The sequence below is a fragment of the Streptomyces sp. NPDC001157 genome (assembly GCF_053598255.1).
This window is the reverse complement of the sequence record NZ_JBSFJW010000002.1, coordinates 390,850-445,059: the sequence shown is the minus strand read 5'-3', so window position 1 is coordinate 445,059 and position 54,210 is coordinate 390,850. Positions and strand designations below refer to the sequence as shown.

The window sequence follows — 54,210 nt, the reverse complement described above, 5'->3', positions numbered from 1 at the left end:
GACCTCGGCGCGCAGGGCGTTGCGGTGGTGCCGCTCGGAGGAGCGACGAACATCGGGCGTTTCCTGGACGTGTGCGGTCCCCCGGGGCTCGCCCTCCCGCTGGCCGGTCTCTGCGACATCGGCGAGGAGCGGTACTTCCGGCGTCATCTGGAGCGGGTCGGGCTCGGGTCGGCTCTCACACGCGCCGGACTGGAGACGCTCGGGTTCCACCTGTGCGTCGCCGACCTGGAGGACGAGCTGATCCGCGCGCTCGGGGCCGAAGGCGTGCAGCAGGTGATCGAGGACCAGGGCGAGACGCGCCCCTTCCGTACCTTCCAGGGCCAGCCGGCCCAGCGGAACCGGCCCGTGGAACACCAGCTGCGGCGCTTCATGGGCACCCACAGCGGCCGCAAGGCGCTCTACGCGCAGGCACTGGTCGGACATCTGGACCTCGCGCGTGTCCCGCGGCCGCTGGAGCGGCTCCTTGCGCAGGTGTGACAACACTCGGATGCGTGGAAGACGCGTGACTGGGGACTTGGGGGTGAGGCCGGGTTGTGCGGCGTTCCCCTGGGGGCCGACTCGGTCAGGCTCCTCTGGTTCAGACCACGAGCCGGGGGAGCCGCTGCGTGGTCAGGACACGGTGCCCTGCTCGCAGACCCGGCGGGCGACCTCGCGGAGTTTGATGTTGTTCTCCTGCGAGAAGCGCCGAAGGGTGTCGAAGGCCTGCTCCTCGGTGAGGTTGTGGGCGCCCATGAGGATGCCCATGGCCTCGCCGATGATGTGGCGGGTGGCGACGGCCCGTTCCATCTGAGCCTGCGTGCGGGCGCTGGAGAAGGCGACCGCGGCGTGGGAGGCCAATAGCCAGCCGGCCAGCTCGCTGGCCTCGGTGAAGGCGCCGGGCTTGCGGGAGTAGAGGTTCAGCGCACCGAGCTCCTCGTCCTCGGTGAACAGCAGGAATCCCATCATGCTGCCCACACCGAGGGCCCGTGCCTGGGGGGCGTAGTCGGGCCAGTGCGGCTGCTCCCGGGTGAAGTCGGCGATGCGGAAGACCCGCTCTCCCTCCGCGGTGCGGGCGGCATCGAAGCACGGTCCTTCGGCCAGCCGCTCCTGCAACTGGTCGCTGTCGACGACCAGCTTCTCGGTGGGGGCCAGCGTCTCCACCGTCGTGCCGTGCAGCATCAGAATGCCCGCCGCGTCGCAGCCCTCCACCAGCTCGGTCGCCGAGTGGGTGATCCGTTCCAGGGTGGATTGGACCGATTCCTGGGCCAGGAGGTCCCGGGCCATCGACGCCATCTGCTGCGCGAACCGACCCCAGTCCATACCGTCCTCCGCTTTTCGGCTCGTGCTGGTCAAGAAGCCGTCTACCCAGCTTGCCTTCTGTATCCCTTGACAGGCCCCGCTCGTCACCCGCAGGATCACTCCCGTGAACCTGTCAGACAGCAAGACAGCCAGTCAGGGTCCGCGGCGCATCAGCGCCATGGAAGCGGTCCTGGCCCACCTGCGCTCCGCCATCGAGGACGGCGAGTACGCCGTGGGGGACAAGCTCCCCTCCGAGGCGGAGCTGTGCCGCACCCTCGAGGTCAGCCGGCCCGTGCTGCGCGAGGCCCTGCGGGCCCTGCAGACGATGGGCCTGACCGTCTCCAAGACGGGCAAGGGCACCTTCGTCGTCGCCAACGCCGTCGAGGACCCCACCTTCGGCGACTACGCGGCCAGCGACCTGCTGGAGGTGCGCCGCCACGTGGAGATCCCGGTGGCGGGCTACGCGGCCCTGCGCCGTACGCCCGAGGACCTCGACCACCTGGCGCACCTGCTGGAGCGCATGGAGCAGGAGACCGACACCACCTCCTGGGTCGCCCTCGACACGCTGTTCCACCTCGCTGTCGCCCAGGCCGCCCAGAACCCGGTCTTCCGCCGGGTCATCGAGGAGATCCGCGACGCACTGGCGCGTCAGTCGGCCTTCCTCAACGAGCTGGGCGGACGCCGCGAGCAGTCCAACCGCGAGCACCGGGCGATCGTCGAGGCGCTGATGGACGGTTCCGAACTCGACGCGGTGGACGCGATGGCGCACCACCTCGACCGCGTCGAGACGACCCTCACCGACATCGTGCGCCCCGCGCGCACGGACATCCCCACGGAAGGCGGACCCGAGGCGTGAGCGAGCACCTCAAAGAAGAGACGCGCACACCGGCCGCACATGTCGACGCAGGCGACGCCGGGTACAGCAAGTCGCTGAAGTCCCGGCACGTCAACATGATCGCCATCGGCGGCGCGATCGGCACCGGTCTCTTCCTCGGCGCGGGCGGCCGCCTCGCCGACGCCGGCCCCTCCCTGTTCATCGCCTACGCGGTCTGCGGCATCTTCGCCTTCCTGGTGGTGCGCGCCCTCGGCGAACTCGTGCTGTACCGGCCCTCGTCCGGCGCCTTCGTCTCCTACGCCCGGGAGTTCCTGGGCGAGAAGGGCGCCTACACCGCGGGCTGGATGTACTTCCTGAACTGGGCGACCACCGGTATCGCCGACATCACCGCGGTGGCCACCTACACCCACTACTGGGGCATGTTCTCCGACATCCCTCAATGGTTGATCGCATTGATCGCCCTGGCCGTCGTCCTGACGGTCAACCTGATCTCGGTCAAGATCTTCGGTGAGCTGGAGTTCTGGTTCGCCATCGTCAAGGTCAGTGCACTCGTGATCTTCATGTGCATCGGCATCTTCCTCCTGGTCACCCAGCACCCCGTGGACGGCGCCCACCCCGGCCCGGCCCTGATCACCGACAACGGCGGCGTCTTCCCCAACGGCCTGCTGCCCATGCTGCTGATCATCCAGGGCGTCGTGTTCGCCTACGCCTCCGTCGAGCTGGTGGGCGTCGCCGCGGGTGAGACCCAGAACCCCGAGAAGATCATGCCGAAGGCGATCAACTCCATCATGTGGCGCGTCGGCCTCTTCTACGTCGGCTCGGTCGTCCTGCTCTCGATGCTGCTGCCCTGGAACAAGTACAGCGCAGCCGAGAGCCCCTTCGTGACCGTGCTGTCCCACATCGGCATCCCGGCGGCCGGCGGCGTGATGAACCTCGTCGTCCTCACCGCGGCCATGTCCTCGCTCAACTCCGGCCTGTACTCCACCGGCCGCATCCTGCGCTCCATGGCGATGTCCGGCTCCGCCCCCAAGTTCACCTCGGTGATGAGCCGCAGCCAGGTCCCGTACGGCGGCATCCTGCTCACCAGCGGCATCTGTGTGCTGGGCGTCGGTCTCAACTTCGTGGTTCCGGCGGACGCCTTCGAGATCGTCCTGAACTTCGCGGCGATCGGCATCCTCTCCACCTGGGGCATGATCATGATCTGTCACCTGCTCTTCTGGCAGAAGACCCAGAGGGGCGAGCTGACCCGCCCGAGCTACCGGCTGCCGGGCTCTCCCTGGACCGAACTCGTGACGCTGGCCTTCCTCGCCTCCGTCCTGGTCCTCATGTACGCCGACGGAGGCGCCGGCCGCACCACCGTGCTGTGCCTGCCGCTGATCGTCGGCGCCCTGGTCGGAGGATGGTTCGGCATTCGAGGCCGGGTCGCCCGCACATCCACCCAGACACCACCCACCACCGGGGCCGACGCGTGACCCACGCTCCGCTCCACGACAAGAGGCAGTGATGTACAGCAGTTCCGTCGCGGACCCACCCCTGATCCGCGAACCCCTCCACGCCCCCGTCGCTCACCTGATACGCGACGGGGTCGTGGAGGGCATCCACTACGGCTCCGTCGTCGTCCTCGGCGCCGACGGGCAGGTCCAGCTCCAGCTCGGCGACATCGAGGCCGCCTTCTACCCCCGGTCGGCGCTCAAGCCCGTCCAGGCCGCCGCCATGGTGCGCGCGGGCCTGCCGCTCGACGGGGCACTGCTCTCGCTCGCCGCCGCCAGCCACTCCGGCGAGGAACGCCACCTCGCCGGGACCCGCCGGATCCTCGAGCTGGCGGGCGCCACGGAGGACGACCTGCGCAACGTCAGGGACATGCCGTACGACCCGGCGGTCCGCGACACGTGGATACGCGAGGGCCGCGAGCCCTCCCGGCTGGCCCAGAACTGCTCCGGCAAGCACGCGGCCATGCTGTACACCTGCAAGCTCAACGGCTGGTCCCTCGACGGCTATCTCGACCCGGAGCACCCGCTCCAGCAGGCGATCGCCGAGATCGTCGAGGACCTCACCGGGCAGCGGATCGCACGGACCACCGTCGACGGCTGCGGCGCCCCCCTCTTCTCCATCTCCCTGCACGGCCTCGCCCGCGCCACCGCCCGCATCACCACGGCGGTCCAGGACACTCCGGAGGCCCGGGTCGCGAACGCCATGCGCGAGCACGCCGAGATGGCCTCCGGCGCCGGCCGTGATGTCGCCGCCCTGATGCGAGCCGTCCCCGGTCTTCTCGCCAAGGACGGTTTCGAGGGCGTGGAGGTCGCCGCCCTCCCCGACGGCCGGGCGGTCGCCGTCAAGATCTCCGACGGTGCGAACCGGGCCCGGGTCCCCGTCACGGCCGCAGCCCTCGCCCGGGCCGGCGTCGACCCCGCCCTCCTCACGGAGTTCGCGGGCGAACCCCTCCTCGGCGGAGGCGAACCGGTCGGCGCGGTACGTCCGGTCCGCGCCCTGGAGCCCCTCACGGTCCGGGCCTGCGCCTGACGGCTCCGGTGGCCACCGAGTGTGCGCGGTGGCCACCGGCGAACCACTGGATCCGGTCGCGAGCCGGCCGGATCCACGCGGCCGGCCCACCGACAGCCGGCCCCCGAACCGCCGGTCCTGTCACCACCGGGCCGGTGCCTCGCCCGGCTCGGGCGGGCGTCACCCCGTACCGCCCGAGCCGGACCCACCCCACCACCGACGTCGCCAGACCCCCAACCCTCACCACCCTCAGAAAGAGGACCCGCACCTCATGACCGCCGCCACCCGCAGCGAACACGACCTGCTCGGAGACCGCGACGTCCCCGCCGACGCGTACTGGGGCGTCCACACCCTGCGCGCCACGGAGAACTTCCCCATCACCGGCACCCCGATCTCCGCCTACCCTCACCTGATCGACGCCCTGGCCGCCGTCAAGGAGGCCGCCGCCCTCGCCAACGAGGAACTCGGCCTGCTGGACCCGAAGAAGGCCGCCGCCATCGTCGAGGCCTGCCGCGAGATCCGCGACGGCAAGCTGCACGACCAGTTCGTCGTCGATGTCATCCAGGGCGGCGCCGGCACCTCCACCAACATGAACACCAACGAGGTCGTCGCCAACCGGGCGCTGGAGCTGCTGGGCTTCGAGAAGGGGCAGTACCAGCACCTGCACCCCAACGAGGACGTCAACCTCGGCCAGTCGACCAATGACGTCTACCCGACCGCCGTCAAGACAGCGACGGTCTTCGCCGTACGTGGACTGCTCAAGGCGATGTCCGTACTGCAGGACGCCTTCGCCCGCAAGGCCGTCGAGTTCCGCAACGTGCTCAAGATGGGCCGTACACAGTTGCAGGACGCGGTGCCCATGACGCTCGGTCAAGAGTTCTCCGCCTATGCGGTCATGATTGACGAGGACCGCAACCGTCTTGACGAGGCCGTCCAGTTGATCCATGAGATCAACCTGGGTGCCACGGCCATCGGCACCGGGCTCAACGCCCCCGCCGGATACGCCGAGTCGGTCCGCCGCTACCTCGCCGACATCACCGGCCTGCCCCTGGTCACCGCGGCCAACCTGGTCGAGGCCACCCAGGACTGCGGCGCGTTCGTGCAGATGTCCGGCGTGCTCAAGCGGATCGCAGTCAAGCTCTCCAAGAGCTGCAACGATCTGCGGCTGCTGTCCTCGGGGCCGCGCGCGGGCCTCGGCGAGATCAATCTGCCGCCCGTGCAGGCCGGTTCGAGCATCATGCCCGGCAAGGTCAATCCGGTGATCCCCGAGGTCGTCAACCAGGTCGCCTTCGAGGTGATCGGCAACGACGTCACCATCACCATGGCCGCCGAGGCCGGACAGCTCCAGCTCAACGCCTTCGAGCCGATCATCCTGCACTCCCTGTCGGAGTCCATCACGCACCTGCGGGCCGCCTGTCTGACGCTCGCCGAGCGGTGCGTCGACGGCATCACCGCCAACACCGAGGCACTGCGCAAGTCCGTGGAGAACTCCATCGGCCTGGTCACCGCCCTCAACCCGCACATCGGGTACACGGCCGCCACCGACATCGCCAAGGAGGCCCTCGTCACCGGCCGGGGAGTGGCCGAACTCGTCCTGGAGAAGGGCCTGTTGCCCGCCGAGACCCTCGCCGACCTGCTGCGGCCCGAGGTCGTCGCCGGCAGCGGCTCCGTCATCGCCTGACCCACGGCTGCGCGCCAGGACCGACCCGGAGGCACAATAGTGATCATGACAACGACGTCGTCCTTCGCCTTCCAGCCGGTCCTGGAGCGCATCGCCGAGGAGATGGAGCGCACCCCCGGCCGCGGCCGCCCAGCCGACTACATCCCGGCACTCGCGGCCTGCGACCCGCGCCGCTTCGGCATGGCCGTCGCGGAGCTGGACGGCACGGTGTACGGCGTGGGGGACTGGCGCGAGCCGTTCTCCACGCAGTCCCTCACCAAGGTCTTCACCCTCGCCCTCGACCTCGCCCGCGAGGGCGACGAACTGTGGGAGCACGTCGGCCGTGAGCCCTCCGGCAACCCCTTCAACTCCCTGATCCAGCTGGAGTACGAGAACGGCATCCCCCGCAACCCGTTCATCAACGCGGGTGCCCTCGTCGTCACCGACCGCCTGCAGACCCGTACCGGAGACGCGGCGGGCGAACTGCTGACCTTCCTGCGCACCGAGAGCGGCAACCCGGCCCTGGACTTCGACAAGGAGGTCGCCGCCTCCGAGTCGGCGCACGGCGACCGGAACGCCGCCCTCGGTCACTTCATGGCGTCGTACGGCAACATCGACAACCCGATCCCGGTGCTGCTCGACCAGTACTTCCGCCAGTGCTCCATCACGGCGTCCTGCGCCGACCTCGCCCTGGCCACCGGCTTCCTGGCCCGTCACGGCATCCGCGCCGACGGCAGCAGGCTGCTCACCCAGAGCCAGGCCAAGCAGGTCAACGCGGTCATGCTGACCTGTGGGACGTACGACGCGGCGGGCGAATTCGCCTACCGCGTGGGCCTGCCCGGCAAGAGCGGCGTCGGCGGAGGCATCATCGCGGTCGTCCCCGGCCGCTGCACACTGAGCGTATGGAGCCCGGGCCTCGACGAACGCGGCAACTCGGTGGCCGGCGTCGCGGCACTGGACCGCTTCACGACATTGACCGGCCTGTCGGTGTTCTGAACAGGCGGTGCCCGGGGTGGCGTAGCACGATCTCGGGCGCGGTCCCCGCCGTCGGACATCTCGGATGCAAGAGGGACCGTCGGGCGCGAGTAAATCGCCGCTCCGGCCGCGCGATCACGTGCCGGTCACATGCAGGCCCCCGTCCGGAAGGCGGCGCGTCAATTTCCGGCCACCCGGCGTTGACACGCTTCCCGAGTGTTGGCCATGGCTTTCCCCGTCGATCTCCGCCGCTGTCAGGTACTGGGCCTGGCCGGCACCGCCTTCCTCGCGCTGGGAGGTGAGACGGCCGGCGCCCTGCCCGTGCGGGATCTTTTGGCCCCGGCCACCGTCCGCGCGGCCCTGGGCCTGGTCGGCGTGTACTTCGGCGTGGTGCTGCTGATAGCCGCCTGGGTACTGCTCGGGCGGCTCGTGCGCAGCGCCGACCCGCCCACCCCGCGCGAACTGCTGCTCGTGCTCGCCGTCTGGGCGGCCCCGCTGCTGCTCGCCCCGCCGCTGTTCAGCCGCGACGTCTACAGCTACCTCGCGCAAGGCGCCATGGTCGACGCCCACATGGACGTCTACGCATACGGGCCCGCCCGACTCGGCGGCCCCCTCGCAGACGAGGTCGCCCCCCTGTGGCAGCACACCGGCGCCCCCTACGGGCCGGTGTTCCTCGCCGTCGCCTCCGCGCTGTCCGGCCTGACCCGCGGCGAACTCCCCGCCGGGCTGGTCGGGATGCGGCTGATCGCGCTGCTCGGCGTGGCACTGATGGCGGCCGCCCTGCCCCGGCTCGCCCGGCACAGCGGCGCCGATCCGGCCGCCGCGCTCTGGCTCGGCGCCCTCAACCCGCTGGTGCTGCTCCACCTGGTCGCCGGTGCCCACAACGACGCCATCATGCTCGGCCTGCTCGGCGTCGGCCTGGTCGCCGCGCTCGGCCGGTGGCCGGTCCTGGGCGCGGTACTCGTCACCCTCGCGGCCCTGGTCAAGGCGCCCGCCGTGCTCGGGCTCGCCGCGGTGGTCGTCCTCCAGGTGCGGGCCGGGCACCGTCCGGCGAAGGCCGTCATGTCGACCGCCCTCGCCGCCGCGGCCACCACGGTCGCCGCAACAGCCGTCGCCGGCACGGGATACGGCTGGATAGGCGCTCTCGACACCCCTGTCTCCCCGCACAACTGGGCCCTCACGAGCCTCCTCGGCCGCGCCACCGGAGCCATGCTGGAACACCTCGGCAGCGACCTAGCCCCGCTCGCCCTGCCGGTCTGGCACCTGCTCGGCCTCGCGATCACCGCGCTCGTCATAGCGGCCATATGGTGGCGGCTGCGCCCCCGCCCGGTCTACGCACTGGGCCTGAGCCTCGCCACCGTCGCCGCCTTCGGCCCGGCGATCCGCCCCTGGTACGCCCTGTGGGGGCTGTTCCTCATTGCCGCCGCGGCACCCACCACCTCGGTACGGCACCGGGTGGCGGCCGTGACGGGCGTGCTCGCGCTCGCCACCCTGCCCAGCGGCGGGCCGGTCGACAGCGGGCAGTTGATGCTGGCCGTCTCCGGCGGGGCGCTGGCCGTGGTGGTTCTCTGGCAGGTCCACCAGGCGGCCCAGGCACCCGCACTGGGAGAAACCGCATGACCCTGCCCCGCACCGACCGCGGCCGACTGCTCCTGGTCCTCGCCCTCGCCGCCGCCGTCACCACCTTCACCGCGACCGTGCCGCTGCTGCGCGACTGGTTCGACCTGCGCGTCTACCACGGCGCCGTCAACAGCTGGATCCACCACGGCGGACGGCTCTACGACTACCAGGTGCCGGGCACGACCTACGGCTTCACCTACCCGCCGTTCGCCGCCGTCAGCATGCTGCCGATGGCCCTCGTCGGCCTGCGGACGGCGATCGCCGGATCCTTGCTGCTGAACCTGGCGGCCCTGGCCTGGGTTCTGCACATCCTGACCGAGGGGGCCTGGCGACGCTACGGCTGGTTCGGATGCGCCCTGGGTGCGTGCATGCTCGCCCTGTTCGAACCGCTCCGCGACACCTTCAGCTTCGGCCAGGTCAACCTCGTCCTGCTGGCCCTGGTCCTCACCGACGCCTGGCTGCTCAGAACCGGGCGGGAGCGCTGGGCGGGTGTCGGCATCGGCCTGGCCGCCGCGATCAAACTGACCCCGGCGGTCTTCATCGGCCTGTTCCTGCTCGCTCGCCGCTGGCGCGCCGCCGCGGTCGCGACGGCGGTCACCGCCGGGGCGACCGCGTTCGCCGCCTGGGTGGCCCCGGGCGCCTCCCGTTTCTACTGGACCGAGGCCCTGTGGGACACGAGCCGGGTGGGCCGCCTCGACTACGTCTCCAACCAGTCGCTGCAGGGCATCCTGGCCCGCCTCGGCGAATCCGACCGCAGAGTATGGGGCTTGGCGGTTCTGGTGGTCCTCGGCATCTGGACATGGCGGACGCTCCAGGCGGTCGCGGCGGCCGACTGGCCGGCAGCCTTCGCCCTCACCGGCCTGACCGCCTGCCTCGTCAGCCCCATCACCTGGGTGCACCACCTGGTGTGGCTGCTGCCGTCCTTCGCCGTACTGGTCCGCGCCGGGCAGCTGCGTGTGGCGGGCGCCCTGTACGCGGTGCTGTGCACCAGCGTGGTGTGGCTCTGGTTCCACGACGCGTCCGGCATCGACGGTTTCCTCGGCAGCAACACCTACACCTGGATCACCCTGGGACTGCTCCTGTGGCTGCCGGTGGGTCAACTCCGCGCCGACAGCCTGCCCCTGCCCCGCAGGACCAGCGCCACCGCCCCCGCGCCGAGTGCGACGGCACCCGAGATGACGCCCGCCGTCGGCCACCCCGAGCCGCCGTCCGGGGCGACGGCCACGGGCGTGGCGCGCGGCCCCGGCCGCGGTCTGTCCAGCAGCGCGTCCAGCGAACCCACCGGCTCGACCCGCCCCGCGGCCTCGAACCCCCAGTCGAGCAGCTCCCGCGCCTCCTCATAGACGGCGAAGCCGCCGCCTGCCTGAGGGTTCATCACGGTGACCACGAGGGTGCGCCCGCCGCGGCGGGCGGCGGCGACGAGCGTGTTGCCCGCGTCGCTGGTGTAGCCGTTCTTCACCCCGATCAGCCCCGGATACGGCTGCACACCGTCCGCCCCGGTCAGCAGCCGATTGGTGTTCTCGATCTCGTACGACCAGCCGCCCCCGCCCGGGAACCTCGCCACGGCCGTACCGCAGTACTCCGCGAAGTCCGGATTGCGCAGCCCCGCCCGGCCGAACACCGCCAGGTCGTACGCCGACGAGACCTGGCCGGGTGTGTCGTATCCGTCGGGCGACCGCACCTGCGTGTCGAGGGCTCCCAGCGAACGGGCCCTGGCCTGCATCTGCTCGGCCGTCGTCTGCCAGCCGCCGTTCAGCGAGGCCAGCACGTCCACGGCGTCGTTCCCGGAGTTGAGGAAGACCCCTCGCCACAGATCGGCGATCCGGTACGTCCGCCCCTCGGCGACCCCGACCCTGCTGCTGCCTTCGCCGATGTCCTCCAACTCCTCCTCCCGCACCTTGTGCCGGGCGTCCGCCGGCAGCCCCGGCAGTACGGTCAGTGCGAACAGGGTCTTCAGCGTGCTGGCAGGCGGCAGCTTGCGGTGTGCATCGTGCGCGGCCAGCACGTCCCCGCTGCGGGCGTCCGCCACCAGCCAGGACAACGCGGACACGTCCGGAATCCCAGGCGCCCCGTGATGGGGCCGCACCTGAGTGCCCTCGCGATACAGGAACGAGGGATCCGGCAGCGCGGCCCGCGACACGCCGGGCGGGGTGGGCTCGGCACCGGCGGCGACCGCGACCGGCGTGAACGCCAGGACGCCCGCCGTACAGAGCGCGCAGGTGGTGACGGCCGCCCGGGACGAGAAGTGGAGGATCACATGATCAACGTAGAAATCGGCAGGGCGTGCGGGGCGGTGACCGGGCCGGATACGGGGTGGTAGCACCCGGATGCCGCAAGGCCGGGATCAGCATCACGCCCACGGTTCCTCAGGGCGCCGGATAGAACTGGCGGGCCCAGTGGCGGAACAAGCCGATGGCCTCGTCGCTCGCGGCGAGGCGGGGTCGGGGCTCGTAGCGTTTGGTGTTCCAGATCCTCAGGTCCTGATGGACCTTGCTGACCGCGGTGCGCAGCATCGCCTGGGCGAAGGCCCGGTGCAGGCCGCGCCGTGGGAGCGACGCCTTCGTGGAGTGGTGCATACCGATGTCCGCGCAGGCCGTCGCGACCAGCATGTGGGTGCGCCGGGGCCCGGTGGGTGTGTGCATCGCCCACAGGTAGCTGACGAGTCCGAGGGAGGGCAGCGGGAGATCCACGCGGAGACATCCCAGACCGGCCAGGAGGAAGGCGTGGTCGGCCTGGATCCTCTGCTTGAGGGCGGCCGGCCGATCGGGTCCGAGACGCAGACGCATCCGCAGGAGTGGGCCTTCGGTGGTCGGCGGGTCGACTTCCTGCACGGCCACGTGGTGCAGGACGGGGAGATGCCGGTAGTCAAGTGTGTTCTCGATGATCTCCTGGGCGTCAGTGTGGACGTCCGTGCTCCAGGCGGCTGTCGGAACGACCCCGTCCTGGGTGGTGCCGGGGACGTCCCAGGTGGGTGGAGTGCCATTCGGTTCGTGCCAGGCGAAGAGGAAGCCGTTGCGCTCGCTGATGGTGTGGTGCTGCAGGCGGGCGCGCGGGGGCGGGCCGTCGGGGGTGCCGACGCAGGTGCCGTCCGGGGCGAAGGCGAAGCGATGGAAGGGGCACACCAGGTTCTGTCCCTCCACGCTGCCGCCCGCCCCCAGATGAGCCCCCAGGTGTGGGCAGTAGGGATGCACCGCGCGGGGCCGGCCGTCGAGAGTGCGGTAGAGGACGACGTCCTCGTCCATGAAACGGCGGGTCAGGACCTTGCCGGGGGCCAGTTCTCGCGAACGCGCGAGGCAGAACCAGCCACTGGGGTAGGGCAGATGCCGCATCGGCCCGTCGGCGGCAGCGTGGGGACTACGAGACTTCGGCAGTTCGTCCCTCATCGTCATGGACGGCAGCCAAGCACGGGAAAACGCAATGCATTCACCCCTCGCAGCAAGATCACTCTTATGAGGGATCTACCGGTCATATCACCACGGATGACCGCAGGTGACACTACCGTCGGTCGCTCTGAGTAAGCGTTCGGGAGCGGTCTCGGTATCAGCGCCGGGATGCTCACGACGCAGACAGGGGGCGGGCGTTGGTGGCCGACGACAGCAGCGACAACCATCGTCATGAAGCGGAAGTCGTCGTCATCGGGGCCGGCCTCTCCGGTGTGGCCGCCGTGATCGCGCTGCACCGGGCCGGTTTCGACGACGTCGTCGTGCTGGAGAAGTCCGGCCGCCTCGGAGGGACTTGGCGCGACAACACCTATCCCGGATGCGGCTGCGACGTACCGGCCGTCCTGTACGAGTACTCCTTCGCACCCCACTCGTGGAGCCGGGGCTTCGCCGACCGGTCCGAGATTCTCGACTACCTCGACACCACCGCGGTGACCCACGGCGCGGACAAGGCGATCCGCTACGACACCGAGGTGCTGAGCATCCGCTGGCAGCCGCAAGCGCACCGCTGGAACCTCCAGACCACATCGGGCACGTACACCGCCCGTGCCGTGATCGTCGCCACCGGCGCCTGGCATCGCCCCCGCCGGCCCGACATCCCCGGCCTCGACGCCTTCCCGGGTACCGCCTTCCACTCCGCCCGCTGGAACCACGAAGTCGACCTGACCGGACGGCGCGTGGCCGTGGTGGGCACCGGAGCGTCCACCGTCCAGTTCCTGCCCGAGATCCAGCCGAAGGCGGCGCATGTCGACGTCTTCCAGAGCACGCCGCAGTGGGTGCTTCCGAAACCCGACTACCCCCTCCCTCCGGGGCTGCACCGCTTCTTCGAACACCACCCGGCAGCGCGCCGCGCGCTCCGCGGCCTGCACCACTGGACCCAGGAAGCCATCGGCGTACCCCTGCGCCACCCCCGCCTGCTGCGGCCCTTGGAGGCCCTGGCCCGCTTCCATCTGCGTACCTCGGTACGGGACCACGCCCTGCGCCGGGCCCTCACTCCTGACTACCGCTTCGGCGGGCGCCGACTGATCACCTCCGCCACCTACTACGCCGCCCTCACCCGGCCCAACGTGCGGCTGCATCCCACTCGTGTGACCGCCGTGGAGGGCTCCGACGTCATCGGCGCCGACGGCACCCGCACCCGCGCCGACATCATCGTGCTCGCGACCGGATACCACATCGGCGACATCCCACTGGCCCCCCAACTGCACGGCACCGACGGTACGTTGGCTCAGACCTGGGCCGACAACCGCCGTGCCTACCTCGGCACCAGCGTCAGCGGATACCCCAACCTCTTCCTGCTCGTCGGCCCGAATCTGCTCACCGGCACCACCGCCGTCCCCACCGTCCTCGAAGCCCAACTCCGCTACATCACCACCGCCCTCGACCACCTGCGCACCAGCGGGGCGACCTCACTGGACGTCAAGCCGGAGGCCGAAGCGGCCCACCAGCAGGCCCTGCACGCGGCACTGCGCAACACCGTCTACAACGCCGCCGGAGCCACCGGCTACTACTTCGGCCTCCCGGGCATCAACACTTTCTGCTGGCCCTGGTCGACCGCCAGGCTCATCAAGCGCCTGAACACCTTCGACCCGGAGGCCTACCGCTGGTCGCTGCCGGTGCCGGCCCAAGCCGACCGTGAGCGCGAAGGTCTGCCCGCCCGCCGCTCGGACCGGCTCCGGTAGGCCAAAGGGCCATATGGTGCTCACTCCCGCGACGCGCTCTCCGTCACCCGCTCTCCGCACTCCAGCCGTACGGTCGCCGCCGTCTCAGGATCCCGCAGCTGCTGCCCCGACGGCGTCCGCCCGCGTGTGATCTTGAGGGCGAGGACGCCGCGCACCCATGGATCATCCATCGGCGATCATGTGGTCCTGGTGTCCTCCACCCTCTCCCCCTCCGCCTGGGACGGCTCGGTCCTGGGGACATCCGGGTGCTGTTCCGCGGACGTGCGCTCGGCCGGTTCGTCGCGCTCACCCTCGGCCTGTGAGGGCGTGTGCGAGTACAGCCAGCGGTCGTAATCCGAGGCTCCGGTCTTCATGGCGGGCCTCCTTTGTCTGCTCGGCTTCCATGGTCCTCCATGCCCTCGGCCAGGGCGAGCAGTGGGCTTCGTGGAACCGCAGCCTTGGCGAAGGCAGCGAGGAACTGGGGATGCGCAGGTGATCACGTACGCCACCTCGCCCGCAGGTGGTCGCGTAGTACCGCGGTACTACGCGCTCCACACGGGTCAGCCTGCCGGTACCACGGGATCGGGCGGATCGGCTCCTAGCGTTGCCGGTGAGGCGTCGGAATCGACGGGCGCCGTAGGCCGACAGAGAGAACGCGAATGATCGACGCACGGCAGCTGACCAAGAGGTACGGCGAGAAGACAGCCGTCGACGGGCTCGACTTCGTCGTGAAGCCGGGCACGGTGACCGGCTTCCTGGGGCCCAACGGCGCGGGAAAGTCCACCACCATGCGCATGATCGTCGGACTCGACGCCCCGACGAGCGGCTCCGTCACCGTGAACGGCCACCGCTACGCCCGCCACCAGGCCCCGCTCCAGGAGGTCGGGGCCCTGCTGGAGGCGAAGTCGATCCACCCGGGCCGTTCGGCGTACAACCACCTCCGGGCCCTCGCGCTGACCCACGGCATTCCGCGCCGCCGGGTCGACGAGGTCATCGACCTCGCCGGCCTTGCCAGTGTGGCGAAGAAGCGGGCCGGTGCCTTCTCCCTCGGGATGGGCCAGCGGCTGGGCATCGCGGCGGCGCTGCTGGGGGATCCGCAGACGGTGATGCTGGACGAGCCGGTCAACGGGCTGGACCCGGAGGGCGTGCTCTGGATCCGCAACCTGCTCAAGGCGCTCGCCGACGAGGGCCGCACGGTGTTCGTCTCCTCGCATCTGATGAGCGAGATGGCGCTGGTGGCGGACCATCTCATCATCGTGGGCCGGGGACGCCTGCTGGCCGACACCACCGTGGGGGACCTGATCCGCGAGGCGGGCGGCGACACGGTGAAGGTCGCCACCCAGGACCCGGCGCGGCTGCGGGACGTCCTCGCGGGACCGGGCGTCGACATCACAGGGCGCGTGGGCTCCGAGGAACTGCAGGTGACCGGGCTGACCGCCCGCACCATCGGCCTGAAGGCGGCCGAGCACGGTATACCCCTGTTCGAGCTGAGCGCGAGGGCGGTGTCGCTGGAGGAGGCATTCATGGACCTGACCAGGGAGGCCGTGGAGTACCACGGCTCCACGACCGGGATCGAGACCCTCGGGAGGCCGGCATGAGCACCCTCACCGCAACCGCTGAGGAACCCCGTACCGCACCGGCCCGCCCCGCCTACCGGGTAACCGGACGGCGTGTGCTGTCCTCGGAGTGGGCCAAGCTGTGGTCCCTGCGCTCGACCTGGATCACCCTGGGCCTCGGCCTGCTGTTCCTGGTGGCCTTCGGACTGATAGCGGCGAGCCGGTACAAGTCCGGGATCAACTCCGGCCACATGGACCGCGACTTCGCCACCTCGACGGCCGTGAGCCTGTCCCTGTTCGGTACGAACTTCGCCCAGCTGGCCCTCGGAGTCCTCGGCGTGCTGGTCACGGCGGGGGAGTACTCGACCGGCATGATCCGGTCCACGCTCGCGGCGGTGCCCCGCAGGCTGCCCGTGCTGTGGTCCAAGGCGGCCGTGTTCGGGCTGGTCGCGCTCGCGGTGGGGACGCTGGGCGCGTTCGTCGCCTTCCTGTTCGGCAGCGGCATCGTCTCGGGCACGCCCGCGGCCATGAGTTTCTCGCACGCGGGTGTGCTGCGCAGCCTGCTGGGCGCCGGGCTGTATCTCGGCCTGGTCGGGGTGATCGGCACCGCGCTGGGCGCGCTGCTGCGGTCGGTGGCCGGCGGGATCTCGGTGCTGGTGGCCACCTTCATGCTGATCCCGGGACTGATCTCGCTGCTGCCGAGCTCCTGGCAGGACAACATCAGCCCCTACCTGCCGTCCAACGCAGGAGAGTCGCTGTTCGCCCTGACCCACGACTCGACGACCCTGTCGCCCGGCGCCGGGCTCCTGGTCTTCCTCTGCTGGACGGCGCTGGCGCTCGGCGGCGCGGCCTACCGGCTCGCGCGCAGCGACGTCTGACGCACCATGGACAGGTGACGTCCGTGACCACCGATGACATCAGCGGGATGGGACCGCTGGTCGCCCGTCTGTCCCGGGGCGGCCAGCGGCTCAGGCAAGCCGACCGGAACCGTCCGTGGGTGCTGGACACCGCGGTCGTGGTCGTGGTCTTCCTGATGTTCTGCCTGCCCGACCTGCTGCACGGCGGTACCGGCGACGGCGACGGCCCGCGCCGCTTCCGGCTGGCCTTCACCCATCTGCCTGTCGCCGGGATGCTGGCGTTGCAGGCCGGACTGGTGCTGCCCCTGCTGTGGAGGCGGCGCCGGCCCCTGGCGGCCTTCGGTGTCATCGCCGCGGTGTTCGTCCTGCAGTGGTCCCTGAACGCGGTGCTGCGCGCGGACATCGCCCTCTTCGTCGCCCTGTACAGCCTGGCACTGCACGGGTGGCTGAGGCAGCTGCCGTGGGCCTGCGCCGCCATGGCGGGGGCCATGGTGCTGGTCGCCGTACGGGTGTCCGCGGCCATGTCCGTCTGGGACGCGCTGTTCTTCCTGCTCAGCACCTCGACCGCGGCCCTCGCGCTCGGCCTGATGGTCCGCATCCGCCGGGCCCAGCTGGCCGGACTGCGGGAGCGGGCCGCCCGGCTGGAGGTCGAGCGGGACCAGCGCAGCAGGCTGGCCGCGGCCACCGAACGCACCCGCGTCGCCCGCGAGATGCACGACATCGTCGGCCACAACCTGTCCGTCATCATCACGCTCGCCGACGCCGGTGCCTACGCCACCGACACCGCACCCGAACGCGGCAAGGAGGCCCTCCAGCTCATCGGGGACACCGGCCGGCAGGCCCTGGGTGAGCTGCGGCGCGTACTCGGTGTGCTGCGCGAGGCGGCGGACAGCCCCTCTGCCGGGCCCGAACTCAGCCCGCAGCCAGGCATCGCCGACATCGACGCCCTGTGCGCCACGGTGCGCGCCGCCGGACTGGAGGTCGTCTACCGGACCTCGGGCGACGTGGACGCCCTCGACAGCGGGGTGCAGCTGACGGCGTACCGCATCGTCCAGGAAGCCCTCACGAACACCCTCAAACACGCCGACGCCGACACCCGCGTACACCTGGCGATCATCGAGAGGGACACCCGGCTGACCATCCGGGTCCAGGACACCGGCCCGGCGACACCGCCGAGGCCGCACGAGGAAGGGCACGGACTGGTGGGCATGCGGGAGAGGGCGGCGCTCTACGGCGGGACCGTCAGCGCGGGACCGGCGGGCGGCGGAGGCTGGAACGTCGAGGCCGTCCTCGACCTCACGCCCCAGGACGGTGTCCGGTGACCACGGTGCTCGTCGTGGACGACCAGCCGCTGCAGCGCTACGGCTTCCACATCCTCCTGGACTCCGTCCCCGAGACCGAGGTCGTCGGTGAGGCCGCCCACGGCGCCGAAGCCGTCCGCAAGGCCGCCGAACTGCGCCCGGACGTCGTCCTGATGGACATCCGGATGCCCGGCATGGACGGCATCGAGGCCACCCGCCGCATCGTCGCCGCCGGCGAGCGCTCGCGCGTCCTCGTGCTCACCACCTTCGACCTCGACGAGTACGTCCACGCCGCCCTGCGCGCCGGTGCCAGCGGCTTCCTCCTCAAGGACGCACGCCCCGAGGAGCTCCTCGCGGGCATCCGCGCCGTCGCGATCGGCGACGCGGTGATCGCGCCCGCGCTCACCCGCCGCCTCTTGGACGAGTTCGCCCAGTACGTCCCCGCACACCGAGGTGACCTCGTAGAGGACCCGAGGTTGAGCTCCCTCACCGAGCGCGAGCGCGAGATCCTCGTCGCCGTAGGCAAGGGCTGGACCAACGGCGAGATCGCCGCGCACTTCGTCCTGTCCGAATCCACCGTCAAGACCCATGTGGGCCGCGTCCTGGCCAAGATCGGTGCCCGGGACCGCATCCAGGCAGTGATCTTCGCCTACGACCTCGGACTCGCCCGGCCGAGCACGGACTGATCGGCCCGTGAGTGGTGCGGGCGCAAGCAGCAGGGACGGCAGCTCTCTGCGGGAGCGGAACGCGTCCAGCGTCAGCACGGTGAACAGCGCGCACAGCGCGAACTCAAGGCCCTTGACGGGCGCCGGGAGAGCCGCGCCGAGGACGACGCCGGCCAGTCCGCCGCCGACCCAGTACGTCTCGCAGGCGATCCGCATGGCCGGCAGCCGGGGCGCCGACCGCTCGTACATCGACCTCAGCTTCGAAGCGCAGGACGTGGAGACGGTCGAGCGCTTCGAGGAGACGCTGGCGCAGGCGGAGGAAGTACTGGAGTTGCGGAGGCTGTTCGGCAGCCCCGACTATTTCGTCCGCGTGGCCGTCGCCGATCTGCCCGCCTACGGGCCTTCCTGAGCCGGCGGGTCATGACCATCCCCCGCATCAAGAACGTGACGTCGCATTTCACGGTGAAGAACGTCAAGCCCGGCCCGTAGGAGAGGACGGGACGGCCTGGTCGGGCCCGACGGTGGCGAGTGCCGGCACCTGCGGAGGCGGACCCTGGGTCCACACCACCCGCAGTGACGAGGCGGAGATCCGCCAACCCTCGGCCGTCCTGACCAGTTCGGCATCGGCATGTCCGGCGGAGATGAAGACGCCGCCCGTGCCGTCCGCCAGGACGTGGGTGCTCAGCTGGGCGCCCCGGGTGGTGGCTCGGTCACCGTCGATCGCGATGACGGCGTTGGTGCCCAGATGCACGGTCCGGTCGAACAGCGCCATGCCCTGCCGGACGCGGGCCAGCAGGGCATCGCGACCATGGACGGTGCCGATGGGCATCTCCGCTGTGACGTCTTCGGTGTGGAAAGCCCGAGCCCATTCCTCGTCGAAAACTCCCTCGTCCAGGGAACGCACATAGCGGTCCAACAGATCGGTGATCTCGGTGCGGTCGGTCAGGGTCTGCATCTGGCGCTGCATCTCTTCGATGTCCATGCATGAAGACTTCTCCCTCAAGTTCACTTGAGGTCAACACGCACACAGGTGACGACAACCGTGTCGGCTACTGCCTGCACGGGCCGCAGTGCGGCGCTGGAGCGCTGGATCGCCGCCGTCGGTGCCGACACCCGGCCCCGCCTGGCCGGTACCGACGCGGTGCACATGGACTTCCATCCGGGCAACATGCCGGCGCGCGGCGGGGCGATCACCGGGGTCGTGGACTGGGACGGCGCCTCCCGCGATGATCGTCGATTCAGCCTGGCCACCCTGCGGCCCGCCCTCATGGGCGCACATGATTCTTCGCATGGTCGTCTGGGCCATCAGGCACTTCACCCCCGGCGACGTGGAGCACTGGCTCGACCTGGCCGAACCGCGCGTGAGCTGACGTCCCCGAGTGGGCCTGCGTAAGATCACGGAGGCCTGTTTTCCGGCTTTTGAGGAGGTCCAACGGTCATGAGTGACAAGCATGTTGTGGTGGTCACCGGCGGAGGGACCGGCATCGGTGCCGCAACCGCCCGGCTGCTACGGGCCGGCGGACACGACGTCGTCATCGGTGGACGACGGCCCGAGCCGCTGCAGCGGGTCGCCGACGAAACCGGCGCCGTGCCGCACGCCGCTGACCTCACGGATGCGGACGCCGTGGCCGAGCTCGTCGAGGCCACGGTCTCCCGCTTCGGCAGGCTCGACGGACTGGTCCTCAACGCGGGCGTCGGACGCAGCGGCGCGGTGGGAGATCTCTCGGACGAGACATGGGAGTTGGTGATGCGCACCAACCTGACGGGCCCCTTCCTGCTGCTGCGCGCCGCACTCCCGCACCTGCTGGAGACCCGCGGTTCGGTCGTTGCCGTCGCCTCCGTCGCGGCGTTGCGCAACGGGGTCGGCAACGCCGCGTACGCCACCTCCAAGGCCGCGCTGCTTCAGCTGTGCCGCTCGCTGGCCGTCGACTACGGCAGCCAGGGGCTGCGCGCCAACACGGTGTGCCCCACCTGGGTACGCACCGAGATGGCTGATCGTCGTATGGCCCGCTTCGCCGAGGAGTCCGGGCTCGGAGGCGGCGTGGACGAGGCCTACGAAGAAGCGACGAAGCTGGTGCCCGCGGGGCGCCCCGGCGACCCGGCCGAGGTCGCCGAGGCGATTGCCTGGCTGCTCTCGCCCGCCGCGTCGTTCGTCAACGGCGCGGTACTCACCGTGGACGGCGGAGTCTCGGCACGCGACGCGGGAACCCTGGCGTTCGACTTCAGCGTCGAGCGCCGCGAGGGTGGTCGATGACGCAGGGCGTTCGCGTGAGCGGGACGATCAGTGAGGAGTGTGCGTGAGCACTCAGGACAACGCGCCCGACGGACGCTCCGGCGTTCTCGGCGGAGCCGGACGCGGCGCGCTGGAGGGTCTGCGCATCGCCGACTTCTCCCGGGTCCTCGCGGGGCCCTACGCCACCATGCTGCTCGCCGATCTCGGCGCCGACGTGGTGAAGGTGGAGCGGCCCGGCACAGGGGACGACACCCGGGCCTGGCAGCCCCCGACGGACCAGGACGGCACGTCGACGTACTTCCTGAGCGTCAACCGCAACAAGAGGTCCGTCACCCTGGACCTCACGACCGAGACCGGCCTGGAGCAGGCCCGTGCCCTGGTCGCCGAGTCCGACGTCCTGGTGGAGAACTTCCGTCCCGGCACGATGGAACGGCTGGGGCTCGGCCATCGCGAACTCCTCGCGGAACACCCGGAGTTGGTCTACTGCTCGATCAGCGGCTTCGGGGCCGGTGCCGGCGCGGCGATCCCCGGATACGACCTGCTCGTGCAGGCCGTCGGCGGTCTGATGAGCGTGACCGGGGACGCGGCGGGGGAGCCGATGAAGGCGGGCGTGGCACTCGTCGACGTGATCACCGGTCTGCACGCCACGCTCGGCATCCTTGCGGCGCTCCGGCACCGGGACGCCACCGGGGAAGGCCAGCGCGTCGAGGTCAATCTGCTCGGCTCGCTGCTGTCGGCCATGGTCAACCAGGCGTCTGCGTTCGCCGTCGCCGGCGTGGTTCCCGGGCGCCTGGGCAACGCGCATCCGAGTATCGCCCCGTACGAGACCTTCCCGGCCGCCGACCGTCCCATCGCGATTGCGGTGGGCAACGACCGGCAGTTCGCGGCGCTCGCCGAGAGCGTCGGCGAGCCCGGACTCGCCCTCGACGACCGCTTCCGCACCAATGCCGACCGGGTCGCCCATCGCATCGAACTGAGGGACATCCTGAGCGAGCGGCTCAATGACGCCGACGCAGACCACTGGTCGTCCGTCCTGCTGGCTGCGGGCGTGCCCGCCGGACCGGTCAACACCCTGGACGGGGCCTTCGACTTCGCCCGGAAACTCGGCCTTCCCGGCATCGTCGACATTCCCGCCGCACCCGCCGACGGAGCCGAGGGCACGCCCTCCCGCCAGATCGCCAACCCCATCGCACTGAGCGAGACACCCGTCCAGTACCGCCTGCCGCCGCCACGCCTGGGACAGCACAACGCGGAAATTCTCCATGAACCGTGGTCCGGATCACATTCGGCGGATTGAGTGTGGCCCCCTGTGCGTTTCCGCACCCTCGCGTGACGGCCGGCGCCTGGATGCGAGGATGAGTCGCCATGACAGCAGGGTGATGTTCTCGCACGGTACGGGCCGCGGTGTTCGCGGCCGTGTGTGTGCTGCTCGCCGCCTTGGGTCACGTCATGATGTCCGGAAACGACGTACCCGGTTGGGCGTTGATCGCCGGGGTGGCCGGGACGGGCCTCGGCGACTGGTGTCTCGCCGGGCGTGAGCGCGGGTTGCCGTTGATCGTGGGCGTCCTGGTCGCCGTCCAGACGGTGCTGCACGAGGCGTTCTCCCTCGCGCAGCCGTCGTCGGGCGGTTCCGGCTCCATGGACATGGGCTCGATGCAGATGGACTCCATGGACATGGGGCACATGGACATGAGCCGCATGGGCAATCGGCGGACGACGTGGGCTCGTCGTCCGGCATGCTCGCTGCCACCTGCTCGCCGCGCTCCTCACCGGGTTGTGGCTGGCGTACGGGGAGAAGGCCGCCTTCCGTATCCTGCGGGCCGTCGCCTGCCGCCTGGCGGCTGGCCGTCGAACTGTCCCAGCCGCAGGATCTGCCCGGCTTCGACGACGGCATAGCCCTGTTGGACCTGCTGGCAGCGCTGCCGGACGAGCGTCGGCAGGCGTTCGTCCTCACCCAGCTGGTCGGCCTCCCGTACGCGGAGGCGGCCGAGGTCAGCGACTGCACCCTTGCCATGCGGCCCAGCATCGACGGCTCCCGCCGCAGCGCGGCCCGCAGCTCCGGGACCAGCCGCCCGGCGGCCCGGCCCGCCCGCAGTTCCCGCACCCCGGTGCCTGGGCTGCCGACACCGTGATCGGTCCGTACCTCCCACAGCCCGTCGCTGACCAGATGGTGGAAGGGACAGGCGGGCGTGCTCCCGCGGGCCGGACCGTACTCCGCCAGCAGCCGCTTCAGATCCCCTTCCACCGCGCTGTACCGCAACTCGCCCTCGGCATCCGCCTGAAACCGGCCCAGCGCATACAGCAGCAGCAACGGCTTGTGCGGCGCCCGTACCCCGTCCCGACTCCACTGCCTCAGCCCCGCGGTGCGCTCCAGCCAGTCCATGACCATGATCGTAGTCACGCGTCGGCGCACATCACCCTGTCCGGGTCGCGACTCCTCCTGCACCGGCCGCGAGCGCACCGCCTGCTGCCGCGCGTTGACCGGCCCGCCACTCCAACGCCTGGGGTTCCTCGGTGAATTCGATCAGATGCTGTCCGGCGAACCGCTGCAGCGCGTCCCGCACCTCGGCCGGGGTGGCATAGAAGAACTCCTTGCGGCTGTTCACCTGGTTGACCCGCTGGGAAGCGAACTGCCGGTGCAGTTCCGTCTCCAGACCGACAGCGTCCTTGCTGAAGACCAGCGCGTGGACGTCGAAGCGGAAGGGGACCGCGGCTCCGCTCAACTCGTAGATGCGTTCCAGCGGTTCGAGCCGGCGCGTCATGCCGATCTTCACCATGCGATCTCCGAAGGCGCCGATGTTCGAGATGACGTACACATAGCCCGTGCGGACGTTGGCCGCGCGGGACTCGACATCCTGCAGCGCGTTCTCGATCTCGGCCAGCTTGGCCTGCATCTCCGCGACGCCCGCCTCGTCACCGCGCTCACGCAGACGGTCGAGTGCCGCCTGGTAGTGGCTGAGTTCCTTGTTCAATTTCTCGCGCTGCCGGTCGAGTTCCCGCTGGACGGCGGCCTCCTCGCGCTCCCGGGCACGTGCCTCGCGCTGGGCCTCCTTCTCCTCGTCCTTCTTCTGCAGATGGTCTGCGGTGAGTTCCAACTCCCGTACCCGCGCGTTGTGGTACTCGTCCGTGATGCGGATGTGCATGGTGGCGCCGAGCCGGGCGATCGTCTCGCGGCTCTTGTAGAGCCGGTCGACGAGGGAGTTCAGCCGGTGCGGCCGCATGGACCGCACGGCGTAGTCGGCTTCGGCGTTGTAGGCGCGCAGCATCAGCTTGGAGAAGTCGCGGACCATCTTCTGGCCCTCGCGCTTGGAGCCGTTGACCGTCCAGTCGGTGGCCGCGTGGACGGCCCGGCCCGCCCGGGCGAGCGTCTTGATCTCGCTCTGCAGGGAGTCGAGCCGGCTGCGGTAGGCGATCGCGTCCTGGAGAGCATGCCGATACGCGTAGATCCCGGCCTCCTGCAGCAGGGCGGTCTCGTCGGTGACGACGATCCGGGCCTGGAGTTCGGCCAGCCGCCGCTCGGCGTCGAACACGTCCCTGCGATGACGCTCGGCCTCCTTGCGTACCCGCTCGGTCTCCTTCGCCGTCCGGCGGGCGTCGTCGAGAATCTCCTTCGCCGTGTCGCGCGCGTCCCTCAGGATCCCCTCGGCCTCCGCGGCGGCTTCCGCAGCCGCCTTCTCGCGCAGCGCGGCGGCCTCTGCCTCGACCTGGTGTACGAGGCCGGCGACCCGCTCGGCATCCAGCCCCTGGGTCCTTGTGATCCACGCCCGCAGCTCTTCGGCCTCGGATACGGCATCCGCGCGACGCCGCCCGAACAGCCCGCTCTTGCGCGGTGCCGGTACCGTCGTCGTGCTCCCGGGAACGGTCGCGTCCGGCACCGGGAAGGCGCCAGTGGTGAGTGCGCCTGCGGCGGGCTCGGCCTCCGGTACCCACAACTGCCATCCGGCCGGCAGCGGGGGCCACGACGGATCGGGCCGCCAGTCCGGCGGCGGCATCCATCCCGCAGGCGGCACGGGCCAGCCCGGCGGCGGATTGAAGCGATACGCAGTCATTGCCCATCCCCCCTCGCTCCTGGGGCGTCCCCAGCACCCAGGTCGCCGGACAAGTCCGGCAAAAAACGGAGAGCGACATTCTGTGCTTGATCCATCACCGGGGGCACCCGCATATTCCACCTCGTGACCCGTTTGTGACTATCGGTCAGGTCGCCCTTGCGGTCAAGTGCACTCCAAGTCCTAGAGTCACGCTTCCGACCCGCCCCACCTGCGACGGAGCATCCCCATGCGTTATCGAGTCCTCGGCAAGACCGGCATCGAGGTCAGCACGCACTGTCTCGGCACGATGATGTTCGGTGCCGTCGGCAATCCCGACCACGAGGACAGCGCCCGCATCATCCATGCGGCGCTCGATGCGGGCATCAACTTCGTGGACACCGCCGACATGTACTCCGCCGGAGAATGCGAGGAGATCGTCGGCAAGGCCCTCAAGGGCAGACGCGACGACGTCGTGCTCGCCACGAAGGTGCACTTTCCGCTCGGCGAGGGACGCAACCGCAGCGGCAATTCGCGCCGCTGGATCCTCAAGGCCGTCGAGGACAGCCTGCGGCGCCTGGATACGGACTGGATCGACCTCTACCAGGTGCACCGCCCCGACCACACCACCGACATCGAGGAGACGCTGTCCGTCCTCACCGACCTGGTGAGAGCGGGCAGGATCCGGGCGTTCGGCTGCTCCACGTTCCCCGCCGAGGACCTCGTCGAGGCGCACCATGTGGCGGAGCGGCGGGGGCTGATGCGGATGCGTACGGAGCAGCCGCCGTACTCGCTGCTCGCGCGCGGCATCGAACGGGCCGTGCTGCCCACCGCGCAGCGCCTGGGCATGGGCGTGCTGACCTGGTCGCCGCTGGCCTCGGGGTTCCTGTCCGGCGCCTACCGCGCGGGCCGGGCCGTCGACCTCACCACCGGCCGCGCCAAGCTCACCCCGCACCGCTTCGACCCCGACGCCCCGGGCAACCCGGCGAAGTTCGCGGCCGTCGAGCAACTCGTCGCGCTCGCCGAGGAGATGGGCTGCACCCTGCCGGAACTGGCCGTCGCCTTCCCGCTGGTGCATCCGGCCGTCACCTCGGTGATCATCGGTCCGCGCACCATGGACCATCTCACGTCGTTGATCAAGGGCGCCGATCTGCTGCTCGACGACGCCGTGCTCGACCGTATCGACGAGATCGTGGCGCCGGGCAGCGATCTCTACAAGGCCGACGGCGTGTGGCAGCCGCCGTCGCTCACCGACAGCGCACGGCGCAGGCGCCCGGCCGGCGAGCGGGCGGCCGCGGACTGAGCGGCGTGATCGGCCTCGGCCGCATCCGCCTGTTCTGCATGAGCCTCGGGCCCGCCGCTCCCGCTCTGCTGCTGGTGCACGGCTGGGGCGGCGACGGCAGGGAGTGGTCGGGCCATGCCGAGACCCTGGCCGACCGCTTCCACGTGATCGTCCCGGATCCGCGCGGACACGGCCGCTCCGAGGTGCCCGAGCAGGGCGACACACCGCCGGAGACGGCGGACGACCTGGCCGCCCTGGTCGACCTGCTCGCCGTACGGCACCCGGAACTGGTCCGGGCCGTCGTCTCCTTCGACCCCGCGCACGGCGCGCACGGCCGCGAAATGGACGGAATCCCCGGGCGGTTGGCCGCCTGTCGGGAGCAAGGAGCCAGGGTGGCCCCCGACTTCGTCGCCGTAGCCTCGGGATCCGCCCGCACGGCGAGGCGTACCTGCAGCGGCCAACGCAGCCGGCCCTGACGGTGTGGACGTCGGCTGAGGGCGCCGGCTGGGAGCGAAGACCGCCGGGCAGCGATCTAGTGGGCCCCGTCCGGGGACGATGACCGCGGTGTGCCGGGAAGCCGAATCGTGACGACGAGACCGCCGGAAAGTCGGGGTGCGAGGTCGAGGGTGCCGTCGTGCGCCCGGACGATGCTGTGCACGATGGCCAGGCCGAGGCCGACGCCGGCATGCTCGTCGCTGCGTACGCGTTCCGTTCCCCGCTGGAAGGGTTCGGTGAGGGTCGGTACCAGCTCCGGGGGGAGCAGCGGGCCCGTGTTCTCGACCCGCAACACGCCGTCGTCGCGCTGCGATCGGGTGTGGACCGTCACGGTGCCGCCGACGGGAAGATTGTGCACGATGGCGTTCTGGACGAGGTTCGTCACCATCCGCAGGATGAGCGCCGCGGAGCCCACGGTCTGTGTCGGCTCGCCGGTGACGTCGAGTGTGATCCCGCGCTTTTCGGCGAGGGGAAGCAGCGTTTCGGCGGCTTCTTCGGCCATGAGGGAGAGATCGACGGGCTCGCGGGTGAAGCTCCTGCCGTCGGCGCGGCTGAGCAGCAGGAGCGACTCGGTGAGGTTGATCGCCCGCGTGTTGACGGTGTGGAGGCGTTCGATGAGTTCGCCCTGGTCCCGCGTGGGGTCGTTGCGGGCGGCGTCGAGGAGGGTCTGGGAGATCGCCAGCGGGGTGCGCAGTTCGTGCGAGGCGTTCGCGGCGAACCTCTGCTGCTCGGCGACGTGGGACTCGAGTTGTTCGAGCATGGTGTCGAACGCGTCGGCGAGTTCGCGGAACTCGTCCCCCCGGCCTTCCAAGTCGATCCGGTGGGACAGCGATCCGCTCGCGGCCATCCGTGCCGCGTCCGCGATCCGGGTGAGCGGTACGAGCATCCGGCCTGCGAGGATCCATCCTCCCAGGAGGCCGAAGACGAGGAGGAAGGCCAGTGCCGTGGCCGCGGCGGGGACGAAGCCGCGCAGGGCGTCGGAGCGGTTGAACCCGGTGATGATGACGACGCCGACCTTGCGCTGGAGGGCTTTGGGGTCGTCGGTCCTGAGCCAGCGCAGCACGAACACCCACATCACGGCCAGCAGGAGAGCGCCGGCCAGGAGGAGGAATCCGGCGTAGCTGAGGGTGAGTTTCAGTCGGGCGCTGAGCCCGGGGCGTCTAGTCATGAGTGCCGCCGGGGTGGGGGCCGGTGTCGATGCGGTAGCCGACGCCCGGCACCGTGGCGATGAGCCATGGTTCGCCGAGTCTCTTGCGCAGGGCGGAGACGGTGATGCGGACGGCGTTGGTGAAGGGGTCGGCGTTGTTGTCCCAGGCCCGCTCCAGCAGCTCTTCGGCGCTCACGACACCGCCTTCGGCGGCGACGAGTACCTCGAGCACGGCGAACTGTTTGCGCGTGAGCGCGACGTAGCGTCCGTCGCGGAAGACCTCCCGGCGGAAGGGGTCCAGCCGCAGGCCCGCGATCTCGCGCACCGGTGGGCGGGCGTGCGCGCGTCTGCGGTCGAGCGCCCGCAGCCGCATGACGAGTTCCCGCAGCTCGAACGGTTTGGTGAGGTAGTCGTCGGCGCCGAGCGCGAATCCGGAAGCCTTGTCGTCGATCCGGTCGGCGGCGGTGAGCATGAGGATCGGGATGCCGCTGCCGGAAGCCACGATGCGCCGGGCTACCTCGTCGCCGGACGGGCCGGGGATGTCCCGGTCGAGCACCGCGAGGTCGTAGGAGTTGACGCTGAGCAGTTCCAGGGCGCAGTCGCCGTCGCCGGCGATGTCGGCGGCGATGGCCTCCAGCCGCAGACCGTCACGGACGGCTTCGGCCAGGTAGGGCTCGTCCTCCACGATCAGCACACGCATGTGTGCAGCCTAAGCAGCACCACCTATCGCCGACGTATGCAAAGACATGCGGCCGCCGGACACGCCGTGCGCGCGGACCGGCGGCGGTTCTCAGGTGAGTTCCAGCAGGCCCCGGCGGACGGCCTCGGCGACCGCAGCCGCCCGGTTGTCGACGCCGAGTTTCCGGTAGATGCGCACCAGGTGTGTCTTGACGGTCGCCTCTGCCAGGTACAGGGCATCCGCGATGGAGCGGTTGCTGTGCCCGTCTGCCATCAGCCGGACGACCTCCCTCTCCCGTTGCGTCAACTCCGGTGCGGGGCTGACCACCTGCCCGACGAGGTCCCCGACCACCTCCGCCGCGAGGCCCAGCCCGCCCTCGGCGGCGCTGCGCACGGCCCGGAACAGGTCCTCCGGCGGCCCCGCCTTGAGGACGTAGCCGCGCGCACCCGCCTCCAACGCGCGCACGACGTCGGCCCGTCCGGAATAACTCGTCAGCATCACCACCGGCAGGCCCGGAGCCCCGGCGGCCAGTCGGCGGATCGCCTCGACCCCGTCGATGCCGGAGTTCGTCCCCGCGAAACGCAGATCCATCAGCACCACGTCGGGGACCAGCTCCAGGGCCAGCCGCACGGCCTCCTCCCCGCTGCCGGCCTCCGCGATCACATCAAGATCGGCTGCGCCCTCCAGCAGGGCCCGCAGCCCGGCCCGTACGACCGGATGGTCATCGGCGATCAGAACGCGCCGTGCTGCGCCCGTCACCGGGCCGCCGCCACGGACAGCGGCGCCTGCGGGCCGGGCCCCGAGGGGTGGAAGGGGACGCTGGCCCGAATCCGCGTGCCCCGCCCCGGGGCGCTGTCGACGGCCAGGTCACCGCCCTCCCGGCGCAGCCGCTCCCGGGCCGAGGGCAGGCCGAATCCCCGGCCCGAGCGGAGAGACCCACCGAGGCGGGCGGGATCAAAGCCGACGCCGTCGTCGCACACCTCCAACTCGACACGGTCCGCGAGGTGGCGGAGCGTCACTGACACGCTGGACGCGTGTGCGTGTTCGCGGACGTTCGCCAGCGTGCTCTGCGCCACCCGGAAGAAGGTGGTGGCGGCCTGTTCGTCCAGAGCGAGGGCCGGGGCCCCCACCGTGTGGAACCGCACGGGCCCGGATCCACCCAACTGCTGAACCCGGGCACAGAGCAGCCGCAGGGAAGCCGCCAGCCCGTCTTCGGTGACCGTGGGCGGGGCAAGGTCCTCGATGATCCGCCGGGTCTCGGCGAGTCCCGCATCCAGGCCGTCGGCGACGGCGCGCACGCGGTCGCGGGCGACCTCGGGCCGTTCCTCCCAGTCCCGCTCGGCCGCCTGCAGCAGCATCAGGCTCCCGGACAGTTCCTGGGCGAGCGTGTCGTGCAGGTCCCGTGCGATGCGCGCGCGTTCCTCCAGCGCACCGCTGCGGTGCCGCTCGTCCGCCAGTACGTTCCGCGTACTGCGCAGCTCCTCTACCAGCCGTTGACGCTCCGCGACGTTCCGCTGCTGCGTCCGGTACAGAGCCACCGTGCCCCAGACGGCCGCCACCGGGATCAGCACCATCTCAGGGTCGAACCCACCCGCGGTCCGGGTCAGCTGACCGACGAGCAGGGCCGTGACGGCGGCCAGCGCCGCGCCGGCCGCACGGTCCCCGAGCGTGTACAGAGCGACGCATGCCAGCGGCACGGCACACCAGACATAGGCGCCGGTCAGGGGCGGCGGCGTGAGCAGGACGAGGATCGCCCACAGCAGGAGGAGGACGGCGACCCAGGCGTAACGGGCTCGCCGGTCGAGCCTGGGTCGCAGCGCCAGCCCGGCCGCGTAGGTCACGGCCAGCAGCCCGCTGACGGTCACGATGTCCCAGCACAGCGGGATGTTCAGTCGGGCAAGACGGACCAGGGCGGCGCCGACCACGAGGAAGAACAACAGATGCGGCAGCTGGCTCGCAGCGAACCGTCTGCCCCCGGCCGGCACGGAAGCGCGGACGGACCCGGGATCGGACACGACAAACCCCCTGGATGAAAGATCCATTGGGACAGGGGTTCGAGTCTATCCACGGTCCGTATGGCGCATGTGAAGAGCGGGGCTGCGCGACCGCCGTACGGAGCGTGCGGAGACGGCAGCCCCGCCGACGGTCAGGCTCCCGGGTGCAGGCCGAGCCAGCCGGGTGTGGGATCGCCCTTGACCTCACCGAAGTACAGCGCGAACGTCTGCTTCCAGCGCTCCACCTCGGCGCGGTCCGCCATGAAGCGGGGGAAGCCGTCCACATGCGCGTTGGGGTACTCCCAGATCTGCTTCAGACCGGCCGGGGGAGTGACGTCGGTCCGTACCGACCAGCCGTTGAAGGACCCCTGCTGGTGCTCCGTGGACAGTTGCCAGTTGAGGAACAGCTTGGCTGCCGTGGAGTTCTTGGCCTGCTTGAGGATCGCGGCCCGCTGGCCCCAGGCCATGAACGGGTGCGGCGCGTCGATCGCGAACTTCACCGGGGACGACCCGGTCGCCGAACCCGAGGTGCCGATGCCGATCGGCTTCTGACCGCCGCGGACGGCGTCGCCGGGGGAGTTGCTGCCGCGCGCGAACTGCACGTCCTGGGCGGCGAGTTCGGCCACCCACTGCCACCCGTACTGCTGGGCGTACAGCGTGTAGAGGTACAGCACGGCGTCGTCGTCGTGCGGGTACGACGAGGCGATCTTGCCCTTCCACTTCGGGTCGACCAGGTCGCGCGGGGTGAGCTGGACGGCCGAGCCGAGTGCCGCCGTGCTGTACAGGAAGCTGAAGGCGATCGCACCCGTCGCCACCCACGCGCCCTGCGGGTCCTTGAACTTGTCGTAGACCTTGGAGAACCCGGCGGGCTTGTAGTGCAGCAGACGCCCCTGCTGCTTCCAGCGGTCGAAGTCCTGGAGGGTCTGGAACTGCACCACGTCCGGAACCAGGGTGTCGGTGGCGAACTGGTTGTCCACCCGCACGTCGTGGTACTTGCTGTAGTCGACGATCAGCGTCAGGTCGATGTCCGGAAAGCGGTCCTTGAAGGCGGCCTTGGTGCCGTCCTGCTGAGTCGGTGTGTCACCGCCGGCATAGACGACGAGCTTCCCGCCCTCCGCCAGAGCGGCCCGGTAGAGCTCGTCGAGCGACCGCGTCTCCTCGCGCCGGGACGACCGTCCCGACGCGGCGGCGGGGGAGGCCGACGCCGGAACCGCCGAGGCTCCGAAGGCACCGGCGCCGAGCGCGGCACCGGCACCCGCGGCGAGGACACGTCGTCTGCTGGGGAAACTGGGCATGCCAGGAGACCTCTCTGAGGGGGTGGCGTAAAAGGCCCGGTGCGCGCCACGGGCATCGTCATTCTTGTGTGGCCCGACGAGGCTTCGCGTCGTCCGTGCGGAGCGACGAGGTCTCTGAGAGTTGGAAGCTGCGTTCAACCGAACAGTTGAACGCAGCTTCCAACTCCTGCGGTTGTCGCCTGTGTGTGGGGGGCGCGTCAATGCTCAATGTTGTGCACTCTCTTGACCGCGGTAATGAGAGGGCCCTACATTCCTCGACGCGTTCGCTCAGTGCACTGAGCATCTGCTCCGGCCCCGCCCCGCACGCCCGCATCCGCCCCCAAGGAGCCGCACCATGCCTGCCGGAATTCGTACCCGCATTCCCCGCACTCGTCTGCGCATCGCCCTGACCGCCCTGGTCACGCTGGCATCCGCGGCGCTCACCACCCTCCCCTCACCGGCCGCCCAGGCGGACACCCCGGCCACGACCCACCTCACCGGCACCCTCACCGACGGCGCCACCTGGATCGCGGACGTACCCGACCGCTGGAACGGCACCCTGCTGCTGTTCAGCCACGGCTTCGGCCCCACCGTCGCCAGGGACGCCCCCACCGACGCCGTACGCACCGAAGTGCTCGCCGAGGGTTACGCGCTGACCGGTTCGTCGTACGACCCCCATGGCTCGATGTGGGCCCTGAACAGCGCGGAACGCGACCAGTTCGCCACGCTCGGCGCCGTCACCGCGAAGATCGGGACCCCCCGGCGCACCCTGGCCATCGGCCAGTCCATGGGCGGTCTCGTCAACGCCCAGCTCGCCCGCGACGGCGGCGGGCGCATCGACGGTGCCCTCGGCCAGTGCGGGCTGGTCGCGGGCGGCACGGATCTGGACAACTACCAACTGGACGCCGAGTACACCATCGCCCGCCTGCTGCTGCCCGGACAGGACGTGAAACTCGTGCGGTTCGGCACCTCCGCCGAGGCGTCCGCCACCGCCGACCTGCTCACCAAGGCGGTCACCGCGGCGCAGTCCACCCCGCAGGGCCGGGCCAGGGTCGCGCTGGCCGCCGCCTTCCTCAACCTGCCCGCCTGGTCGCCCGGAAAGGACCGGCCCGCCGCGACCGACTGGGCAGGCCAGGAGGAGCAGCAGTACGACTGGTTCGCGCAGGGCATCCTGTCGTTCGTGGAGGGCGGCCGGTACGCCGTCGAGCAGTCGGTCGGCGGCAACAACTCCTGGAACCGGGGCGTGGATTACGCTCGTCTGCTGGACGGCTCGGAACGCGCGTCTCAAGTGCGTGCGCTCTACGGGGCAGCCGGTCTCGACCTGCATGCCGAGCTGCGCACGCTGACCGAGGGCGCCACGATCACCGCCGACCCCGCCGCCGTCAGCACCGCGCAGCGGACATCCTCCGCGGGCCAGGGACTCCAGGTGCCCCTGCTCGACGTGCACACCACCGCCGACAACCTGGTCCCGGTGCAGCAGGAGAACCGCTTCGCCTCCCGCGTGCGTGCTTCCGGCGACGGCGCGCTGCTGCGCCAGGCGTACGTCGAGCGGCAGGGCCACTGCGCCTTCACCACCGCTGAGACCGTGGCCGCCCTGCACGCTCTCGAACACCGCGTCACCACCGGTCGCTGGGACGACGCCGCGACCCCGGCAGCGCTCCAGCGGTCCGCCACGGCGCTCGGTCTGGACGGAGCGGCGTATGTCCCGTACCACCCGGCCCGGCTGACGGTCGGCCGCGACGGCCCCGCGTCTCCCACCGAGCGCTGACTCCTGGGACAGCGACCGGTCAGTGCCGCCCGCGGGCGTTGAGGCGGGCGGCCTGGCGGGTCAGGTGATCGCGCTCGGCGAGATTGGACGCCTTGTGGGCCGCCTCGGCGTACAGCCGAGCCGCCGTCGCCAGGTCGCCGTCGCGCTCGTGGAGGTAGGCCGCCACCGCCGCGTGGCGGGGCAGTGAGGCGTCCAGCTCCGCGAGCGCCGCAAGGCCGGCGCGCGGTCCGTCGGCTTCGCCGACGGCGACCGCACGGTTGAGACGGACGACGGGGCTGTCGGCCACGGCCATGAGCTCGTCGTACCACTCGACGATCTGCACCCAGTCGGTCTCCTCGGCGGTGGGCGCGTCGGCGTGCAGGGCCGCGATGGCGGCTTCGGCCTGGTACTGGCCCAGCCGGTCGCGGGCGAGGGCGGCCTGCAGGATGACCACGCCCTCGGCGATCAGTTTTGTGTCCCACCGGGTGCGGTCCTGCTCGGCGAGCGGCACCAGGCTGCCGTCCGGCGCGGTCCGGGCGGCGCGCCGGGCATGGTGGAGCAGCATGAGAGCGAGCAGCCCGGCCACCTCCGGATGGTCGACCTGGGCCGTGAGCTGCCGGGTGAGCCGGATGGCCTCGGCGGCGAGGTCGACGTCGCCGGAGTAACCCTCGTTGAAGACCAGGTACAGGACGCGCAGCACGGTGGCCACGTCGCCGGGCTGGTCGAAGCGCACGTCGGCGACGGTGCGCTTGGCCCGGCTGATCCGCTGCGCCATGGTCGCCTCGGGCACCAGGTAGGCCTGGGCGATCTGGCGGGTGGTGAGCCCGCCCACGGCACGCAGCGTGAGCGCGACCGCCGACGACGGTGTGAGCGAGGGATGGGCGCACAGGAAGTAGAGCTGGAGCGTGTCGTCCACCGTGGGCGCCGGCCCGGGCGCCGGCTCCTCCTCGGCGCGGTCCTCACGCCGGCGGCGGGCCGCGTCGGCGCGCGTCGCGTCCAGGAACTTGCGCCAGGCGACGGTGACCAGCCAGCCCTTGGCATCCCGCGGCGGGTCGGCAGGCCACACACGCAGGGCCTCGACCAGTGCGTCCTGTACGGCGTCCTCGGCCGCCGCGAAGTCGGCTCCGCGGCGGACGAGGACGGTGAGCACACTCGGCGTGAGGCTCCTGAGCAGGACCTCGTTCATCGATGAGGGCACTCCGTGGTGCTGGGCTGCGCCGCCAGGAACGGGCGCACCTCCAGCCACTCGTGGATCGGCTTGCCGCCCGCCCCGGGGGCGGCCGACAGCTCCCCGGCCAGTTCGACGGCGCGCTCGTAGCTGTCGACGTCGATCACCATCCAGCCGGCGATGAGGTCCTTGGTCTCCGCGAACGGTCCGTCGGTGACCGGCGGGCGCCCCTCACCGTCGTAGCGGACCCACGCGCCCTCAGGGGCGAGAGCCTGGCCGCCGACGAACTCGCCGGTCTTCTCCAGCCGGGCCGCGAAGTCGTTCATGTACTGCAGATGCGCCGAGATCTCGTCCGGGGTCCACTGGTCCATCGGCACGTCATTGACCGCGGCCGGGGCGCCTCGGTAGTGCTTCAGCAGCAGGTACTTGGCCATCGTGGTTCTCCTCGGTGCTCCTGCGACCCATTGTGGTCGCGTTCACCACGGGGACGGAGCCGGACGTGGGTTCTCGACATCGTCGTCCGGATTTTTTTCCGGCGGGGGAACAGTTCACCCGGAGCGGCGGAGCAGGCGCCTAGGATCGTCGGCATGGCACTGCGACCTGTTCAGGTGAACATCAAGGCCGTGGACGCTTTGGCGGTCGGCCGGTTCTGGGCGGAGGCGCTCGGCTGGAGTGCCTACAGCCCCGGCGTGACCACCTACGTCGGGCCCGCCGGGGGCCTCGTCTGGCCGCACCCGGTCGCCGTCGGCATCGACGTGGTTCCTGTCCCGGAACCCAAGACGGCAACCAAGAACCGTGTACACCTCGACCTCGCCACCACCTCCGTGGCCCATCAGACGGAGTTGGTCGCGCGCCTTGAGGCTCTCGGCGCGACGCCCGCCGACGTGGGGCAGGACCAGGTGCCGTGGACGGTCCTCGCCGATCCGGAGGGCAACGAGTTCTGTGTGCTGGAGCCCAGGGAGATCTACCGGGACACCGGGCCGATCGCCGCGGTGGTGGTCGACTGCGGGGATCCGCGGGAGATGGCCCGCTTCTGGGCCGAGGCGCTGGACTGGACCCTGCACGAGGTGAGCGACGATCACGCGTCGTTGCGCTCCGCCAAGGAAGTCGGCCCGTATCTCGAGTTCCTCCGCACACCCGACGTGAAGACCGTGCCGGACCGTGTCCATCTCGACCTGCTGCCCCACCCCGGTGACGACAAGACAGCGCAGGTGACCCGACTGCGTGCCCTCGGCGCCACCGACCTCGACGTCGGCCAGGGCGACGTCCCGTGGACGTGCCTGGCCGACCCGGAGGGCCACGAGTTCTGCGTCCTCGCTCCGTCCTGACGCGAGGGCTTCACAACTCGCGGTCGGCCCTTGGCCGTTGGGGGCGCGGTCTAGTTCGTCGAGTCGCGCTTCCAGTCCTGGACGAGAAGCCCGAGCAGCACCTCGTCCAGGAACTCGCCCATCACCCAGGCCGAGGAGCGCAGGACGCCCTCGCGGACGAAGCCGTTGCGCTCGGCGGAGCGCAGCATCGCTGCGTTGTCCGACAGCGTCTCGATCTGCAGTCGCTGCAGGCTGCGCACGACGAAACCGTAGTGGCACAGCACCGCGACCACGTCGGTGCCGTAGCCCTTGCCGCGGGAGGCCGGCAGCAGGCCCAGCCCGATGTGAGCGGACCGGTTGTGGGTGTCGATGCCCCACAGGGTCGCTGAGCCGACCAGGGTCTCGCCCTCCAGCTCCACCACGGAGAACTTGACGCTCCCCTCGTTCGTGTCGTCCACGAAGAGCCGCGGGTCCTTCGAGCCGGGAGTGATCGGCCGCCACGGCCCGCTTTCGGACCGCGAGGCGTTGACCACGTCGTCGTAGAGCTCGGCCCGCAGTATCGGGATGTCGTCCTCGTGCCGGGCCCTGAGCCCGACCTTGCTGCCTTTAAGCACGCCAGCTTCCTATCCGACCCGGCCGGCCGGCGGCAAACGAATAAGAGATGCTCAACTGCCAGTCCCAAGCGTCACGTTGACGCCGTAAGGGCCCGCGATCCGATGCGGCCGACGTCCGGAGGAGTCCGACTTCGGGGGGGGGCAGCTCGTGGCTCTGGGCCGGTTCACCGGCCTCGGCGAAGAACTGTCATCACCATCACCGCCGCGACAGCCACCACCCTGGTGCTGGTCCTGCTGATCCCGCTGTCCGCCAACGCGCTGACGGCCGTCGTGCTGGTCTTCCTCATGGCCTGAGCGGGTTCACGGTCAGGCCCGTCGTCACCGCGCGCGCCGTCCGTTTCGCCGGGGACGCTCCCACCCTCGCCTCCGCGGTGAGCACCTCCGCCTTCAACGTGGGCGTCGCCGCCGGATCCTGGCTCGTGGGAACGGCCCTGGCCTCCCCGCTCGGGCTCGCCGGCCCGCCCCTGGTCGGCACGGTCACCGCCGCGTTCACCCTGCTCCCGCTGATCGCGCTCGCCCTCCGCGGCGCCCCGCGTGTCCCCCGCATCGTGGCCCAGGGCACGGCCCCTGCCCCTGCGCGGCCTGAGGAGTCCGCCGAGGCCTCGTCACACCGCTGAACCGGTCCCGGTCAGTCGGCGGGCAGCGTCGGCTGGATGCGGCGCAGGAACGTCGCGTTGTCGGGGGTGTCCCGCATGCGCTCCAGCAGGGTTTCCAGGCCGGCCTGGCCGTCACGCGTCTGCAGGGCGCGGCGCAGGCCGCGTACGGCGGTCAACTCGGCCGGGGGCAGCAGGAGTTCCTCGCGACGGGTGCCGGACGGGTTGATGTCGACGGCCGGGAAGACGCGGCGGGCGGCGAGGTCGCGGCTGAGGCGGAGCTCCATGTTGCCGGTGCTCTTGAGCTCCTCGAAGAAGTAGTCGTCGGCGCGGGAGCCGGTCTCGACCAGCGCGGTGGCGAGGATCGTGAGCGAGCCGCCTTCTTCGGCCAGCCGGGCGGCGCCGAAGAACCGCTTGGGTCCGAGCAGCGCGGTCGCGTCGACGCCGCCGCTCAGGGTGCGGCCACCGGCGGCGGCCGCGTTGTTGTGCGCCCGGCACAGCCGGGTCAGTGAGTCCAGCAGGATGACGACGTCCTCGCCGGCCTCGACGCGCCGCTTGGCCCGCTCGATGACGAGTTCGGCCAGGGCGATGTGCTGCTTGGCCGGCCGGTCGAAGGTCGAGGCGTACACCTCGCCGCGCACGGAGCGCCGCATGTCGGTGACTTCCTCGGGGCGCTCGTCGAGCAGCACCACCATCAGGCGGCACTCGGGGTGGTTCCCGGCGACGGCGGCTGCGATCTGCTGCAGCAGCACGGTCTTGCCGGTTTTGGGCGGTGCCACGAGCAGACCGCGCTGGCCCTTGCCGACGGGTGCGATCAGGTCGGTGACGCGCCCGGTGAGGCCGGCCGCCGGGTGTTCCAGACGGAGCCGGTCGCGCGGGTGCAGCGGTGTGAGGTCACGGAAGTGGCGGCGGCCGCGCAGTTCGTCGGGCGTGCGCCCGTCGACCCGTACGACGTCGGTCAGGGCGCGTCGGCCGTCGCGTACGCCTTCGACGAAGTCACCCTTGCGCAGGCCGTGACGGCGGATCAGTGCGGGGGAGACCGAGACGTCGGAGGGCGAGGCCAGCAGGCTCGCGGCGCGCAGGTACCCCTTCCCGCCCGCATCGATGTCGAGGACACCGGTGGCTACCTGGGTCGTGGGTTCCTGCTTGACAGGGGGGTGTTCGAGAGTGGTGGTCATGGTGGTCGGTCCTTTCGAGGACGGATGGCATGTGACATGCGGAAGAAGGGGGTGGGACGCCGCGGAACGGAGGCGGACAGAGCGCCTTCGGCGGCAGGAACAGCACCTCGGGTACGGCACAGCCGTGCCGGTCACGAGGTGGTGCTGGAAAAGCCGGTGCGCCGACCTGGAACGGTGGGCGATACGGCGAACTGAAGAGGAACTGGCACCGGCGCCCTCAAGGGGGGCGTACACAAGTGCTGTCAGGACCGTACCACAATCTGTACGGCGCCAAACTGCTCCTCTGCACCTGCCAACGCGTCGACGGCCCCGCTTGTTCCGCGCATCCGGTGGAACCGGACGAGATGCAGTCGGCCTCCGCCGGGCGCAGGCGGGAAGAGCTCGGGATCGGTCACAGTTGGCGTGGGACGAGTGTCCGACGATGAGAAGGGCAAGTCATGCGCGCACTGATCGTGGATCCCGAGGCACCCGGACGGCTGCGCCTGGGGGAGGCTCCTGATCCGCGGCCCGCGCCGGGCCAGGTGCTTGTCGAGGTGCGGCACACCTCGCTGAACGCGGCCGAGCTGTGGTTCGCGCAGCAGGCGGCGCCCGGGGAGGTGATCGGCTTCGATGCGGCCGGCCTGGTTGTGGGCGCCGCGGCCGACGGCACCGGGCCCGCGCAGGGCAGCCGGGTCGTGGGATTTGCGGAGGGCGGCGGATTCGGGGCGCTGCGGGCCATGGACGTGGCCGATGTCGCCGTGGTTCCGGACGGCGTCGACCTCGGCGAGGCGGCCGCGCTGCCGGTCGCCGCGGGCACCGCGCTGCGGGCGCTCGACCAGGCGGGGGTGCTGCTGGGCCGCCGGGTGCTGGTGACCGGAGCCTCCGGCGGGGTGGGCGGGTTCGCGGTACAGCTCGCGCGGCTCGGCGGGGCGCAGGTCACCGCGGTGGCCGGTTCCGAGGACGGGCGGCGGTGGGTTGCCGAACTCGGGGCGGACGAGGTGGTGGGCGGGGTCGGTGAGGTGACCGGGCCGGTCGACGTGGTCATCGACACCGTGGGCGGCGACCAACTGGCGGCCGCTTACGGCCTGTTGGCGTCCGGCGGCAGTCTGCAGAGCATCGGTTGGGCCTCGGGGCGGGAGGCCGTGCTGTCCGTCGGGTCGACGCTGGGCAGCCCGGCGCCCAAGGCGATCGTCTCGGTCTACAACGGCGGCGGACTCACCGACCGGCAGGCGCAGTTGGAGCGGCTGCTGGCTCTGGTCGCCTCCGGGAAGCTGCGCGTGCCGGTGGGCTGGCGCGGCCCCTGGGGCAAGATCGCGGAAGCCGTGGAGGCGCTGGGCAGCCGCAGTCTGCGCGGGAAGGCGATCCTCGACATCGAATGAGTTCCGTCCGCCCCGCAGGCCAGCCATACGAAATACCAGCCATGCGAACGACTGGCCGGGAAAATCGGCTTTCATCGGTGGAACGGGGACAGGAACAGGCCGGTCCGCGGCCCTGTATTCGCTGCGGAACGCGCACGCTCGGCCGCGGGCGCGTCCACGGTGCAGACGGCGTCGGAGTAACGGTAGTTGTGGGGGGAGGCCAGGGCCCGTGATCCCGGCCTCCCCCCCCCGTGTCCCCGATGTTCCGGTCAGGCGTTGGGGTCGAACGGGATTCCGGCGGGCATGGAATGGGCCAGGGCGTAGGAGAAGTCGCCGTCCTTGATCTTGATCGTGGCGGCTCCGAAGTCCGCGCTCAGGAGCTTGTCGCGGAAGCCGTCGGGATAGCCGTTCCAGCCGACCAGACGGGGGTAGAACCAGCCGCCGGTGGCGTTCTCCGGCGGCTCGTCGTTGGTGTTGGCGAAGCGGAAGCAGTGCGTCGAGACGCCGTCCTTGTGGTAGACGATCTTCGGATGGGTGCCGTCGAAGCGCACCGAGGAGCGGGCCGCCACCTGATAGCCGCTGTGCTGCGACACCGACACGTACTGGACCTCGTTGTTGCTGATCCACACCACGACGTGCTCCCAGTCGTGCCGGTGCCCGATCGCAGCCGGACCCAGGGTGGCCTGGTCCTTCTCGAAGTAGCTGGCGTACATCACGGCGCACCAGCCGCTGTTGCACTTCTCGCGTGAGTAGGTGTTGGCATTGGCCAGCTGGGCCATGTCGTGGCAGTGGCCGTTGACGTCGCCGCCCAGCTTCAGGCCGGGGTTGATGGTGCCGTCGGCGCCGATGGCGGCGGTGGCGTAGCAGCCGTCGCCGTCGTAGTCGTAGGCGGGGGAGAAGGTCTGCTCCAGGCCGTCGGCGTTCTGCGGCAGCAGCTGCAGGACGTTCGCGTGAGCACTCGCCGGGATCGCCACGACGAGTGTCAACGCGCCGAGAGCACCGACGACGGCCTTCGTGAGGGATGTCAACTTGCCCATGACAGCTCCTGGTTGGACGGATCGCTGGTCCAGACCATGACAGGGACGGTTGTGACCGTCAACACTTAAGGAAAGAGCTGAAGTTGATGGCTGAAACCCTGGGTCTCATCGTGAGACTGGCTATCGTGAGGGCATGAAACGGACGTCGTTCGCGAACTGGCCGTGCTCGATAGCCCGAACCATGGACCTGGTGGGTGACGCATGGACGCCCCTCGTGCTGCGCGAGGCCTTCTACGGGATCTGCCGTTTCGACGAGTTCCAGAAGGAGCTGGGCATCGCCCGCAACACGCTGGCCGCCCGGCTGCGCCTCCTGGTGGACGAAGGCCTGCTGGACAAGAGGCCCTACCATGACGAACCCCTGCGCCACGACTACGAGTTGACCGAAAAGGGACGGGACTTCTTCGGCGTGCTCGCCGCGATGTCCCGGTGGGGCGACCGCTGGCTGACGGAGCAGGCGGGCGCCCCGGTCGTCTTCCACCACGACGCCTGCGGCCACGACACCGAGGCCGAGGTGGTCTGCGCCGAGTGCCGGGAGCCCCTGCGGGCCGAGGACACCTCCATGCGGATGGGGCCCGGCTATCCGGAGCGGCTGCGGCAACGGACGGACATCCAGCGCCGGTTCGGCGCGGCCTGACGGCGACGCCGGTGGTGCCGGCGGAGCACCTCAGGGATCCTTGACAGCCCGAGTTCTATAAAGCAACTCTTGTGGTCAGGCCCTTGATGGCGAGGAGGCGGACCGATGTGAAGTGGACCGGCGCGCACTACACGGACAAGCCCACCGTCGAGGTCCGGACCTGGATCGGCGCCCCGCCGGAGCGGGTGTGGGCGCTGGTCACCGACATCGGGCTGATGCCGAGCCTGAGTGACGAACTCCAGTCGGCCGAATGGCTCGACGGCGCCACCGGGCCCGCGGTCGGCGCCCGGTTCCGCGGCCGCAGCAAGCACCCGGCTTTCGGAGAGTGGGTCACCACCTCGTACGTCATCGAGTACGAACCGAAGCGCGTCTTCGCCTGGGCGGTGCAGGACCCCGCCGAGCCCTCCGCGGTCTGGCGCTTCCGGCTGCACGCGGGAGGTGGTGGCACCGAGCTCTCGCAGTGGATGCAGCTGGGACCCGGCCGCTCCGGTCTGTCCGTGGCGATCGACCGGATGCCGGAGAAGGAACAGAAGATCGTGTTCGTGCGGATGCGGGAGTTCGAACACAACATGACCGTCACCCTCGCGCACATCAAACAGCTGGCGGAGGCCCACTGATGCGTACCGCGACGACGATCGAGGCCTCCGGCGGTGAACACTGGGCGGAGCAGGCCGACTTCGTCGTCGAGGCCGAGAAGCTCGGGCTCGACATCTGCTGGGTGGCCGAGGCGTGGGGCTCCGACGCACCCTCCGCGCTGGGCTACTACGCGGCCCTCACCGACCGGATGCTGCTCGGCTCCGGCGTCATACAAGTGGGCACCCGCACCCCGGTGGCCGTCGCGCAGACCGCGATCACGCTGTCCAACCTCTCCGGCGGACGGTTCCTGCTGGGCCTGGGGGCATCCGGACCGCAGGTGATGGAAGGGCTGCACGGGGTCCCGTTCGCCCGGCCGCTGACCCGTGTGCGGGAGACCGTGGAGATCGTGCGCCGGGTGCTCGGCGGCGGCAAACTCTCCTATTCCGGACGGGAGTTCACCATTCCGCTGCCCGGTGGCGAGGCCGTCCCGATGCGCCTGTCGATGCGGGCCGAACACGACATCCCCGTCTACCTCGCCGCCCTGTCACCGGCCATGCTGCGGCTGACCGGCGAGGTCGCCGACGGCTGGCTGGGCACCAGCTTCGTGCCCGAGGGCGCTGCGGGTGCGTACTTCGCCCACCTCGACGAAGGCCTGGCTCTCGGCGGCCGCAGCCGCAGCGACCTGGACGTCTGCCAGGGCGCCGAGGTCGCGTTCGCCCCCGATGAGAAGGCACTCGGCGCGATGGTGGCCGGCCGCAAGAGGGAACTGGCCTTCAGCCTGGGCGGCATGGGCTCGGCGTCGACCAACTTCTACAACCGTGCCTACAGCCGCCAGGGCTGGGCGGAGGCGGCCGCCGAGGTGCGCGAGCGGTGGCAGGCGGGCGACCGGGACGGGGCGGCTCGCCTGATCACCGACGAGATGGTGCTCGGTACGACACTGATCGGCACCGAGTCCATGGTGCGCGCACGGCTGCGGGTGTGGCGGGAGGCCGGCGTGAACACCGTACGTCTGTATCCGGCCGGGCAGAGCCTGGACGACCGGCTCGCCAACCTGGGCCGGGCGATCGAACTCGTGCGGGAGGTCGACGGCCCCGAGTGAGCCCGTCCAGGGGACGGTTTTTCCGGGGTGTCGATTGCGGCGGTGTCCGTTCGTCGATGGGGTGTAGGAAGCTCATGACGACCGGGAGGACCCCATGAAGTACATGCTGCTCGTCTGCGGCGACGACACCGCCGACGCCTCGGGCATGGCACCTGTCGAACCCTGGGTGGAGGAGCTCGGCGACCGCAGCGTCCGGCTGCACGGGCACCGGCTGGCCCTGCCCTCAGAGGCGGTCACCGTGAGGGTGCGCGGTGGTGAGGTGCTGCGCACCGACGGGCCGTTCGCGGAGACCAAGGAGTACGTGGCCGGATTCGACGTCCTCGAGTGCGACAGCCTGGAGGAGGCCGTCGAGGCCGCCGCCAAGCACCCGGTGGCCACCATCGGGGCCATGGAGGTGCGCCCGTTCTGGCCGATGTGGGACGAGGAGGACGAGGAGACGTCGATCCGACGGCTCGACGCCGAGCTGACCGAGGCGGCCCGCGAGCGCGACGTGGAGCGGATGCTGGCCTGCTACGCGCCCGACGTCGAGATCTTCCACCTCGCCGACGGCGGGGAGCGCCAGGGCCTCGACGCCTTCCGCAAGGCGGTGGAGGACCAGTTCGCCACTGTCACCGGGCCGGTGACCCGCGAGGTCCTGGAGCTGCGGATCCACGTCGACGAGAGCATCGCGTTCGCCCACGCCCTCGTCCGGACACGGGCCACCCGCACGGACGGCACCCATCTGGACGACGTGCTGCGCGTGACCACCGGCTACCGCAACGCAGGCCTGCGCTGGCTGATCACCCACGAGCACGTCTCGCCCGCCCAGCCGGTGAAGGAACAGCCGTGAGGTACGTGCTGTTCGTGTGCGCTCCGGCCGACGAGGAGGAGCCCGCCCCCGCACGGGTCACCGCCCGGCTGCGGTCGCCCGCCGATGCCACCACCGTGCGCGTCGCGGGCGACGAAGTCCTCCTCGGCGACGGGCCGTTCGCCCGCACCGAGGAGTACATCGCGGGCGTGGACCTCGTGGAGGCAGACGACCTCGACGAGGCCATCATGCTCGCCGCGCGGCACTCCGCCGCCGTCGGCGGCGGAACCGTCGAGGTGAGGCCGGTCCGGGAATGAACCAGCCCGATGTGGAGGAGGCCGTCGCCGCCGCCTTCCGCGAGGAGTGGGGCCAGGTCGTCGCCACCCTGATCCGGGTGACCGGCGACTGGGACCTCGCCGAGGAGTGCGCTCAGGACGCCTTCGCCCAGGCCCTGGACCGGTGGCGGCGCGACGGAGTGCCGCGCCGCCCCGGGGCCTGGCTGACCACGACCGCCCGCAACCGCGCCCTCGACGTCCTGCGCAGGGAGGCGGTGGGGGCGGCGAAACTGCGGGAGGCGGCCGTGCTGGCGCGTGACGAGGGACCGTACGACCCGGACGACGACGGAGACGACAGCGGCGTCCAGGACGACCGGCTGCGGCTGATCTTCACCTGCTGTCATCCCGCGCTGGCCATCGAGGCGCGGGTCGCCCTGACCCTGCGCACCCTGGCGGGACTGACCACTGCGGAGATCGCCCGCGCCTTCCTGGTCCCCGAGGCGACCATGGCGCAGCGCCTGGTGCGCGCCAAGAAGAAGATCCGCAATGCCGGCATCCCGTACCGGGTGCCGCCCGCCCACCTCCTGCCCGAACGCACCACGGGCGTACTCGGCGTGCTCTACCTGCTGTTCAACGAGGGGTACGCGGCCACGACCGGCGCCGACCTCGTCCGCACCGGGCTGTGCGCCGAGGCCATCCGCCTCGCGCGCGTGCTGGCCCGCCTGATGCCCGACGAGCCCGAGACACTGGGCCTGCTCGCCCTCCTGCTGCTGCACGACGCCCGCAGACACACCCGCGTGGACACGGCCGGCGAGCTGGTGACCCTGGAGGACCAGGACCGCACCGCCTGGGACCGCGCCGAGATCGACGAGGGCGCCACCCTGCTGGAGACGGCACTGCGCCGCGGCAGCCCCGGCCCGTACCAGATCCAGGCCGCCATCGCCGCCTGCCACACCACCGCCGCCACGGCCGAGGACACCGACTGGGCCGATGTCGCGGGCCTGTACGGCGAGTTGGCCCGCTTCGTGCCCTCCGCCGTGGTCCGCCTCAACCGCGCCGTGGCCGTCGGCATGTCCGAGGGCCCCGACGCGGGACTCGCCCTGGTCGCCGAACTGGAGGCCGAGGGCGACCTGGCCGGATACCACCTGCTGCCCGCCACCCGCGCCGACCTGCTGCGCCGCAGCGGACGCAGCAGGGAAGCCGCCGAGGCGTACGAGCGGGCACTGGAGCTGGTGGAGAACGACGCGGAGCGGAGGTTTCTGGAGAAGCGGCTCGCGGAGTGTCGATCCGCGTAGGGACCGTTCGTCGGTGGGGTGAAACAACCCCACAGAACCGGAGGCCCCGATGACCGCTCACGCCCCCCGCCCCAGCAGGCTCCACCGGCTCCTCGCCGCGCTGCGCCGGCCGCGCCCGACCACCGACGCCGTCCCCGGCACCCCCGCCGTCTGGCTGGCGGGCCTCCGCCTGGGAGGCTGACCATGATCGCCGACAACGCCCGCCGCTGGTACGCGCTCGCCCTGCTCTGCGTCGCCGGGTTCATGGTGATCCTCGACGCGCAGATCGTCCTGCTCGCCCTGCCGTCGATCACCCGCGGCCTCGGCCTGTCCGCGGACGGAGCCCAGTGGGTGATGAGCGCCTATCTGCTCACCTTCGGCGGGCTGCTGCTCCTCGGCGGCCGCACCGCCGACCTGCTGGGCCGCCGCCGCGTCTTCATGACCGGAACGCTGCTGTTCGGGCTGTCCTCGCTGCTGTGCGGATGCGCCTGGAGTGCCGGAGTGCTGATCGCTGCACGTGCCGTACAGGGAGTGTCGGCCGCCGTGATGGCGCCCAGCGCGCTCTCCCTCCTGGTGAGCACCTTCGAGGAGGGCCACGACCGCAACAGGGCGCTCGCCATCTGGTCCGGCAGCGGCGGCTTCGGCGCCACCGCCGCCCTGTTGATCGGCGGACCCCTCACCGACCTGCTCGGCTGGCAATGGGTCTTCTTCCTCAACGTTCCCGTCGCGCTGTTCCTGCTGACCCTGAGCCCCCTCCTGCTGCGCGAGAGCCGCACCGGGGCACCCTCCCGCGCCTACGACCCGGTCGGCGCACTCACCGCCACCGCCGCGCTCGTCGCCTGTGTGTACGCCGTGGTGGAGGCGCCCCGCGCCGGATGGCTGTCGGCGCGCACGACGGGCCTGCTGGCCGCGGCCGTGCTGCTCGCCGCGATCTTCATCCGCAACGAGGCCCGGTCCACGGCACCCCTCGTCCCCCTGCGCCTGCTGCGGGCGCGCACGGTCAGCGGCGGCAACCTGGTCGTCTTCCTGCTCGGCGCCGGCGCCTTCGGGATGTCGTACACGCTGTCCCAGTACGGACAGGGCGTCCTCGGCTACTCGCCGCTCCAATTCGGCCTCGCCAACGTGGTGATGCCGGCCGGCGCCGTCGTCGGCTCCTACGCCGGGCAGGCCCTCGTCACCCGCATCGGCGCCCGGCGGGTCGCCGTCGGCGGACTCGCCCTGGTCGGCGCGGGCAGCCTGCTGCTGGCAGAGGTCCCGGTGGACGGCGCCTTCGTCCGTGACCTGCTGCCCGGCCTGCTGCTCTTCGGACCGGGCCTGGGCGCCTGCGCGGTGGCCGGTTCCATCGCCGCCCTGACCGGCGTGGGCGAGCGCGAGTCCGGGGTGGCCTCCGGCATCAACACCGCGGCCTTCCAGATCGGCGGCGCCTTCGGGGTCGCCGTCGTCACCTCCGTCGCCCTCTCCCACGGCGGCGGCCCCGAACGGCTCACGGCCCTGACCGAGGGCTACCGGTCCGCGTTCACCGCATGTGCCGCTCTGGCCGCGGCCGGGCTGGCCTGTGCGCTGGTGCTGCTGCGCAGGCCGCGCGGACAGCGGACGCAGCCCGCGCCGACCGCCGGGGTCACACGGCGCCGGGTGCGGTCGTGATCACCCGGCCTCGCCGTGGAACCTTCGCACCGATGCGAGACGTTGTGGCGTCGGGAGGTGGGCCATGGGGGCGCTGCGGCCGGGCGGGACTGCGGTTCGACGGGACGTGTTCCGCGACAAGGTGTGGAGCGCACACGCCCTCCATGTCGTCGAGGACGGACCCGAAGCGCTCGTCCTCGGGGGCCGGCCCGGGGCGGAACTGCTGGCGCCGACGACCTGGATCGAGTGGCTGCTGACGGGCGACGAGGCTGCACGGGCCAGGGCACTGCCGAACCTGGCCGGCGGGCACTGGCAGCTCGACCGCTGGTCGTGGCGGAGCACGGCCCATCTGCAGTGGGTCCCACCGGACGTCTGGTTCAGTGTGCACGCCTTCTACGACCCGCTCGACGGCCACCGGTTGGCGCACTGGTACATCAACTTCCAACAGCCGATGCGCCGCACAGCCATCGGCTTCGACACCTTCGACCTGCTCCTGGACCTGGTGATCGAGCCCGACTTGTCCCGGTGGAGATGGAAGGACGAGGACGAGTACGCCCACGGCCGTCGGCTGGGAGTCGTGAGCGAGGCCGATCACCGGGCGGTCGAGAAGGCCCGCGACGAAGCCACGGCCATGATCGAAGAGAGGACGGGCCCCTTCGCCGCCGGCGCGAACTGGCGGAACTGGCGCTCCGAGCCCCACTGGCCAGTCCCTTCTCTGCCCACCGACACGCTGACCGTCGGCCTTCGCTGACTACGCGTCGAGTGCGCTCGTGATCGCCGTGGCCGCCCACCGGCGATCGCGGAACCGGACGGCATCAGCGGGGCCAGGGCCTGGATGCCCTGCAGGGCGCCGGTGGTGTTCACCGCGAACGCCCGGTTCCAGTCGGCGAGTTCGACCTCGCCGAGGCGCGTCCGCATCGGGATGCCCGCGTTGCTCGTCAACGTCGTACACAGGTGAGGTCACCCTGACCGTCCCGCGGTGCTTGCCGCGGTGGGTTTGTGGCTATATCTCCGGTGCGGGACTCGATCCGAGGAAGGCGGGCAGCATGGATCGCACGGATCCCTTCACCGGTGATGTGGTGGTCAAGGCGATGGTGGACGGAAAGGCGTGGGAGCTCCAGCAGGGGTTCTGCTACGAGAACCCGGAGCATCTCGAACACGGGGGCAGGACCGACCGCATCCGGGTCCCGCCCCGTCTCCACACGGACTTCGCATCGGTGCCGCGTGCCTTCGTCTGGCTGTTTCCGCGCTACGGCGTCTACACCCGGTCGGCCATCCTGCACGACCATCTGTGCCGGAAAAAGTCGGTGCGGCGAGCGGAAGCCGACAGGATCTTCCGTGTCTCGATGAGGGAACTCGACGTGGCGCTGCTCCGCCGCTGGGTGATGTGGGCCGGGGTGCGCGCGGGTGGCATGTGGAAGGTCGTGAAAGGTGGCGGAACGTGGCGGGCGGTCCGCTCGCCTGCGGTCTTGAAGAGAGCCGCGGGGTGGCTCCTGGTCGCCGTGCCGACCGCGGTGTTCCTGGCCGTGCCGGCCGTCGTGATCAGCGTCTGGCTCTTCCTCTTCTGGCTGATGGAAAAGGTGCTCTACCTGGTGCTGAAGGCCTTCAGGAAGGAACCGAACCACCCCAAGCTCTACTTCAGGACCAGCTGAGCCGTCACGACCGCGCCTGCGCCTCCTTCTCGATCCGGTCGAACTGCGCACTCATGGCCGCCGCCAGGGCCTGCGCGGCGGACAGCGGGCGCACCATGACGGTCAGTTCGTCGATCAGTCCCTCCTCGTCGAGGTGGATGAAGTCGCAGCCGCTCAGCTCACGGTCACCCACTCGCGCGGCGAACACCAGCGCGTGGTCGCGGCCGTCGGCCCCGGCGAGTTCGCGCTCGTAGCGGAAGTCCTCGAAGACCTTCGAGACCGCGCGCAGGATCGCCGCGGTGATCGCCTTGCCCGGGTAGGGCTTGAACACCACCGGGCTGGTGAAGACGACGTCCTCCGCCAGCAGTGCCTCGACGGCGTCCATGTCGCCTGCCTCGACCGCCTCGCGGAACGCACGCATCCGATCACCTCATAGTGAATTAGTTGAGTAGGTGCCGATGAGAATAATCACGTGAGGGGGGCGTGTCCAGCGCCCGTTCGCCTAAGCTGACGCTGATGTTCAGCCCCGGAGGTCCCAGTCTGCGCGAGCTCGCCGTCCAGGCGCTCTCGTCCGTGGAGCACGGCTACGACCTGCTCGCGCCGAAGTTCGACCACACCCCCTTCCGGACCCCCGACGCGGTGCTCGACGCCGTCGCCTCGGCGCTGGCGCGGACCGGGCCCTTCGACGCGGGGCTCGACCTGTGCTGCGGCACCGGGGCGGGAGTCGATGTCCTGGCGCGGGTGTGCCGGCGGAGCGTCACGGGGGTCGACTTCAGCGCGGGCATGCTCGGCGTGGCTCGGCGGGGCGTACGGCCGGCCGGGCCGGCGGTGTCCTGGGTGCGGGGGGACGCCCGCTCGCTCCCCTTCGCTCCCGGTGCCTTCGACCTGGTGGTGAGCTTCGGGGCGTTCGGGCACTTCCTGCCGCGCGAACTGCCGGGGCTGTTCGCCCAGGTCCACTCCGTGCTGCGGCCGGGCGGCCGCTTCGCCTTCCCCGTCCTGGCCCCGCCCGGGCTCACCTCCCCGGCGTTCTGGATGCTGCTCGGCTTCGACGCGGTCATGCGCGTGCGCAACGCGGTGTGGCGGCCGCCGTTCGTCATGTACTACCGGGCCTTCCGGCTCGGGGACGTGCGACGAGAGCTGGAGTGGGCCGGGTTCCGCGTGGGCCTCCAGGAGCTGCCGGAGTTCGGGCGGCGCGGTGACGGCAGCCCGCGCGTGCGGATGGTCGTCGCCGTCCGTTCCTGACCAGGGCGAGGAGACCGGTCACAGGCCGTTCGGGTCGGCCACGCCGCCCAGCGCCAGTGCGATCGCCGCGTCCGGCCCCAACTCCCGGCCCTCGCGCACTGCTTCGGCGAACCGGGCATCCCCCAGCGAGGCGCGCAGCCGGCGCTCGAACTCGCGGTGGAAGACCGTCCGGTCGGGCCTGCCGAGCTGCGGCAGGCCCGCCGCGTGCCACAGCCGCCGGCTGATGCCCAGGAGGCGGGCGGCGAGCTCCTCCTCGCCCCGCGAGGCCTGCGCGACCACCAGCAGGTCGGCGACCGCCGCCGCGCCGATCCGGTCGTGCACCCGCCACTTGGCGGTCAGCGCCTCGCGTGCCGAGAGCACCGCCTCGTCCGGGTGGCCGAGACCGATCCCGGCGAGCGAGACGAAGAAGTCGCCCCAGGCCCGCATCCACAGTTCACCGCGCTTGGCGCACTCGGCCCGCAGCCGCTCCGCGACCGCCGCGCACCGCTCGAAAGCGGCCTGGCTCGCCAGCAGATAGGCCTGCACGGCCAGCGTCAGCAGCTGGAAGAACTCGGCGCCGCCGTCCCCCGCAGGCGCCTGCCGGACACTCCCGTACAGCACCGCCGACCGCGCCGACTCGCCCCGCACGGCCAGGCTCGCCCCGGTCAACGGCAGCGCGGGCACCGGCAGTCGACGCTCCTCCGCCAGCCACACATAGGCGGCGCTCACCGACTCGGCCGCCTCCAGGTCGTCCGGGACGACGGTGACCAGCCGGTGCGCCCACACCGCCAGGGTGTGCTCGGGACCGCTGCCCTCGGGGGAGTGGCGCAGCGCCCGCTCCAGGTAGGTGCGCCCCTCCTCGGCGAACCCGCAGGCGAACCAGAAGAACCAGAGGCTGCCGGTGAGTTCGAGTGCCGTCTCGGGCTCGCGCGCGGTCAGGCACTCCTCGATCGCGAGGCGCAGATTGGCGTGTTCCGCGGTCAGCCGCTCCGCCCACATCCGTTGGCCGGGCCCGAGCCACTCCGCCTCGCCCTGGCGGGCGATCCAGCGGAAGTAGTCCCGGTGGCGGCGGCGCACCGCCTCCGCCTCACCCAGCCCGGTCAGCCACTCGGCGCCGAACGAGCGGACCGTGTCCAGCATCCGGTAGCGCACCGCCGCGCCCTCGCCGTCCCGGGTGACGATGGACTTCTCGGTGAGTGAGGCGAGCAGCGCCAGGATCTCCTCCGCGTCGAGGGGGCCGCCGTGGCACACGAATTCGGCCGCCTCCACGTCCCAGCCCCCCGCGAACACCGACAGCCGGGCCCACAGCAGCCGCTCCAGCGGCGTGCACAGCTCATGGCTCCAGCCGATCGTGGTGCGCAGCGTCTGGTGCCGGGCAAGGCGCGGCCGGGCGGGCGAGACAAGCAGGTCGAAGCGGGAGTCCAGGCCTTCCAGGAGCCGGTGCAGGGGGAAGCCGCGCAATCGTACGGCGGCCAGCTCCAGCGCCAGCGGGATCCCGTCGAGCCGGGCGCAGACTGCGGCCACATGCGCCCGGTTGGCGTCGGTGAGCGCGAACGACGGAACCGCGGCCGCCGCCCGGGCCGTGAACAGCGCAACCGCGTCGTCCCGTTCTCCGAGCGGCAGCGGCGCCACCGTCAGCAGATGCTCGCCCGGCACGCCCAGCGGCTGCCGGCTGGTGGCCAGAATCCGCAACTCCGGGACGCTCGCGAGCAGTTCCTGCGCGACCCGCGCGCACTCGTCCAGGACATGCTCACAGGTGTCGAGCACGAGCAGCACGGGCGCCCCCGCGAGGTGTTCGGACACCGCCTGCAGCAGTGGTCGCAGCGTCTGCTCGGTCAGCCGGGTCGCCTGCGCGACCGTGTTCGTCAGCAGATCCGGATCCCTGAGTTCCGACAGCTCCACCAGCCATGCCCCGCCCGGAAAGCCGGCCTTCGCGGCGTGCGCGGCGCGCAGTGCAAGGCGGGACTTGCCCACACCCCCGGGCCCCGTCAGCGTCACCAGCCGCTCGGTCCCCAACAGCCCCGCGATATCGGCGAGTTCGAGCCGTCGGCCGACGAATGCGTTCGCCTCGGCGGGAAGGTTGCCGATCCTGCCGCCCTGCACAGAGGCCGCCATCGTCCCCCCTCACCCGGAACCGATGGCGGACACGATAACCCCTCACGGCAGGGCTGCTTCCGGCGTAGCGTGGAAGCGGTCCGTCCACCGAGGGAGGTACGGGGATGGCCGTCATACCCACCCTGAAAACTGTGGGGCAGATGCGCCAGGGAGACCACCTTCTCCTCGGCTACGACACGGACGAGGAGCGCGAGACCGTCCTCGTCGCGTTCCTGCTGGACGGCCTGGCCAGCGGGCAGCGCGGACTCCTGCTGCCGCCCGCCGACATCCCGGCCGGCGTCGCCCTGTCCTTCCTGGAGGCGCACGGCTGCCGGGTCGACGAGGAGCTCGCGGCCGGCCGGCTGTGCGTCGACCCGCACCTCGCCGGTCCCGAGGGACTGTGGGACCTGGACGAGGTGATCCGCCGCGAGACCCGCCGGGCCGTCGGCGACGGCTTCCTCGGCCTGCGTGTGTGCACGGAGATCCTGCGTGCCCAGGCCGGCAAGGAACTCAAGACACTGCACGACAGCGAGCTGCTGCTCGACCCCGTCTTCTCCTCGCTGCCGGTGCTCGGCATCTGCCAGTACGACCGCCGGATCTTCGACGAGACGGAACTCGAGCCGCTCGCCGGGCTGCACCACGGCCGGGTCGGCGCCGACGACGTGTGGCGTGACGACCTCCTCGCCATCACCCGTACCTTCGCACCCCCCGGCCTCGCCCTCGCCGGAGAGATCGACGACACCAACGTCACGGCCGTCGCCCGCGCCCTGCACACCGAGACGGCCCGCGCCCGGGCCCGCGCCGCGGACGGCGCCCGTATCCATCTCGACCTGCACGAGCTGCGTTTCATCGATGTCGGCGCGCTGCGCCTGCTGGTGTTCACGGCGCTCGCCCTGTACGCGGCGGGCGGCACCCTCGAACTGTCCGGCGTCGCCATGCACGTCCGGCGGGTGATGCGGGTGACCGGCTGGGACCGGGTGCCGGGCCTGCGCATCGAGCCGGAGGGGCAGGAAGGAGAAGGTCCGTGACCGGCTTCGTCCACCAGGCGCTGCGCTACGCCTCGGACGACCAGTTCCGCGACACCGCAGCCGCCTTCGTCCGTGACGGGCTCGACGCGGGCGACATGGTCCTGGCGGTGGTGAGCACCCGCAACCTCACCCTGCTCGCACAGGCACTCGGCAGCCGCTTCCGTCCCGTGGAGTGCGTCGACGCCAGCGAGTGGTACGACTACCCCTCGCGCACCCTGGGCCGCTATCACGCCTACTGCACCCGCCAGGAGCCGCACCGGAGGGTCCGCGTCGTCGGCGAACCGGTCTGGGAGGGCCGCACCGACTTCGAGACCCGGGAATGGATGCGCTACGAATCCCTCGTCAACGTCGCCTTCGCCGGCTCCGCCCACCGGCTCCTGTGCCCGTACGACACCCGGGCGCTCCCGGAGAACATCGTCCGCAGCGTCGCCCGCACCCACCCCGAACTCGCCCACGAGCCCGGCGGCGCGGCCGACTACACGGACCCGGCCGAGTTCTGCGCCGAGTGCGACGAGTACGCCCCGGCCCCACTGCCCGCCGCGGCGGCCGGCATCCCCTTCGCCCGCGGCCGCACCGCCGCCGTCCGTCGCGCTCTCGCCGCGTACGCGCGCCGCCTGGGGCTGACCGAGCAGCGGACGTACGACCTGGTGGCGGCGGTGCACGAGACCGTCGTCAACGCCGTCCGGTACGGCGGCGGACACGGCGTTGTGCGGCTGCACAGCGACCGCGACCATGTGATCTGCGAGGTCTCCGACGCCGGCGCACACACCGTGCGGCCGCGCCCGCCCTTCCCCGGTCATCTGCCGCCCGAGCCGGCCGCCGTGAGCGGGCACGGCATGTGGCTCGGGCGGCAGTTGAGCGACCTGGCCACCGACCGGCTGGAGTCCTCGGGCTCCGTCGTACGGCTGTACTTCCGGCGCCCGGGGCGCGCTCACCCCGCGGCGGGCAGCGTGAACTCGTAGACCAGGGCGTCCGGTTGGGCGTCCACCACCAGGTCGGTGATCTCCAACGGCCGCGCGTACTGATCGTGCACGCGCCGTCTGACCCGTACCGAGGGTGTGTCCGCGAGCGGGGTGATGGAGTCCCGGTGGTGCAGGGTCAGGCCCGCCCTGCGCATCCAGTCGTAGGTGCGGCGCAGCTGGGCCGAGGCGGCGCCGTCGGCGCGGTCGCGGTAACGGGCCAGCTCCTCGACCTCGGCGAGCGCCACGGCGGAGAACGAGGTCACCGCCGTGCGGCGGCCGCGGCCGTCGGCGCCGGCCGACTCGTAGCGGTGCACGAGCGTCTGCCGGTGCGGGGCGAGCCCCAGGGCCTCGGCGTGCTCGGGCGGGGGAGTCTCCCAGGTGACCGTGGCCCGGTCGACGGCGCCCGGGTCCGCCGCCCGGGCGCCGACCGGGAAGGTCAGCGAGGACGCCGTCTCCACCGGCAGGCCGGGCAGCGTGGCGTGGCTGCCCCGCCGGTCGGTGGCGACCAGACCGTCCCGGCGCAGCACCTCCAGCGCCTGCCGGACGGTC

At 71.1% G+C, this 54,210-nt stretch carries 55 protein-coding genes and 4 pseudogenes (2 of these 59 cut by a window edge); 37 read left to right on the top strand and 22 right to left on the bottom strand.

Translation table 11 applies throughout. The features are described 5' to 3' along the window. Positions 1–477: the 3' portion of a TOPRIM nucleotidyl transferase/hydrolase domain-containing protein gene (locus ACWDAG_RS05870; protein WP_450694344.1), read on the top strand. The gene continues 180 nt to the left of window position 1, outside the view; 477 of the gene's 657 nt are visible here — the last part of the coding sequence; its start codon lies beyond the left edge, outside the window; its stop codon occupies positions 475–477. A 132-nt stretch (positions 478–609) separates the two neighbouring features. Here the strand turns inward: ACWDAG_RS05870 and ACWDAG_RS05865 are convergent, their stop codons facing one another. Then, positions 610–1,299 (bottom strand): GAF and ANTAR domain-containing protein, encoded by a 690-nt coding sequence (locus tag ACWDAG_RS05865; protein ID WP_450694343.1) that lies wholly within the window; start codon positions 1,297–1,299, stop codon positions 610–612. A gap of 157 nt (positions 1,300–1,456) precedes the next feature. Here ACWDAG_RS05865 and ACWDAG_RS05860 point away from each other — a divergent pair, with 157 nt between their 5' ends. The 7 genes from ACWDAG_RS05860 to ACWDAG_RS05830 all read left to right on the top strand — a co-directional run bounded on the left by ACWDAG_RS05860 (position 1,457) and on the right by ACWDAG_RS05830 (position 10,210). Further along, the gene (locus ACWDAG_RS05860; RefSeq protein ID WP_450694399.1) at positions 1,457–2,134 is read left to right on the top strand and encodes a FadR/GntR family transcriptional regulator; all 678 of its coding nucleotides are present in this window, start codon (positions 1,457–1,459) and stop codon (positions 2,132–2,134) included. Continuing rightward, positions 2,131–3,585 (top strand): amino acid permease, encoded by a 1,455-nt coding sequence (locus tag ACWDAG_RS05855; protein ID WP_450694342.1) that lies wholly within the window; start codon positions 2,131–2,133, stop codon positions 3,583–3,585. The genes ACWDAG_RS05860 and ACWDAG_RS05855 overlap by 4 nt, the downstream gene beginning before the upstream one ends. 31 nt (positions 3,586–3,616) lie before the next feature. Further along, complete coding sequence (locus tag ACWDAG_RS05850) at positions 3,617–4,633, top strand: asparaginase (RefSeq protein WP_450694341.1); 1,017 nt, start codon at positions 3,617–3,619, stop codon at positions 4,631–4,633. Positions 4,634–4,883: 250 nt separating this feature from the next. Continuing rightward, complete coding sequence (aspA, locus tag ACWDAG_RS05845) at positions 4,884–6,293, top strand: aspartate ammonia-lyase (protein ID WP_450694340.1); 1,410 nt, start codon at positions 4,884–4,886, stop codon at positions 6,291–6,293. A 45-nt stretch (positions 6,294–6,338) separates the two neighbouring features. Beyond that, a complete protein-coding gene (locus tag ACWDAG_RS05840; RefSeq protein ID WP_450694339.1) occupies positions 6,339–7,268 on the top strand; it encodes a glutaminase in 930 nt (309 codons plus the stop codon). A gap of 204 nt (positions 7,269–7,472) precedes the next feature. Next, entirely contained in the window at positions 7,473–8,867 is a 1,395-nt protein-coding gene (mptB, locus tag ACWDAG_RS05835; RefSeq protein ID WP_450694338.1) for a polyprenol phosphomannose-dependent alpha 1,6 mannosyltransferase MptB, read from the top strand. Continuing rightward, complete coding sequence (locus ACWDAG_RS05830) at positions 8,864–10,210, top strand: glycosyltransferase 87 family protein (protein WP_450694337.1); 1,347 nt, start codon at positions 8,864–8,866, stop codon at positions 10,208–10,210. The genes mptB and ACWDAG_RS05830 overlap by 4 nt, the downstream gene beginning before the upstream one ends. An 83-nt stretch (positions 10,211–10,293) precedes the next feature. Here ACWDAG_RS05830 and ACWDAG_RS05825 read toward each other — a convergent pair. Both ACWDAG_RS05825 and ACWDAG_RS05820 read right to left on the bottom strand, forming a co-directional pair. Next, positions 10,294–10,872 (bottom strand): annotated as a pseudogene (locus ACWDAG_RS05825) (D-alanyl-D-alanine carboxypeptidase family protein); the annotation flags it as partial. 361 nt (positions 10,873–11,233) lie between these two features. Next, positions 11,234–12,256: a Rieske 2Fe-2S domain-containing protein gene (locus ACWDAG_RS05820; protein WP_450694336.1), complete on the bottom strand. Its 1,023-nt coding sequence runs from the start codon at positions 12,254–12,256 to the stop codon at positions 11,234–11,236. A 194-nt stretch (positions 12,257–12,450) separates the two neighbouring features. Between ACWDAG_RS05820 and ACWDAG_RS05815 the strand changes: the two genes are divergently transcribed. Continuing rightward, positions 12,451–13,989 carry a flavin-containing monooxygenase gene (locus ACWDAG_RS05815; RefSeq protein ID WP_450694335.1) on the top strand — a complete coding sequence of 513 codons (1,539 nt, stop codon included), beginning with the start codon at positions 12,451–12,453 and terminating at the stop codon, positions 13,987–13,989. Between the two features lie 20 nt (positions 13,990–14,009). Here the strand turns inward: ACWDAG_RS05815 and ACWDAG_RS05810 are convergent, their stop codons facing one another. Next, on the bottom strand, positions 14,010–14,159 hold the full coding sequence (locus tag ACWDAG_RS05810; protein ID WP_450694334.1) for a hypothetical protein: 150 nt from the start codon (positions 14,157–14,159) through the stop codon (positions 14,010–14,012). A 6-nt stretch (positions 14,160–14,165) separates the two neighbouring features. Beyond that, entirely contained in the window at positions 14,166–14,342 is a 177-nt protein-coding gene (locus ACWDAG_RS05805) for a hypothetical protein (RefSeq protein WP_450694333.1), read from the bottom strand. Between the two features lie 285 nt (positions 14,343–14,627). Between ACWDAG_RS05805 and ACWDAG_RS05800 the strand changes: the two genes are divergently transcribed. From ACWDAG_RS05800 to ACWDAG_RS05780, 5 genes are all read left to right on the top strand, one after another. Then, positions 14,628–15,566, top strand: a complete 939-nt coding sequence (locus ACWDAG_RS05800; protein WP_450694332.1) for an ABC transporter ATP-binding protein — start codon at positions 14,628–14,630, stop codon at positions 15,564–15,566. Then, complete coding sequence (locus ACWDAG_RS05795) at positions 15,563–16,402, top strand: ABC transporter permease (protein ID WP_450694331.1); 840 nt, start codon at positions 15,563–15,565, stop codon at positions 16,400–16,402. The genes ACWDAG_RS05800 and ACWDAG_RS05795 overlap by 4 nt, the downstream gene beginning before the upstream one ends. Positions 16,403–16,425: 23 nt before the next feature. Beyond that, complete coding sequence (locus ACWDAG_RS05790) at positions 16,426–17,703, top strand: sensor histidine kinase (RefSeq protein ID WP_450694330.1); 1,278 nt, start codon at positions 16,426–16,428, stop codon at positions 17,701–17,703. Further along, the gene (locus ACWDAG_RS05785) at positions 17,700–18,368 is read left to right on the top strand and encodes a response regulator (protein WP_450694329.1); all 669 of its coding nucleotides are present in this window, start codon (positions 17,700–17,702) and stop codon (positions 18,366–18,368) included. The genes ACWDAG_RS05790 and ACWDAG_RS05785 overlap by 4 nt, the downstream gene beginning before the upstream one ends. Positions 18,369–18,561: 193 nt before the next feature. After that, the gene (locus ACWDAG_RS05780; protein ID WP_450694328.1) at positions 18,562–18,756 is read left to right on the top strand and encodes an Lrp/AsnC ligand binding domain-containing protein; all 195 of its coding nucleotides are present in this window, start codon (positions 18,562–18,564) and stop codon (positions 18,754–18,756) included. A 63-nt stretch (positions 18,757–18,819) separates the two neighbouring features. On the opposite strand, the gene ACWDAG_RS05775 is transcribed toward ACWDAG_RS05780, so the two are convergent. Next, on the bottom strand, positions 18,820–19,329 hold the full coding sequence (locus tag ACWDAG_RS05775) for a nuclear transport factor 2 family protein (protein ID WP_450694327.1): 510 nt from the start codon (positions 19,327–19,329) through the stop codon (positions 18,820–18,822). 165 nt (positions 19,330–19,494) lie between these two features. Between ACWDAG_RS05775 and ACWDAG_RS05770 the strand changes: the two are divergent. The 3 genes and pseudogenes from ACWDAG_RS05770 to ACWDAG_RS05760 form a co-directional block, all read left to right on the top strand. Next, positions 19,495–19,542 (top strand): annotated as a pseudogene (locus ACWDAG_RS05770) (hypothetical protein); the annotation flags it as partial. Positions 19,543–19,785: 243 nt separating this feature from the next. Then, positions 19,786–20,601, top strand: a complete 816-nt coding sequence (locus ACWDAG_RS05765; protein WP_450694326.1) for an SDR family NAD(P)-dependent oxidoreductase — start codon at positions 19,786–19,788, stop codon at positions 20,599–20,601. Positions 20,602–20,644: 43 nt separating this feature from the next. Continuing rightward, a complete protein-coding gene (locus ACWDAG_RS05760) occupies positions 20,645–21,877 on the top strand; it encodes a CaiB/BaiF CoA transferase family protein (protein ID WP_450694325.1) in 1,233 nt (410 codons plus the stop codon). A gap of 145 nt (positions 21,878–22,022) precedes the next feature. On the opposite strand, the gene ACWDAG_RS05755 is transcribed toward ACWDAG_RS05760, so the two are convergent. Beyond that, a complete protein-coding gene (locus tag ACWDAG_RS05755) occupies positions 22,023–22,256 on the bottom strand; it encodes a hypothetical protein (protein ID WP_450694324.1) in 234 nt (77 codons plus the stop codon). Between the two features lie 159 nt (positions 22,257–22,415). Between ACWDAG_RS05755 and ACWDAG_RS05750 the strand changes: the two are divergent. Then, positions 22,416–22,584: pseudogene (locus ACWDAG_RS05750) on the top strand (sigma factor-like helix-turn-helix DNA-binding protein); the annotation flags it as partial. Here ACWDAG_RS05750 and ACWDAG_RS05745 read toward each other — a convergent pair. Both ACWDAG_RS05745 and ACWDAG_RS05740 read right to left on the bottom strand, forming a co-directional pair. Then, positions 22,583–22,963, bottom strand: a pseudogene (locus ACWDAG_RS05745) (phosphorothioated DNA-binding restriction endonuclease); the annotation flags it as partial. The pseudogenes ACWDAG_RS05750 and ACWDAG_RS05745 sit on opposite strands and share 2 nt — an antisense overlap. Positions 22,964–22,994: 31 nt before the next feature. After that, positions 22,995–24,629, bottom strand: a complete 1,635-nt coding sequence (locus ACWDAG_RS05740) for a DUF4041 domain-containing protein (protein WP_450694323.1) — start codon at positions 24,627–24,629, stop codon at positions 22,995–22,997. A gap of 226 nt (positions 24,630–24,855) precedes the next feature. Here ACWDAG_RS05740 and ACWDAG_RS05735 point away from each other — a divergent pair, with 226 nt between their 5' ends. Together ACWDAG_RS05735 and ACWDAG_RS05730 are read left to right on the top strand one after the other, a co-directional pair. Then, on the top strand, positions 24,856–25,908 hold the full coding sequence (locus tag ACWDAG_RS05735; protein ID WP_450694322.1) for an aldo/keto reductase: 1,053 nt from the start codon (positions 24,856–24,858) through the stop codon (positions 25,906–25,908). 38 nt (positions 25,909–25,946) lie between these two features. Beyond that, a complete protein-coding gene (locus ACWDAG_RS05730) occupies positions 25,947–26,363 on the top strand; it encodes an alpha/beta fold hydrolase (protein WP_450694321.1) in 417 nt (138 codons plus the stop codon). 56 nt (positions 26,364–26,419) lie between these two features. On the opposite strand, the gene ACWDAG_RS05725 is transcribed toward ACWDAG_RS05730, so the two are convergent. The 5 genes from ACWDAG_RS05725 to ACWDAG_RS05705 form a co-directional block, all read right to left on the bottom strand. Further along, positions 26,420–27,550 (bottom strand): sensor histidine kinase, encoded by a 1,131-nt coding sequence (locus ACWDAG_RS05725; RefSeq protein ID WP_450694320.1) that lies wholly within the window; start codon positions 27,548–27,550, stop codon positions 26,420–26,422. Further along, positions 27,543–28,229 (bottom strand): response regulator transcription factor, encoded by a 687-nt coding sequence (locus ACWDAG_RS05720; RefSeq protein WP_450694319.1) that lies wholly within the window; start codon positions 28,227–28,229, stop codon positions 27,543–27,545. The genes ACWDAG_RS05725 and ACWDAG_RS05720 overlap by 8 nt, the downstream gene beginning before the upstream one ends. 90 nt (positions 28,230–28,319) lie before the next feature. Beyond that, positions 28,320–28,967 (bottom strand): response regulator, encoded by a 648-nt coding sequence (locus tag ACWDAG_RS05715; protein WP_450694318.1) that lies wholly within the window; start codon positions 28,965–28,967, stop codon positions 28,320–28,322. Continuing rightward, entirely contained in the window at positions 28,964–30,223 is a 1,260-nt protein-coding gene (locus ACWDAG_RS05710) for a sensor histidine kinase (protein WP_450694317.1), read from the bottom strand. Before ACWDAG_RS05710 ends, ACWDAG_RS05715 begins: the two co-directional genes overlap by 4 nt. A gap of 131 nt (positions 30,224–30,354) precedes the next feature. Then, the gene (locus tag ACWDAG_RS05705; RefSeq protein WP_450694316.1) at positions 30,355–31,497 is read right to left on the bottom strand and encodes an ABC transporter substrate-binding protein; all 1,143 of its coding nucleotides are present in this window, start codon (positions 31,495–31,497) and stop codon (positions 30,355–30,357) included. Positions 31,498–31,831: 334 nt separating this feature from the next. Between ACWDAG_RS05705 and ACWDAG_RS05700 the strand changes: the two genes are divergently transcribed. Further along, complete coding sequence (locus ACWDAG_RS05700) at positions 31,832–33,244, top strand: alpha/beta hydrolase (protein WP_450694315.1); 1,413 nt, start codon at positions 31,832–31,834, stop codon at positions 33,242–33,244. A gap of 19 nt (positions 33,245–33,263) precedes the next feature. Here the strand turns inward: ACWDAG_RS05700 and ACWDAG_RS05695 are convergent, their stop codons facing one another. Both ACWDAG_RS05695 and ACWDAG_RS05690 read right to left on the bottom strand, forming a co-directional pair. Continuing rightward, entirely contained in the window at positions 33,264–34,409 is a 1,146-nt protein-coding gene (locus tag ACWDAG_RS05695) for an RNA polymerase sigma factor (RefSeq protein WP_450694314.1), read from the bottom strand. Further along, positions 34,406–34,825 carry a YciI family protein gene (locus ACWDAG_RS05690; protein WP_450694313.1) on the bottom strand — a complete coding sequence of 140 codons (420 nt, stop codon included), beginning with the start codon at positions 34,823–34,825 and terminating at the stop codon, positions 34,406–34,408. The genes ACWDAG_RS05695 and ACWDAG_RS05690 overlap by 4 nt, the downstream gene beginning before the upstream one ends. A gap of 153 nt (positions 34,826–34,978) precedes the next feature. Between ACWDAG_RS05690 and ACWDAG_RS05685 the strand changes: the two genes are divergently transcribed. After that, a complete protein-coding gene (locus tag ACWDAG_RS05685; RefSeq protein WP_450694312.1) occupies positions 34,979–35,719 on the top strand; it encodes a VOC family protein in 741 nt (246 codons plus the stop codon). 50 nt (positions 35,720–35,769) lie between these two features. On the opposite strand, the gene ACWDAG_RS05680 is transcribed toward ACWDAG_RS05685, so the two are convergent. After that, positions 35,770–36,312, bottom strand: coding sequence for a GNAT family N-acetyltransferase (locus ACWDAG_RS05680; RefSeq protein WP_450694311.1), 543 nt, complete (start codon positions 36,310–36,312; stop codon positions 35,770–35,772). Between the two features lie 371 nt (positions 36,313–36,683). Here ACWDAG_RS05680 and ACWDAG_RS05675 point away from each other — a divergent pair, with 371 nt between their 5' ends. Then, positions 36,684–36,929 (top strand): hypothetical protein, encoded by a 246-nt coding sequence (locus tag ACWDAG_RS05675; RefSeq protein ID WP_450694310.1) that lies wholly within the window; start codon positions 36,684–36,686, stop codon positions 36,927–36,929. 11 nt (positions 36,930–36,940) lie between these two features. Here ACWDAG_RS05675 and rho read toward each other — a convergent pair whose 3' ends face one another. Next, a complete protein-coding gene (gene rho / locus ACWDAG_RS05670; protein WP_450694309.1) occupies positions 36,941–38,083 on the bottom strand; it encodes a transcription termination factor Rho in 1,143 nt (380 codons plus the stop codon). A 437-nt stretch (positions 38,084–38,520) separates the two neighbouring features. Between rho and ACWDAG_RS05665 the strand changes: the two genes are divergently transcribed. Next, a complete protein-coding gene (locus ACWDAG_RS05665; protein WP_450694308.1) occupies positions 38,521–39,441 on the top strand; it encodes a zinc-binding dehydrogenase in 921 nt (306 codons plus the stop codon). Between the two features lie 248 nt (positions 39,442–39,689). Here ACWDAG_RS05665 and ACWDAG_RS05660 read toward each other — a convergent pair whose 3' ends face one another. Continuing rightward, positions 39,690–40,457: an NPP1 family protein gene (locus tag ACWDAG_RS05660; RefSeq protein ID WP_450694307.1), complete on the bottom strand. Its 768-nt coding sequence runs from the start codon at positions 40,455–40,457 to the stop codon at positions 39,690–39,692. A 133-nt stretch (positions 40,458–40,590) separates the two neighbouring features. Here ACWDAG_RS05660 and ACWDAG_RS05655 point away from each other — a divergent pair, with 133 nt between their 5' ends. From ACWDAG_RS05655 to ACWDAG_RS05610, 10 genes are all read left to right on the top strand, one after another. After that, positions 40,591–41,091 carry a winged helix-turn-helix transcriptional regulator gene (locus ACWDAG_RS05655; RefSeq protein WP_450694306.1) on the top strand — a complete coding sequence of 167 codons (501 nt, stop codon included), beginning with the start codon at positions 40,591–40,593 and terminating at the stop codon, positions 41,089–41,091. A gap of 107 nt (positions 41,092–41,198) precedes the next feature. Next, on the top strand, positions 41,199–41,708 hold the full coding sequence (locus ACWDAG_RS05650; protein WP_450694305.1) for an SRPBCC family protein: 510 nt from the start codon (positions 41,199–41,201) through the stop codon (positions 41,706–41,708). Continuing rightward, positions 41,708–42,766 carry an LLM class flavin-dependent oxidoreductase gene (locus ACWDAG_RS05645; RefSeq protein ID WP_450694304.1) on the top strand — a complete coding sequence of 353 codons (1,059 nt, stop codon included), beginning with the start codon at positions 41,708–41,710 and terminating at the stop codon, positions 42,764–42,766. The genes ACWDAG_RS05650 and ACWDAG_RS05645 overlap by 1 nt, the downstream gene beginning before the upstream one ends. Before the next feature lie 94 nt (positions 42,767–42,860). After that, positions 42,861–43,595, top strand: a complete 735-nt coding sequence (locus ACWDAG_RS05640; RefSeq protein ID WP_450694303.1) for an SgcJ/EcaC family oxidoreductase — start codon at positions 42,861–42,863, stop codon at positions 43,593–43,595. Beyond that, complete coding sequence (locus ACWDAG_RS05635; RefSeq protein ID WP_450694302.1) at positions 43,592–43,870, top strand: YciI family protein; 279 nt, start codon at positions 43,592–43,594, stop codon at positions 43,868–43,870. The genes ACWDAG_RS05640 and ACWDAG_RS05635 overlap by 4 nt, the downstream gene beginning before the upstream one ends. Beyond that, a complete protein-coding gene (locus ACWDAG_RS05630) occupies positions 43,867–45,123 on the top strand; it encodes an RNA polymerase sigma factor (RefSeq protein ID WP_450694301.1) in 1,257 nt (418 codons plus the stop codon). The genes ACWDAG_RS05635 and ACWDAG_RS05630 overlap by 4 nt, the downstream gene beginning before the upstream one ends. Before the next feature lie 49 nt (positions 45,124–45,172). Further along, on the top strand, positions 45,173–45,304 hold the full coding sequence (locus ACWDAG_RS05625; RefSeq protein ID WP_450694300.1) for a hypothetical protein: 132 nt from the start codon (positions 45,173–45,175) through the stop codon (positions 45,302–45,304). Between the two features lie 2 nt (positions 45,305–45,306). Next, entirely contained in the window at positions 45,307–46,746 is a 1,440-nt protein-coding gene (locus tag ACWDAG_RS05620; RefSeq protein ID WP_450694299.1) for an MFS transporter, read from the top strand. Between the two features lie 64 nt (positions 46,747–46,810). Beyond that, positions 46,811–47,476 (top strand): DUF402 domain-containing protein, encoded by a 666-nt coding sequence (locus ACWDAG_RS05615; protein WP_450694298.1) that lies wholly within the window; start codon positions 46,811–46,813, stop codon positions 47,474–47,476. 295 nt (positions 47,477–47,771) lie between these two features. Then, entirely contained in the window at positions 47,772–48,377 is a 606-nt protein-coding gene (locus tag ACWDAG_RS05610; RefSeq protein WP_450694297.1) for a DUF1353 domain-containing protein, read from the top strand. Between the two features lie 4 nt (positions 48,378–48,381). On the opposite strand, the gene ACWDAG_RS05605 is transcribed toward ACWDAG_RS05610, so the two are convergent. Beyond that, a complete protein-coding gene (locus tag ACWDAG_RS05605; protein WP_450694296.1) occupies positions 48,382–48,777 on the bottom strand; it encodes a nuclear transport factor 2 family protein in 396 nt (131 codons plus the stop codon). 95 nt (positions 48,778–48,872) lie between these two features. Between ACWDAG_RS05605 and ACWDAG_RS05600 the strand changes: the two genes are divergently transcribed. Beyond that, complete coding sequence (locus ACWDAG_RS05600; RefSeq protein WP_450694295.1) at positions 48,873–49,598, top strand: class I SAM-dependent methyltransferase; 726 nt, start codon at positions 48,873–48,875, stop codon at positions 49,596–49,598. 18 nt (positions 49,599–49,616) lie between these two features. On the opposite strand, the gene ACWDAG_RS05595 is transcribed toward ACWDAG_RS05600, so the two are convergent. After that, entirely contained in the window at positions 49,617–51,692 is a 2,076-nt protein-coding gene (locus ACWDAG_RS05595; RefSeq protein ID WP_450694294.1) for an ATP-binding protein, read from the bottom strand. 104 nt (positions 51,693–51,796) lie between these two features. Between ACWDAG_RS05595 and ACWDAG_RS05590 the strand changes: the two genes are divergently transcribed. Together ACWDAG_RS05590 and ACWDAG_RS05585 are read left to right on the top strand one after the other, a co-directional pair. Then, positions 51,797–52,699, top strand: a complete 903-nt coding sequence (locus ACWDAG_RS05590) for an MEDS domain-containing protein (RefSeq protein WP_450694293.1) — start codon at positions 51,797–51,799, stop codon at positions 52,697–52,699. Next, positions 52,696–53,661, top strand: a complete 966-nt coding sequence (locus ACWDAG_RS05585) for an anti-sigma factor RsbA family regulatory protein (RefSeq protein ID WP_450694292.1) — start codon at positions 52,696–52,698, stop codon at positions 53,659–53,661. The genes ACWDAG_RS05590 and ACWDAG_RS05585 overlap by 4 nt, the downstream gene beginning before the upstream one ends. Here ACWDAG_RS05585 and ACWDAG_RS05580 read toward each other — a convergent pair. Then, positions 53,631–54,210: the 3' portion of a GntR family transcriptional regulator gene (locus tag ACWDAG_RS05580; protein ID WP_450694291.1), read on the bottom strand. The gene runs 176 nt beyond the window's last position; the window shows 580 of its 756 coding nt (coding positions 177–756); the start codon falls outside the window, past its right edge; the stop codon is at positions 53,631–53,633. The two genes, ACWDAG_RS05585 and ACWDAG_RS05580, sit on opposite strands and share 31 nt — an antisense overlap.

What these genes read in the sequence shown, in the direction of transcription:
- ACWDAG_RS05700 (WP_450694315.1), top strand. Translation starts at nt 31,832, where the DNA reads ATGCCTGCCGGAATTCGTACCCGCATTCCCCGCACTCGTCTGCGCATC.
- ACWDAG_RS05640 (WP_450694303.1), top strand. Translation starts at nt 42,861, where the DNA reads ATGAAGTACATGCTGCTCGTCTGCGGCGACGACACCGCCGACGCCTCG.
- ACWDAG_RS05655 (WP_450694306.1), top strand. Translation starts at nt 40,591, where the DNA reads ATGAAACGGACGTCGTTCGCGAACTGGCCGTGCTCGATAGCCCGAACC.
- ACWDAG_RS05725 (WP_450694320.1), bottom strand. Translation starts at nt 27,550, where the DNA reads ATGACTAGACGCCCCGGGCTCAGCGCCCGACTGAAACTCACCCTCAGC.
- ACWDAG_RS05705 (WP_450694316.1), bottom strand. Translation starts at nt 31,497, where the DNA reads ATGCCCAGTTTCCCCAGCAGACGACGTGTCCTCGCCGCGGGTGCCGGT.
- ACWDAG_RS05610 (WP_450694297.1), top strand. Translation starts at nt 47,772, where the DNA reads ATGGATCGCACGGATCCCTTCACCGGTGATGTGGTGGTCAAGGCGATG.
- ACWDAG_RS05590 (WP_450694293.1), top strand. Translation starts at nt 51,797, where the DNA reads ATGGCCGTCATACCCACCCTGAAAACTGTGGGGCAGATGCGCCAGGGA.
- ACWDAG_RS05740 (WP_450694323.1), bottom strand. Translation starts at nt 24,629, where the DNA reads ATGACTGCGTATCGCTTCAATCCGCCGCCGGGCTGGCCCGTGCCGCCT.
- ACWDAG_RS05730 (WP_450694321.1), top strand. Translation starts at nt 25,947, where the DNA reads ATGAGCCTCGGGCCCGCCGCTCCCGCTCTGCTGCTGGTGCACGGCTGG.
- ACWDAG_RS05690 (WP_450694313.1), bottom strand. Translation starts at nt 34,825, where the DNA reads ATGGCCAAGTACCTGCTGCTGAAGCACTACCGAGGCGCCCCGGCCGCG.
- mptB (WP_450694338.1), top strand. Translation starts at nt 7,473, where the DNA reads ATGGCTTTCCCCGTCGATCTCCGCCGCTGTCAGGTACTGGGCCTGGCC.
- ACWDAG_RS05840 (WP_450694339.1), top strand. Translation starts at nt 6,339, where the DNA reads ATGACAACGACGTCGTCCTTCGCCTTCCAGCCGGTCCTGGAGCGCATC.
- rho (WP_450694309.1), bottom strand. Translation starts at nt 38,083, where the DNA reads ATGACCACCACTCTCGAACACCCCCCTGTCAAGCAGGAACCCACGACC.
- ACWDAG_RS05615 (WP_450694298.1), top strand. Translation starts at nt 46,811, where the DNA reads ATGGGGGCGCTGCGGCCGGGCGGGACTGCGGTTCGACGGGACGTGTTC.
- ACWDAG_RS05735 (WP_450694322.1), top strand. Translation starts at nt 24,856, where the DNA reads ATGCGTTATCGAGTCCTCGGCAAGACCGGCATCGAGGTCAGCACGCAC.
- ACWDAG_RS05620 (WP_450694299.1), top strand. Translation starts at nt 45,307, where the DNA reads ATGATCGCCGACAACGCCCGCCGCTGGTACGCGCTCGCCCTGCTCTGC.
- ACWDAG_RS05600 (WP_450694295.1), top strand. Translation starts at nt 48,873, where the DNA reads ATGTTCAGCCCCGGAGGTCCCAGTCTGCGCGAGCTCGCCGTCCAGGCG.
- ACWDAG_RS05860 (WP_450694399.1), top strand. Translation starts at nt 1,457, where the DNA reads ATGGAAGCGGTCCTGGCCCACCTGCGCTCCGCCATCGAGGACGGCGAG.
- ACWDAG_RS05850 (WP_450694341.1), top strand. Translation starts at nt 3,617, where the DNA reads ATGTACAGCAGTTCCGTCGCGGACCCACCCCTGATCCGCGAACCCCTC.
- ACWDAG_RS05595 (WP_450694294.1), bottom strand. Translation starts at nt 51,692, where the DNA reads ATGGCGGCCTCTGTGCAGGGCGGCAGGATCGGCAACCTTCCCGCCGAG.
- ACWDAG_RS05775 (WP_450694327.1), bottom strand. Translation starts at nt 19,329, where the DNA reads ATGGACATCGAAGAGATGCAGCGCCAGATGCAGACCCTGACCGACCGC.
- ACWDAG_RS05820 (WP_450694336.1), bottom strand. Translation starts at nt 12,256, where the DNA reads ATGACGATGAGGGACGAACTGCCGAAGTCTCGTAGTCCCCACGCTGCC.
- aspA (WP_450694340.1), top strand. Translation starts at nt 4,884, where the DNA reads ATGACCGCCGCCACCCGCAGCGAACACGACCTGCTCGGAGACCGCGAC.
- ACWDAG_RS05810 (WP_450694334.1), bottom strand. Translation starts at nt 14,159, where the DNA reads ATGGATGATCCATGGGTGCGCGGCGTCCTCGCCCTCAAGATCACACGC.
- ACWDAG_RS05805 (WP_450694333.1), bottom strand. Translation starts at nt 14,342, where the DNA reads ATGAAGACCGGAGCCTCGGATTACGACCGCTGGCTGTACTCGCACACG.
- ACWDAG_RS05795 (WP_450694331.1), top strand. Translation starts at nt 15,563, where the DNA reads ATGAGCACCCTCACCGCAACCGCTGAGGAACCCCGTACCGCACCGGCC.
- ACWDAG_RS05685 (WP_450694312.1), top strand. Translation starts at nt 34,979, where the DNA reads ATGGCACTGCGACCTGTTCAGGTGAACATCAAGGCCGTGGACGCTTTG.
- ACWDAG_RS05630 (WP_450694301.1), top strand. Translation starts at nt 43,867, where the DNA reads ATGAACCAGCCCGATGTGGAGGAGGCCGTCGCCGCCGCCTTCCGCGAG.
- ACWDAG_RS05695 (WP_450694314.1), bottom strand. Translation starts at nt 34,409, where the DNA reads ATGAACGAGGTCCTGCTCAGGAGCCTCACGCCGAGTGTGCTCACCGTC.
- ACWDAG_RS05755 (WP_450694324.1), bottom strand. Translation starts at nt 22,256, where the DNA reads ATGTCCATGGAGTCCATCTGCATCGAGCCCATGTCCATGGAGCCGGAA.
- ACWDAG_RS05720 (WP_450694319.1), bottom strand. Translation starts at nt 28,229, where the DNA reads ATGCGTGTGCTGATCGTGGAGGACGAGCCCTACCTGGCCGAAGCCGTC.
- ACWDAG_RS05765 (WP_450694326.1), top strand. Translation starts at nt 19,786, where the DNA reads ATGAGTGACAAGCATGTTGTGGTGGTCACCGGCGGAGGGACCGGCATC.
- ACWDAG_RS05865 (WP_450694343.1), bottom strand. Translation starts at nt 1,299, where the DNA reads ATGGACTGGGGTCGGTTCGCGCAGCAGATGGCGTCGATGGCCCGGGAC.
- ACWDAG_RS05780 (WP_450694328.1), top strand. Translation starts at nt 18,562, where the DNA reads ATGGCCGGCAGCCGGGGCGCCGACCGCTCGTACATCGACCTCAGCTTC.
- ACWDAG_RS05665 (WP_450694308.1), top strand. Translation starts at nt 38,521, where the DNA reads ATGCGCGCACTGATCGTGGATCCCGAGGCACCCGGACGGCTGCGCCTG.
- ACWDAG_RS05660 (WP_450694307.1), bottom strand. Translation starts at nt 40,457, where the DNA reads ATGGGCAAGTTGACATCCCTCACGAAGGCCGTCGTCGGTGCTCTCGGC.
- ACWDAG_RS05645 (WP_450694304.1), top strand. Translation starts at nt 41,708, where the DNA reads ATGCGTACCGCGACGACGATCGAGGCCTCCGGCGGTGAACACTGGGCG.
- ACWDAG_RS05625 (WP_450694300.1), top strand. Translation starts at nt 45,173, where the DNA reads ATGACCGCTCACGCCCCCCGCCCCAGCAGGCTCCACCGGCTCCTCGCC.
- ACWDAG_RS05605 (WP_450694296.1), bottom strand. Translation starts at nt 48,777, where the DNA reads ATGCGTGCGTTCCGCGAGGCGGTCGAGGCAGGCGACATGGACGCCGTC.
- ACWDAG_RS05830 (WP_450694337.1), top strand. Translation starts at nt 8,864, where the DNA reads ATGACCCTGCCCCGCACCGACCGCGGCCGACTGCTCCTGGTCCTCGCC.
- ACWDAG_RS05800 (WP_450694332.1), top strand. Translation starts at nt 14,628, where the DNA reads ATGATCGACGCACGGCAGCTGACCAAGAGGTACGGCGAGAAGACAGCC.